A 57,671-nucleotide genomic window follows, 5' to 3' on the forward strand; every position below is an offset into this window, starting at 1 on the left:
AATCACAAGAAAGAATATGGTGGAGGGGGACGGATTCGAACCATCGAAGGCGGAGCCGGCAGATTTACAGTCTGCTCCCTTTGGCCACTCGGGAACCCCTCCAGGGTGTTTTATACTTGAAAAATGTTTTCCCAACGCATCTCTCAAGTGCGGAGCGCATCATAGCAAACTCGCTCCGGCTGTAAAGCGTTTTTCTAGCGTTTTTACGTTGAATGCTGCCTTTTTGGGCAAAGATGGTAGAAAGTCAGCGTTTTGTATGTCCTTTATACAGAACGAAAATATACTTTTTACTGGAATTTACACTACTTGACGTTAAGAGACGTATCTATTGATAAACTGTAAGCAGTTTAATGACATAAGTTTATTCGTTTAGTAGTCAAGATCATGAGCATGAAAGCCACTTTATCCTTATCTGTTTTAACGCTTTCTATATTAATGGCTTCCCCTAGCGCTTTTGCAGCAAAGCGAGGTCCGTCTGCGGTCACGGTTGTGACTGAGCAAGTAGAAACGCACGAAATTAATCAATCTTTATCCCTTATCGGCAAATTGAAGGCGGCAGAGTCTGTGGTTGTCGCTTCAGAAGTTGCAGGTAAGGTCAAACAAATTGCGGTAAAAGCAAACCAGAACGTGCAACAAAACCAACTGTTAATTCAATTGGATGATGATAAAGCGCAAGCAGCGCTGGTTGAGGCAAAAGCTTACTTAAAAGATGAAGAACGTAAGTTAAAAGAATTTCAGCGTTTAGTTAAACGAAACGCAATTACTCAAACCGAAATTGATGCTCAAAAAGCAAGCGTGGAGATTGCTCAGGCTCGACTTGATGCTGCGAAAGCGAATCTCGCCGATCTGCATATCACCGCGCCCTTTTCTGGAACGGTTGGATTTATCGATTTCAGCCGCGGGAAAATGGTTAGCGCAGGAACTGAGCTTCTGACATTAGACGATCTGTCGGTCATGGAGTTGGATTTACAAATTCCAGAACGTTATTTGTCGATGTTGTCAGTTGGAATGGAAGTTGCCGCGAAGACCAGTGCTTGGGGTGAACAACGTTTTTCTGGGAAAGTCACTGGTATTGATACCAGAATCAGTGCAGAGACATTGAATTTGCGCGTGCGCATTGAGTTTGATAACCCAGAAAACCAATTGAAACCGGGCATGTTGATGAACGCTTCACTGGCATTTCCTGCTATTAAAGCGCCGATCATTCCTGTTCAAGCACTTGAATACTCAGGCACCAAACGCTTTGTATATGTAATTGATGAAAACAACAAAGCGACTCGCCAAGAGGTGCTGCTGGGTGCGCGTGTCGACAACGAAGTAGTGATTGAATCTGGCGTTGAGATTGGTGACAAGATCGTTGTTCAAGGTATTGTTAACATGCGTGATGGCGTTGAAGTGAAAGAAATTGTCGCGCCACTCAAAGCGAACACCACGGATGTGACACGCAATGACAGTGAATCGGTTGAGGAAGAAAACTAATGTTACTTTCCGACGTTTCAGTTAAACGCCCTGTCGCGGCGTTAGTTCTGAGCATGCTGTTGTGTGTGTTTGGCTTTGTGTCATTCACCAAATTAGCTGTTCGTGAAATGCCTGATATTGAGAGCCCAGTCGTTTCTATCAGCACGCGTTATGAAGGCGCGTCGGCGACCATTATTGAAAGCCAAATCACCTCCGTATTGGAAGATCAGCTTTCTGGGATCAGTGGCATTGATGAAATCAGTTCCACCACTCGTAACAGCATGTCTCGCATCACGATCACCTTTGAGTTAGGTTACGATCTGAATACTGGGGTGAGTGATGTGCGTGACGCCGTTGCTCGTGCTCAGCGCTCGTTACCTGATGAAGCAGATGACCCAATTGTTTACAAGAACAATGGTTCGGGTGAAGCGTCCCTTTACATCAATCTAAGTTCTTCTGAAATGGACCGCACACAGCTGACGGATTATGCCGAGCGTGTTCTGATGGATCGTTTCAGTTTGATCACGGGTGTGAGTTCTATCGATCTCTCTGGCGGTTTGTACAAAGTCATGTACGTGAAACTCAAACCAGAGCTTATGGCTGGTCGTGCGGTCACGGCATCGGATATTACATCAGCTTTACGAAGTGAGAACCTAGAAAGCCCGGGTGGTGAAGTTCGCAACGACTCGACGGTGATGTCGGTGCGTACAGCTCGTACTTATAACACGCCTGAGGACTTCCAATATCTTGTCATTAAACGTGCAAGCGACAACACGCCTATCTACCTAAAAGATGTGGCGGATGTCTTTATTGGTGCAGAAAACGAGAACTCGACCTTCAAAAGTGACGGTGTTGTAAACATTAGTCTTGGTGTGGTACCGCAGTCAGACGCAAACCCGTTAGAAGTGGCGAAGCTGGTTCGTTCTGAAGTCGATAACATTCAGAAGTTCTTACCAGAAGGAACACGTCTCGCGATTGATTACGACGCGACAGTATTTATCGAGCGTTCAATCGAAGAGGTGTACAGCACGCTGTTTATTACAGGTGGCTTGGTGATCTTGGTGTTGTATATTTTCATCGGCCAAGCTCGTGCGACTCTAATCCCAGCGGTTACGGTGCCCGTTTCGCTGATCTCTTCGTTCATTGCCGCGTATTACTTTGGCTTTTCTATCAATTTGATCACTTTGATGGCGTTGATCCTGTCTATTGGTTTAGTGGTGGATGACGCGATTGTGGTTGTTGAAAACATCTTCCATCATATTGAACGTGGTGAATCGCCTTTGCTTGCCGCGTACAAAGGCACTCGAGAGGTTGGTTTTGCGGTTATCGCGACAACGTTGGTTCTGGTGATGGTGTTTCTGCCAATTTCCTTTATGGATGGCATGGTAGGGCTGCTATTTACAGAGTTTTCTGTATTGCTGGCTATGTCGGTAATTTTCTCCTCTTTGATTGCACTGACACTTACACCTGTGTTGGGCAGCCAGATCCTAAAGGCAAATGTAAAACCCAATCGATTCAACGAAGTGGTCGATCGCCTGTTTAGTAAGCTGGAGAATGGCTACCGCTCATTATTGAAAGGAGCATTGAAAGCTCGCTTGGCTGCGCCTTTGGTGATTCTGGCTTGTATGGGCGGCAGTTATTTCCTAATGAATCAAGTACCAGCTCAATTGACGCCACAAGAAGATCGCGGTGTGATTTTTGCGTTTGTGCGCGGCGCAGATGCTACGTCGTACAACCGAATGTCAGCCAATATGGATATTGTCGAAGACCGATTGATGCCATTGCTAGGGCAAGGTTATCTGAAGTCATTCAGCATCCAAACGCCAGCGTTCGGTGGTCAGGCAGGTGACCAAACTGGCTTTGTGATCATGATTCTAGAAGATTGGAATGAACGTGATGTAACGGCTCAGGAAGCGCTCAACAAAGTACGTGGTGCATTGGCGGGTATCCCTGATGTTCGAGTGTTCCCATTTATGCCAGGTTTCCAAGGTGGTTCGAGTGAGCCAGTTCAGTTCGTATTAGGCGGTTCGGATTATGATGAGCTTCTCGTCTGGGCTGAACTGTTGAAGAACAAAGCCGAAGAATCACCCATGATGGAAGGCGCTGAGATAGACTACTCCGAGAAAACGCCAGAGCTGTTAGTTACGGTCGACAAACAACGCGCGGCTGAACTCGGTGTGAGCGTAAAAGACATTTCTGACACATTAGAAATCATGCTCGGTGGTAAAAGCGAAACGACTTATGTTGAGCGTGGCGAAGAATATGATGTTTACCTTCGCGGTGATGAAAATAGCTTCAATAATGCTGCCGATTTGAGTCAGATTTATCTGCGTACCAACAGCGGCGAGCTAGTGACATTAGACACGGTCACAAAAATAGAAGAAGTGGCAGCATCTATCCGTTTGTCTCACTACAACAAACAGAAGTCCATCACCATTACTGCAAATCTTTCCGAAGGTTATACATTGGGTGAAGCGCTGAATTACCTCGATCAGCAAGCTATCGACAACTTGCCGGGTGACATTTCTGTGAGTTATTCGGGTGAGTCGAAAGACTTTAAAGAGAACCAAGCGAGTGTCGCAGTTGTGTTTGCACTGGCATTGTTGGTGGCGTATCTCGTGTTGGCGGCTCAGTTTGAAAGCTTCGTGAACCCGCTAGTAGTGATGTTCACTGTACCAATGGGTGTGTTTGGTGGTTTCCTTGGTTTGGTCGTGATGGGGCAAGGAATGAACATTTACAGCCAGATCGGCATGATCATGTTGATCGGTATGGTAACGAAAAACGGCATTTTGATCGTAGAATTTGCCAACCAGCTACGTGACCGTGGCGTTGAGTTTGAAAAAGCGATCATTGATGCCGCCGCGCGACGTCTACGCCCAATTTTGATGACTGCGTTTACCACACTTGCAGGTGCAATCCCGTTGATCGTATCAACAGGTGCTGGTTATGAGAGCCGTATTGCCGTGGGTACGGTTATCTTTTTCGGGATGGGGTTTGCTACATTGGTGACCTTGTTTGTTATCCCTGCGATGTACCGACTGATTTCTGCGAAAACACAAGCTCCTGGTCACGTAGAAGCAGAACTGAACAAAGCGCTCAGCCACGATTCGAAAGGCCGCTCAGTGCATCCTTAACGACAACATGTAACGCTTTGATTAAAAACGCCGAACCATTTTTGTTCGGCGTTTTTTATATTTCTAGTGATTATTTATAGATCTAACCATTAATTGTGGTTATTATTTCGCCACTTCTTCGAGGGGCACAGGACTCGCTCATCGTTTATGACTGAATGTCGAGTCTTGCTAGGTATAAAGCCAGGAAGGTGGCTATACCTATGATTATTGAGGTGTTCCCTTGAAAAAAGTTCGTGGTAGTTACATGGTAGAAATGGTTCTGGTTGCGGGTATTATGGCGTTGTTAGTCACCACTGCACTTCCAACGTTTACGAATGCGCTAAAAGGTCATCAAGATGGTATTTTAGCGTCACTTGATACTGTTCAACCTAGCAGTCATGTAAACAAAGAGACCGCAGAAAAATTTTCCGCTCAATAAGCAAAGCTACTTTTTAGATTGATAAAAGAAGCCGAGGCATTTGCCTCGGCTTCTTTACATTTAACTTCAAATTCTGGGTTCAACGTCGCGCTAGAAGCGTTTTCCTAAGCTGATTTGTAGACCTTCATAGCTGTCGTAAAAGTCTTCAAAACCCATATCTGCGACATTGTAGATGTACTCTGCGCGTAACCAGATATCTTTACTCATATCCCAATGAACTCCAGCTCCCACGTTAAACAGAGCGCCAGAGTCGTCAGTCACTTTCTGGGCATTTGGAACATACATTTCTGCTTGAGTCCCCAAAGCGGTCACGCGGCCAAACAAAGAGAGTGGTGTGTCGCCTAGGTTGTCACTGGTTAATACCGCTGACATGCCCGCTTGGTAATAGTGCAAATCCAAATCTGTTTTTAGCGTGTCGTTCTTAAGCTCGTTTTGGGAGTAACGAAGTACACCTTCAAACGCAAGGTATTGATTAACATGATAGCCCCAACCAACAGTGATATGCGGTGTGGACCACTCATTGTCTCTGTCTGATCCAAAATACGGCGTATCGAAACCAACGTTACCAGTACCTAGATAAAAATAAGATTGATGAGTTTGTTCTTGAGCAGCAAAAGTCGGCACACTGATGGTCAAGGCAGACAATAATAGGATGGCGTTTTTCATAACTTGACGATAACCTTTGTAAAAGACCGTTGTAATGATTTGTGTTAATATTAATTTAATCAATAAGATAGATGGCGCTTATCATATCAGTTTTTGTTCAAAGGTAGTGATTTTCGAATGGGAATTGTTGCGCTAAAGCATACTTCCTACTTATGAAAGTGGACTAACTGGATATGGTGACGAAAGCCAATCAAATAAGAGAGAAGGAAAGTAAAGTGGCTGAATTCAAATATAAAAATCTGACTCAAGAAGAACAAGACAAGTTAGACGCAGCGACATTTCGTCGTTTATTGGCGCATTTAGATGCAAACAAAGATGTGCAAAACATCGACCTGATGATCCTTGCGGGCTTCTGTCGTAACTGCTTTAGCAAATGGTACAAAGCAGAGGCTGAAAATCTCGGTTTGGATTTAGATATTGATGACGCTCGCGAACGTGTTTACGGCATGACTTATGATGAGTGGAAACAAAACCATCAACCAGCAGCAACGCCAGAACAATTGGCCGCGTTTGAAGCGCGTCAGAAAAAGTAATCCCAATCAATAAAAAAACAGCCCGCACATTAAGCGGGCTGTTTTTTACATTCGAATTTGCATCTTAAGCGGTAATTGGACCACAACATGCCGGCTCGTTTTTTACATTCGAATTTGCATCTTAAGCGGTAATTGGACCACAACATGCCGGCTCAACACAGCCTTTCGCTTGAATGACTTCAAGTTGCGCGAGGTAAGGTTGAATATCACCGATGTTCTCTTTTACCCATGCTAAGTCGTAATACGTATCTAAGTAACGCTCACCAGAGTCACATAGAAGTGTCACGATAGAGCCTGTTTCACCGCGTTGTTTCATTTCGCAGGCCAGTTGAAGTACACCGTAGAGGTTCGTCCCCGTAGATGCACCGACTTTACGTCCAATCAGCTGAGAAACCCAATGCGCGGTCGCGACACTTGCCGCATCAGGAATTTTTCGCATCTCATCAACCACACCGGCGATAAAGCTTGGTTCAACACGTGGTCGGCCGATGCCTTCAATTTTGCTGCCAGTATTGCCTTTTAATTCACTGTTGCCGGATTGGAAGGCGTCGTAAAACACTGAGTTTTCAGGGTCTACCACACACAGTTTGGTGTCGTATTTTTGGTAACGAATAAAGCGGCCAATGGTTGCTGATGTGCCACCGGTTCCTGGACTCATCACTACCCAACTCGGAATTGGGTGATCTTCTAACTGCATTTGGCTGAAGATCGAGTTCGCGATATTGTTGTTGCCGCGCCAATCAGTTGCACGTTCAGCATAAGTAAATTGATCCATGTAGTGACCATTTAACTCTTGAGCCAAACGTCGAGACTCGTCATAAATCTGATCTGAGCGTTCAACAAGGTGTGCTTTGCCACCGTAAAACTCAATTTGTTCAATCTTTTTACGCGCGGTGGTTTTTGGCATAACGGCAATGAAAGGTAAGCCAAGTAAGCGAGCGAAATACGCTTCTGAAACGGCAGTGCTGCCTGAGGATGCTTCAATTACTGTGGTTTCAGGACCAATCCACCCATTACAAATCGCATAAAGAAACAACGAACGCGCCAATCGGTGTTTGAGAGAGCCTGTTGGATGTGTGCTCTCATCTTTTAGGTAGATATCGATACCATCAAGAGAAGGCAGTTCGAGTTTAAATAAATGAGTATCAGCAGAGCGTTGAAAATCTGCTTCAATTTTACGCACTGCATTGTTGATCCAGTTGTGGTCAGTACACATGGCGTCTCTCCTTGGAAATCGATAGATAAGCATTAGATAGGGATAATTTACCTATAAGGTGAGAGAAAAACTTTGCTATAGTTGCTCTTGATGGGTATTGGGATAGAAAAATTTTCTACATTTTATGGATTTTATGGAAATGAAATTAGATCGGGTCGATAAGCAGCTGCTTGCTTTGCTACAAACCGACAGCACCTTGTCATTAAATGACTTAGCAGAGCGAGTTAATCTGACAACAACACCATGTTGGAAGCGTTTAAAAAGGTTGGAAGAGGAAGGCTACATTGAAAAGCGCGTCGCGTTACTGAGCGCAGAAAAACTCGACCTGTCTTTTATCGCTTTTGTTCAGTTAAAAACCATCGATCACTCCGAAGATTGGTATCACCATTTTGTCACAACAGTGAGTGATTTCCCTGAGGTGATGGAGTTTTATCGTATGGCCGGCGAGTACGACTACATGATGAAAGTGCTGGTGAAAGATATGAAGTGTTTTGACGAATTTTATAAGCGCTTAGTGAATAGTGTAAAAGGGCTATCTAACGTGACTTCAACATTTGCAATGGAGTCGATTAAATATACCACTGAGTTGCCAATTCGAAGCTAATCTAAGTTTACAGTCACTGGAATAATAGTTGTTACTGACGAGACATTAAAATGGAATGTAAGAGTGACATTATTCCAGTTTTAAAATACATATCTCTTTTATTAAATATAAACGAGATTCGTTCTTGCTTTTATTTGTGCATTAGATAATTATGTTTTTCTAATCTGTTAATGTCCATACAGCATAGCCCGCCAAAAATTAATGCAATTTTTCTTCATTATTTTTCCTGTTTTATTTTGTTGAACATTCACTCTTTCTAAATTAATTAATTACATTAATTTAAACGTTTGCTTCGCGTTTTTCGGGTAATTTTCTCGCCATTTATCAGAATTTATTTTTACCCTTAATATAGTAGTAAACACTTAAGTAATAAAGTCATCAACAATAGGGATAGCGATTAATAAAACATCGTATTATTATCTCGCTCCTTGAGATGTAACAAATTATTACTAAAAATGAACAGAAATTATTATTTGATTTTTCTTGCTGCTTTACTTGCTGGTTGCGGTGGAGGAGGTGACTCCAAGCCGAGCAATACAAGCTCTCCAACTTCTATCACGAAGCAGAGTCGTCCACAGCTGATTGTTGAAGATGCCTCGTTGCAGTTTGAGGGTGTGGGAACCATCACTCAGACACTATTGAGCAACGTTCGCGGCTCAGTATCTTACCAAGTCATTGATTCAAATCCGCCGAATGTGGTGAGGGTGAATGATTCGGGAGTATTTCAAATCCTGCGTCCAGGCACCGCGATAATTCGTGCAACAGATACCAGTTCTGTGTATGAATCTTCTGAAACGACGTTTTCGGTCACGGTTGAACGAGGTTTTAACAATGATCTTTCTGCCAGTGATTTAAGCCTAGTTGCACTCGATCCTGACGGGAAAGCTCTGACCGTGCGCGGGCAGAAAGGTAAACTGAGTTATCAAGTCGAAAGCGGGCAGAACCTCATTCAAGTTGATGATAACGGCGTTGTTTATTCACTTGGTTCTGCGGGGCAGGCTTCTGTACTGATTTCCGATTCAGGTAACGACTTATATCTACCTAAGCAAGTTCGTGCAACCGTGACATTGTATGCGATAGGTGCTGAGCAACTTAAATTTGCCTTAATCGAAGATGAGTATCGAGACGGTTTAACCTTAGCGCCTTCACGTTTGGATAAAGTTGAAACGCAAAATATCACTTACAAAATTCTGCGCAGCGAACCAGACAACGAGGTTGCCGAGTTACTAAACCCAGAAACGGGTTTGCTTTTGATCCACAACGTTGGTCAGGTAACCGTCGAGGCGACAGCAACATACAGCGATGCTTTCTTAAACAAGCAGCAAGTCGCTCAGTTTGTGGTCGATGTGAAACCGGGTCAACGTCAAGCCATCAGTGTTGCGAATATTGCTAAGACGTATGAAGACGGTGGACGCATTTTCCCTCAAGTTGCACACGCTCGCGGCGACTATGGATATCGCATCATCAATGGTGAAGATGTTGTCGCTAAAACTACGGATGGTGAAGCGTTGTTGATCAAAGGTGTTGGTAGCGCAGAAGTTGAAGCCTACGAATACGACTTGCGTAATTATCCAGCAAGTAAAACCCGCTTCAACATTGAAATCGAACGCGCACCTCATCCGGTAATGAAAGACGTGGAAATGTCTCTCACTTATCAGCCTAAACTGGCTATTCCAATGGCGTTTGCTGGTCAGAAAGGCAAAGTCAGTCTGATTGGTGGGTTGCCTGAAGGTCTTCGAATGAAGGATGGCAACTTAGAAGTGGATACCGCGGGCGAATATCGTCTTAAGTTTGAAGATGATGGCGGTGACTTTTACCAACCAATTCAATTCAATGTTGTGATCAAAGTTGCGAAAGCGCAAGGCCAAGCGATGACGACGCAAGATTATGAAATGGTATACAGCAAAGACTACGATTTTAACTTGCAGCGTGATTTTGGTTTAACGGCCAGCAATGATCATTTGGAAGTCGTTGACAATACTTCTCCAGGTGTTGCAGATGTTATTGGTGACGGTCTTATTCGTGTCTACAAAGCGGGTCAAACGACGTTAACGGTTCGCAGGAAAGAGAGTGCAAATTACACGGCCGGTCCAGATCAAAAAGTTCGCTTCAACATTCTGAGTGCGCCAAGCCGAATTGCTATCCAGTCAGGCGTAGTAGAAGGTACGTGGAACATCAACCAACCTTATGTCCAAAAACCATCTATTCTCGGTACGGTTGGTGAAGTGAGCTACCGATTTGCGACGGATTCTGCAACTGATGTGGTTTCCTTAGATCGCAAAACGGGTGATATGCGCATTCTGAATGCGGGCAGCACCAGAGTTATTGTGTCGGACGCAGGCAACGATAAGTTTACTCCAGGTGAAAGTAGTTTTGCTGTAACGATTAAACAAGGTAGCAACCCGGTTTCTATTACTTATCCAACTCTGGACTTTTCTGCTGGTGCGGTTATCACACCAGTGATGAGTGGGGGAGAAGCCAAAGCAAGCTACCGTCTGATTAACCAAGCTGAGCCGGTGGTTGAGTTGTTATCTTCAGATTCTGGTCGTTTGAAAGTGCTGCATGCTGGCGACTACCAAGTGGAAGTGACGTTAACTGCACGTAACTATACAACTAAAACCGTATTGGTTAACGGCACCATTAATAAAGCGGATCATCCAGGTCTTACGACGAAGCTTCAAACTGTGGAATTTACGCCATTTAAGACGATTAGTTTGGATTTTGGTAAAACGGTAGGCACTCGTACTTACTCATTTGCTGATACCGTGAGCGAAGAGTTTGCCACGTTAGACAATGCGAAAGCTGAGTTGACGCTAACTAATTACTCTCAATATCATTCTATTGCGTTGGATATTTCTGAGAGTGAATCGCGAGATTACAAAGCGTTACCAAGAACTAGAGTTACGGTTCATGTCGATTTGGCAGAATCGGGTGTTGCAGATAAATACACACAACTTGATAGCGAACAAACCGTCATCGTCAGTACCCTCAGTGCCCCACAGTTTTCCAATTTAGAAGAAAGTGAGTTTGGCATCATGGGGTCGCGTTCGGTACGTGAACCGACGGATGATGAGCTGCAAAAATTTGGCAAAGGTAAGGTCGCGCTGTTCTTGTTAAAACCAGTGGGTAGCGATGACCGAACCCAACAAAAGGCAGTCTGGGTACATGTTGCTCGATTTGATGGCTGTACTGCGGATCTGTTTTCTGATGATCTAAAACCATTCGATGCAATTGATTATGATGCTGCAGGCTATTGTGCGAACGGTAGTACGATTCGCATGACTCGCTTTTTAGTGATTGACGACTCTAAACTAGAAAACATTGAGTATGAGTTGGCAGCGCCTATCGTGTACTACCGTCGCGGTCAACGTGAGTTCTTAGCGAGTGATGACGGCGGTTTTTATGCCAAGCCAAATGTGGTGTACGGCAAAAGCAAGTACGGCTATCCGAAATCACTTTATGAGTGGTCAGTGGTCACCATGAAGTATCAACCGAATTAATCATCGTTTGATACCCACTAAAAAGGAGTGCTGAGCACTCCTTTTTGCATCTTATGCGCTCGGGTTATTTCGTGTAGCGCATGACTCCTTCTTGTACGGCAGTCGCCACCAAATGACCTTGCTGGTTATAAATTTCGCCACGCACTAAGCCTCGAGTATTACTCGCCGTTGGGCTTTCTATTGCGTACAAAAGCCATTCATCCATCTTGAAGGGACGATGGAACCAGATTGAATGGTCAATCGTCGCAACTTGGAAATTCGGCGTCATTAACGACACTTCATGTGGATGCATCGCCGTGACCAAAAATCCCCAATCTGACGCGTAAGCCAACAAGTATTGATGAATCAGTTGGTTATCTGGCATCTCACCGTTAGCACGAATCCAAAGGTACTGTTTTGGCTCCGCTTTTTTGGGTTTTAGAGGATTGATCACCGTGACAGGGCGAGTCTCAATCGGTTTTTCTCCGCAGAATGTTTTACGCAAGCGCTCTGGCAGAAACTCCGCGATATGACTTGCGAGTTCACTCTCTGAGGCGAAGTTTTCAGGCCCCGGAATATCTGGCATGGCTTTCTGGTGATCGAACCCCGGTTGATCGCCGTGATAAGAAGCCGTTAGGTAAAAAATAGGTCGTCCATTTTGCACTGCTTTAACGCGTCTGGTGCTAAAGCTACGTCCATCTCTTAAATTTTCCACATCGTAAATGATCGGCTTTTCAGGGTCTCCAGGGTAGAGAAAATAGCTATGGAAGGAGTGTACAGTGCGTGTTTCTTCTACTGTATAACGCGCCGCTGAGAGGGCTTGTCCAATCACTTGGCCGCCGTAGACTTGAGGTAAACCTAGGTTTTCACTTTGTCCACGAAACAAGCCTTCTTCTAATTTTTCGAGTTGTAGTAGGCTGAGCAATTCTCGTAATGGTTTACTCATTGTGTCTCCTCACCGATGTGTTTTTTCTTCACGTTACCTCAAGATCTGATGATCTGTGAAGTGACTTTGTTTAGAACTGTTGAGTGACTTAATAGTAGTCTCATCCTTAAACCTACGAATAAGGCAAAAGGAATAGTAACAACGTTTCTGCTTTGCAGGAAAAGTCCGGCCAGTCCTAATTATGAAACGAAATCAATTGTTTGAAAAATTCTAACTTAGTCAAACTATTGTCAAATAAACGAAAGGAAACAAGACAGTTTTATATTCCAACCCTATACTTATCCCGATTTAATACTCTTCTTGAGGAATATATGAAAAAAACACTACTACTTGTTACTTCTTTACTTGTTGGCGCTGCGTTAGTGGGTTGCCAAACTTCTCAAACAACAGAAATGGAATCTGCTGAGGCGTCAATGAAGACAATTACAGGTACAGTGGCTTACCGTGAACGTATTGCTCTACCACCAAATGCTGTGGTTACGGTAACACTAGAAGATGTGTCTTTGGCTGATGCGCCATCTAAGCTTCTAGCAAAACAAACGTTCGAAACAGAAGGTAAGCAAGTTCCTCTTTCGTTTGAGCTGAGTTACGACAGCAACGAAATTAAACCGAATCACACTTACAGCGTGCGCGCGCGTATTGAAGTCGATGGTAAATTGCGTTTCATCAGTGATACGCATAACGGTGTGATCACAGATGAAGCACAAACTCACCAGTTGGATATTCGTCTAGTTGGTACGCGTTAATACCAAACATAGCGAACAAAAATGGCAGCCTAAGGCTGCCATTTGTATTTTCTGAGGGCGATTTTTCCTATCTCAGACACTTCGATCCCTTCTGCTTCTAATTTCTGCTTTTGCCTGTCTAAGTCTCTGCCTTTCAGCGATATCTTCCCTTGACTATTGATGACTCGAAACCAAGGCAATTTGCTACCTTCTGGCAAATTCCCAAGAGCTTTCCCTACGTGTCTAGCGTATCCCGGATAGCCTGCCATTTTGGCAATTTCGCCGTAGGTCGATACTTTTCCTTTTGGAATTTGGTGAATTACAGCAAAGATTTGCACTAAAAATTGGTCCATACTGAAACTGTCCGTTGTGGCTTGCTAAGGAATGGTAATACACACGACTTGTATTTCGCTAACAGTTCTTGTGCATGGTTAACATTTGTTGCTAGTGAGTTAGATGTCTTTTTAAAGCCCTTTTAACTAAAGACAAATTGGTGCATCAAGCGCACGAAATACAAATTAACGATAAGCTAAGCTTGAATCTAGACCCACTCAACGACTTTAGATACCCAGTTTCATTTGCCGTTGAGTTACCAAGTTGGTGGGGAAGCCAGGAGGCGCTATGATTTTTTCAACACTTCAATTTTTCATCACAACTTTTCTTGCCGTTGTGTGTGCCCGAGCGATGAGTTTGAGTGAGGGCGAAATCCCAGTACTCGCACTCATGATCCCGGCATTATGGCTGTTGCCTCAAGGTGGCCTTGCTGGCTTAGTGTTGCTCGGCGCTATGATGGTGTTTGGTGCGACGCTTTCGATGCAGCCCATTGCGTTGTCTGTTGGCGTGCTGATTCTATTCCCGTTACTTATGGTGGTGTTCTCACATCGCAGCTCTCTTGGCGTTCTCCTTACTACCGGTTTGATTGTGATTACCTTACAAGTAGGGCTGATGGTCACGCAACAAGGCGGTAAGCTTGATGGTTCAGCTTGGGTGACCGTGGTTCAAACGTTGTCTGTTGTGGTCATGTGGTGGGCAGCAACGCATTGGAAACGCTCAGAAAAACACAGCTGGTGGCCTTTGCTTTTACTATTGCCTCTATGGATTGCCGATCTTCATTACGCGGTGCTGGTGGCGTTGAGCATTACTGGGATGTTGGCTTCGATGGAAACACTCGCCAAATTAAAAGACTCGATTCGCTGGAGTAAGTTGCTTTGTTGGACACTACCAACCGTCGGTTTTGCAGCGTTGGTGGTGAGCCCTAATACGGATGTACCAAATCCTGTATTTGTGGTCTGGATCTGTTTGTTGGGTACTGCTTGGATGACGGACTACATCTTACGTAGTAGTGACGAGCAGGCGGAGTTATAAAATAGTTGTAGGCGTTCAGAGGAAAAAGTGACCCGTGCGGCAGACTGTTGAATTGATTGTGAAACAATAAGTGAATTAGTATATGTTCATCATTTCATAATTATTCTACTTTCCATAATAATAACCACACTGTAAGTGGTTAATTTTAGATAAGTTTGTCATGATCACACTTGCTCGAACGCTGCTGCTTTTCGCTTGTCTGTTGCCAAGCCTTCATGTAAAGGCCGAACCTTCATTACAGCCTCACTATAAAATCGCGACGGAAGCGGATGATGTTGTCACTCGCGTTTTATTTGATGCGGTATCCACTGAATTTGGTGTGAGTGTTGAGTACATCAACTACGCGAGTTTTGATGCCATTTTAGATGCAGTCGCGAATGAAGACGCGGACTTTGCTGCCAACATTACCTATACCGATACTCGCGCCGAGCGTTTCAGCTATTCCCGACCAACAAACATTGAATACACATACCTATATGGGCTGAGCGACTCGACATTAGATGATATTTCGCGTGTTGGTGTGCCTCAAAACACCATCTACTCAGAACTGATCAAACAGTATCATCCAGAGTTAAAACAAGTTCCTTATAAAGGTCATAACGAAGCAGTACGTTTGTTACAAACTGGTTTAGTGGATGGCGTGGTTGATGCGATTAACCAACTCAAACCAATGTTGTTGGAAGGGTTTGATGCCAAAATGCTCAACGATCAGATCTCCATCAAACCTGTTTCTATCATTAGTAAAAAAGGTCACCACTTAGAAGAGTTGGATACCTTTGCCTCGTTTATTCATGGTGAAGCGGTACAAAAGCAACTTCGTGAGCAAATCGCGTTGTATCAATTTGAGTTGAGACGTTCAGCCCTGCGAGATGCGATCAAGTTACTGCCTGTCGATTTAAAAGAGCCAATTCGAATCAAAATGGAATCCATCTTTCCTTATGTGGTGTACAACCCTGATGGCACCGTACAAGGGATGACAGCCGATATCGTTCTACAAAGCTGTGAAATTCTGGATTTAAACTGTGTGATCATCAGTGAGCCTAACGAAAGTTGGGAGTCGATGTATCGCCAGTTTATGAAAGGTGAATTTGATATTTTGGCACCATTGACGGTGAGCAGAGAACGGCATGAATTCAGCTATTTCCCAAGACCGCACTATTCACCAGCTTCAGTGATGGTCAAGCGATTGGGCTACAAGCCAAACACCTATTCCCATGTGTCACAATTGATCTCTGAAAGAATCGGTGTAGTCAAAGACGATTTCTTCGATCAAATGATGACTCAGCTTTTACCGTTGAAAGAGCTTGAGCGTTTTAACACGCAGCACGATCTTATTGAAGCATTGCTTAAAGGGGAGGTGGATTACATCCCGATGGATACGGCAATGCTCAACCATTTCCTTCGTTTGAGCGAGCTTGTGCCCATCGAACAAGATACCGCGATAGGGGAGTTTTACAGTTCGCAGTTGTCTATCGGCCTCGTCGCGAATGAACGCGGTGCAATGTTAGCGCCATATTTTAGCCGCGCGATCGCGATGTTGGGCGTTGACAAAATTGTGGCTCAATACGATTTGCGTCCAGATTGGCGCACGGCGTTAGAGTATGAGGTGCGATTGGCAACACAAACCCAAGCGGTATTTCTATTCGTACTTGTATTGGCAATTTGTGTTTCTCTCTATCTGTATCGTCAATCCAACACCGATAATTTAACTGGGTTGAGGAATCGTCGCTCTTTGCAAGTTAAGTATCGCCAAGGGGTGAATAAGGATTTGGCGATTCTTTATTTAGATATTAATCACTTCAAACAAATCAACGATACCTACGGTCATTTAGCGGGTGATGAAGTGCTGCAATTGCTTTCGCTGAAGATACATAGAGTGTGGTCTGGGCGAAGCTATCGTATTGGCGGTGACGAATTTATTTTGCTCGGATACCCAACACAAATAGAGCTTTCGCGAGCCGTTCAAGAACTGAGTCGATTGGATGTTACCGATAAATTGTGCGCAGAGCTGAAAACTGTCTCGATTTCAGTTGGTGTTTCTGAGAAACGAAAGCAGCACATGAGCTTGGAACAAGCGCTGCATTTGGCGGATGAAGATATGTACGTCAGCAAACATTCTTCTCGTCATTATTCTGGTTCTAGCGACTATCTTGTTCAGTCTTAAATGGATGAATTGATCGAGTTTTGTCCAAACGAATGAAGAATAGTGGATTTAGCGGTTTTTGCCCTTGCATTATGAAGGCCGATACTGAATAATCCCCAACATCAATTGAGGCAAGCCCTCAAAAAAGAATTATGGGGCTCTGGTCCTCTCGCAACAATAGCTCGTGAACTCGGTCAGGTCCGGAAGGAAGCAGCCGCAGCGTGTGACTTGTGTGCCGGGATGTGGCTGGGGTCCCACCCTTTAAAAGCCCCGCTTATATAGCGGGGCTTTTTCGTTTTTAACATCTCTTTTTGCCTTGAGCACTTTACTTTATAATCACGCTTGTTTTAATTCGCCAAGTATTCACTTTCCACCTGAGATATTGTCATGATTTCAAAAAACCAACTAAAACTGCTTCGTGCTTTGGGCCAAAAGAAACAGCGTAAAGCGCATGGTTTGTTTCTTGTTCAAGGTGAAAAGAACGTATTAGAGTTGGCGAGCAGCTCATTGGTTGTGAAGCAAATTTTTGCTACGGCAGACTTTTTGGAAAGTCACCGCCAAGAGCTGAGTGGTTTTGAGTGCGTTGAAGCGTCGCTTGATGATCTAACCAAAGCAAGTACGCTTGTGAGCAACAACGCCGCCATTGCTGTGGTAGAGATTCCAAACGTAAAAGAACCACAGGCAAAGGGCTTGATGATTGCTCTGGATGGTGTTTCAGACCCAGGTAACCTAGGTACGATTATCCGTGTAGCTGACTGGTATGGCATTAAGCACATTATTGCGAGCACTGACTGTGCAGACCCGTATAACCCAAAAACCATCAGCGCGACAATGGGCAGTTTTGGGCGTGTGCAAGTGAGTTTGGTTGATTTGCCAAGCTACTTAGCTGAAGCAAACTTGCCAGTGTATGGTGCTTTCCTTGAAGGTGAGAGCGTGCATAAAACTGAGTTTTCAGCAGAAGGTATTTTGTTGATGGGCAGCGAGTCACATGGTGTGCGAGAAGAAGCGTCCAAGTTCGTGACAGATAAGATCACGATTCCTGCTTTCGGTGGCGCAGAATCTTTAAACGTAGCAATGGCGACGGGCATCATTTTGGACAACATGCGTCGTCAGCACAGCTAATCGTATCAACGAATTTTAGATACAAAAAAAGCGTAACGGCCCAGGCGATGTCAAGCTGAGGTTCATTACGCTTTTTTCGTTTTGAATGCGGTTATTTTTCTAACATATCCAACTTGTTTGGCACGCCGTTCCATTTTTCCGCTTCATCCATCGCTGGTTTCACTTCAGTTTGTACCGGCCAGATTTCTGCGAGTTCGGCGTTGAGCTCTTTGTAGATGATTTGATCTTCAGGCAGCTCGTCTTCTTGGAAGATTGCCGCTGCGGCACACTCGTCAACACACAAGCCACAGTCGATACATTCTATTGGGTTGATTACCATGAAGTTTGGACCTTCGTGGAAGGCGTCAGCCGGGCACACCGCGACACAGTCGGTGTATTTACATTGGATACAGTTATCGGTTACGACAAACGCCATGATAATCAGCTCTTAAGTTAGTCAAAATCAAAGAAGGGGGATAATACTCATCCCAAGGCAAAATTCAACATTCACCAAGTTAAATCCGTCGTCCAACCTTGATTTAGTATGACAGACAATTCAATTTCTCGTAAAATGCGCGCCATTGTGAGCTGGGGGCCGTCAGTAGGTTTTTTGGCTAAGACACCTACTATAACGAGACATCGATATGATTCGTATTAATGAAATTAAGCTTCCTCTTGATCATGAGGAAGGCGCGCTATTAGACGCGATCACTAAAAAACTTGGCATTCCTGCTGAGAAAGTTATCTCTTTTAACGTCTTTAGACGCGGCTACGATGCTCGTAAGAAAACCAATATTCATCTTATTTACACGCTAGACATTATCGTTGAAGGCGATGAAACCGCGTTGCTAGCGAAGTTCGCAAACGATCCTCACGTTCGCCAAACGCCAGACATGGAATACAAGTTTGTTGCGAAAGCACCTGAGAACCTAACAGAGCGCCCAATCGTCATCGGTTTTGGTCCATGTGGTCTATTTGCTGGTTTGGTGTTGGCTCAAATGGGTTTCAACCCAATCATTGTTGAACGTGGGAAAGAAGTTCGTGAACGTACTAAAGATACTTTCGGTTTCTGGCGTAAACGCACGCTAAACCCAGAATCAAACGTACAGTTTGGTGAGGGCGGTGCGGGTACGTTCTCTGACGGTAAGCTGTACAGCCAAGTGAAAGATCCAAACTTCTACGGTCGCAAAGTGATCACTGAATTTGTAGAGGCTGGCGCACCAGAAGAAATTCTATACGTAAGTAAACCGCACATCGGTACTTTCAAGCTGGTAACGATGATCGAGAAAATGCGTGCGACTATCATCGAGCTAGGTGGTGAAATTCGCTTTAGTACTCGTGTTGATGATCTTCATATGGAAGACGGTCAAATCACTGGCGTGACATTGTCAAACGGTGAAGAGATCAAATCTCGTCACGTGGTATTGGCTGTTGGTCACAGTGCGCGTGATACATTTGAAATGTTGCACGAGCGCGGTGTGTACATGGAGGCGAAACCATTCTCGGTTGGCTTCCGTATCGAGCACAAGCAATCGATGATCGACGAAGCGCGTTTTGGTCCAAATGCGGGTCACCCAATTCTTGGTGCTGCGGATTATAAACTGGTTCACCATTGTAAAAATGGTCGTACCGTGTACAGCTTCTGTATGTGTCCAGGCGGCACTGTTGTTGCGGCGACATCTGAAGAAGGTCGCGTAGTGACGAACGGCATGAGCCAATACTCTCGTGCAGAGCGTAACGCAAACAGTGCGATTGTTGTGGGTATCTCTCCTGAGGTGGATTACCCGGGTGATCCTCTAGCAGGTATCCGTTTCCAACGTGAACTTGAATCTAACGCTTACAAACTAGGCGGCGAAAACTACGATGCGCCAGCACAGAAAATCGGTGACTTCCTGAAAGGTCGCGATCCAAGTCAACTTGGTGATGTTGAGCCATCTTTCACGCCGGGCATTAAGCTCACAGACTTATCGAAAGCGCTGCCTCCATTTGCGGTAGAAGCGATTCGTGAAGCCATTCCAGCTTTCGATCGTAAGATCAAAGGTTTTGCATCCGAAGATGGCCTGTTGACTGGCGTTGAGACTCGTACCTCTTCACCAGTTTGCATTAAGCGCGGTAAAGATTTCCAAAGTGTAAACTTAAAAGGCTTCTACCCTGCGGGTGAAGGTGCAGGTTATGCTGGTGGTATTCTTTCTGCTGGTATCGATGGTATTAAAGTCGCAGAGGCGGTTGCGCGTGACATCGTTGCAGCAATGGAAAATGCATAATTAAATCACTTTTTGATTTGATGAAAGCCAGTCAGTTTTGCTGACTGGCTTTTTTGTATGTGCTGCATAGCTAATTAGGATTAGTGAGCATTTTCTGCGCGACATTTGAGACGTTTCCTCGTCATGTCTCTGGCTTTTGTTGGTGTTTACTTCTGCAGATAACTTTTTCTTATTGGGATAAATATGCAACAAGATTTAGCTTGAGAGCAGTAGATAAATGAATTTTGATAGAGATCAATAGACTACGCCTATGAACAAAATTGCTAATTTCCATTTAGTAAAATCAAGAAAGTAGACGACACTTATCTTAAGGCCGCAATAAAATGCCGCTAAGGAGATAAGAATGCATTCATTAAAAGTAAAAGATTACATGACGTTGCAAGCGGTGACTTTCACTAAAGACATGTCACTCACAGCCGCTTTGAACAAAGTGATGCAGAGCGTGACGCTTGGTGGTCCAGTCATTGATGAAAACGAAAAAGTAGTGGGGTTCTTATCTGAACAAGATTTGTTAGATAAGTTGGTGAAAGCCAGCTACCACTGCCAAGATACACATACTGTGCAAGAGTGTATGCATGAAGATGTGTTGTCCGTCTCGCCAGAAATGTCGGTCATTGAGTTGGCGGATATGATGAAAGTCGGTAAGCCAAAAATGTACCCAGTAGTTGACGACCGAGGAAAACTTGTTGGCATCATCACTCGCCGTGATGTTCTGCGCGCTATTGGGATGACGTTAAACGAATGCTTTAAACATCCAGTTTGATGACGACATCGACATGACAACTTCGAAAGGCGCTGCGGCGTCTTTCTTTTTTCGGAAAAAGGCTGAGGTTGAGCGAAGTGGTTATTTTTCTCTTTTAACAAAATTCGTCTTGACCTTGGAGCTAGCTCCAAGGTTTATCCTTAGTGGTAGATGAACAGTCTCAGCCAATAAGGAAAACAAACTATGTGTACAAAACATCAAGGTTGCCAGTCAGGCAAAATCAAAACTGCTGTGCCACTCAGCGCCCATGACTCTTGCTGCGCGCCAACTAAACCGACGCTAAATATTGCTCAAGCGGGTGTTGATACTGTTGAAAGCTCTTGCTGTAGTGGAGGCAGTTGCAGTTCGGACACCGCCGATGAAGAAGGCCCCGCGGAACAGCGAGAATCCTCGATTCGTAGCAGTTGGATCGTGTCCGATATGGACTGCCCGTCTTGTGCGCAAAAGCTTGAAAAAGCCATCATGTCATTGCAAGGCGTTACGAATGCTAAAGTCCTTTTTGCTACAGAAAAGTTAGTTGTCGATTTTGATGACCATTCTCTAAGTTCGATCATCGAACAAACAGCGCGCCAAACTGGTTTCCCGCTTTCTGCGCTGGATAAACCAAAGCAAAAGAAAGAGAACAAAGGCTGGTTCGGTTTTGTTCAAGACAATCTACAGATTTTATCGATCGCAGGTGCAATGGCATTTGCGGGCCTTGTCGCAAGCATCAACCCTCAGCTTAGTAGCTGGATTTTTACTTTAACCTGTTTGCTGGGTTTGTATCCTATTGCCCGTAAGGCCGTCAAACTGGCTCGTGGTGGCACACCATTTGCCATTGAAACACTGATGAGTGTTGCTGCATTAGGTGCGTTGTACTTAGGTGAAACCGCAGAAGCCGCGATGGTGTTATTGCTCTTCCTTATTGGTGAAAAGCTAGAAGCATACGCATCATCACGAGCTCGAAGTGGCGTTCAGGCCTTAATGGATTTGGTACCAGAAAACACCACGCTGATCATTGATGGTGTACGCAAAGAAGTACCAGCGTCTCAGCTTCAACCTGGGGACGTAATTGAAGTGGCACCTGGCGGTCGTTTGCCAGCTGATGGTGTATTGATGACGACGTTAGCCGGCTTTGATGAAAGTGCATTGACCGGTGAATCAGTTCCTGTTGAGCATGAAGAAGGCGGGAAAATCATGGCGGGGGCTGTGGTAGTCGATAAAGTAGTGCAGGTGCAAGTGACCTCCCGCCAAGGTGAAAATGCCATTGACCGCATCCTTCATTTGATTGAAGAAGCTGAATCGCGCAAAGCGCCGTTAGAACGATTCCTCGATAAATTCAGTCGCTGGTACACGCCACTAATGATGCTGGTGTCTCTTGCCGTCATCGTTACGCCACCATTACTGTTCGCTCAACCTTGGGAAACATGGGTGTACCGTGGTTTGGCATTGCTCTTAATCGCTTGTCCTTGTGCCTTGGTTATTTCAACGCCTGCTGCTATTACGTCGGGTCTGGCTGCTGCGGCACGCCGTGGTGCATTGATCAAAGGTGGGGCAGCGCTTGAGTTGCTTGGCAAAGTGGAATCGGTCGCGTTTGATAAAACAGGCACGTTGACACAAGGTAAACCGCAAGTAACGGACGTGGTGACTTATGATGTAACAGAAGAAACACTACTGAGTTTAACTGCTTCTATCGAGATGGGGTCAAGTCATCCTTTAGCGGTTTCATTAGTGAAGCGGGCCGAAGAACAAGGCGTTTCGATTCCTGAGGCAAGTGATAAAACTGCTCAAGTCGGCTCTGGTGTAACAGGTTTGGTGAACGGTAAATTAGTGCAAGTTATTGCGCCATCAAAAGCGGACTTCCCTGTTTCTTCGAAAGTTGAACAACGTGTTATTGAACTGGAAGAACAAGGCAAAACCGTGGTGATCGTTCGTCACGATTACGAAGTTATTGGCGTGATCGCGTGGCAAGATACTCTTCGTCAAGATGCTCAACAGGCAATCGCCACGCTGAAAATGTTGGGTGTGAGTTCTGTGATGTTGACGGGGGACAACCCACGCAGTGCAGAAGCGATAGCCCATCAAATTGGTTTGGATTACAAAGCGAGCTTGTTGCCTGCCGATAAAGTACGTTATGTGGAACAACTTTCTACTGAGCACACGGTTGCGATGGTTGGTGATGGTATTAACGACGCACCTGCGATGAAAGCTTCTAGCATTGGTATTGCGATGGGCGGAGGTACTGACGTCGCATTAGAAACTGCTGATGCGGCACTAACGCACAACCGCTTGGTTGAACTGCCAGCAATGATTGAATTATCACGTGCGACGCTCAATAACATTCGTCAAAACGTAGCATTGGCGCTTGGCTTAAAAGGCGTGTTCTTAGTCACCAGTTTATTGGGTATCACAGGGCTTTGGGTTGCGGTCTTGGCAGACAGTGGGTCGACTGCGTTAGTGACACTCAATGCGCTACGACTTCTGCGTTTTGAATCTAAACAAGTGCAATAACGCTATTCTCAAAGTTGCTCTATATTTAACCCGAGGCGTTTCTCGTCTCGGGTTTTTATGTTTCTGTGAGCACTATAAGTTTTGTGAATGTAATCTGAGCCGTCGGACTTGTTGTTATGCAACGAAATGATAAGTTCGCCCGAATAATGTGATCTAAACCGTTTTAATTTGAAATTGTAGATTTATTACATTTTATCAATGTGATTGTGATCACTCTATGTTGGTGCAAGGTTCGCTACAGTGCTCCTGTACCCAACAACTTACTAATGAGCTTATTGTTTACAAAATAAGCCACAATAAGGAGCGACATATGTCTCAAGCTGTATTCCATTTAGGTGTTACTGAAGCTGATCTTAATGGTGCAACTCTAGCCATCATTCCCGGTGATCCAGCGCGTGTTCAAAAAATCGCAGAACAAATGGAAAACCCTGTATTCCTAGCAAGTCACCGCGAATACACGCTTTACCGCGCAGAGCTAGACGGTAAGCCAGTTGTGGTTTGTTCAACAGGTATCGGTGGTCCATCTACCTCTATTGCAGTAGAAGAGTTAGCACAGCTTGGTGTTCGCACATTCCTACGCGTAGGTACGACTGGTGCAATTCAACCACACGTAAACGTAGGCGATATGATCGTGACAACAGGCTCTGTTCGTCTAGATGGTGCAAGCCTACACTTCGCTCCAATGGAATTCCCAGCAGTTGCAGACTTTGATGTTGCGACAGCGATGAAAGCAGCAGTTGAAGAATCTGGTGCAACAGTTCATATGGGTGTGACTGCTTCAAGTGACACTTTCTACCCAGGTCAAGAGCGTTACGACACATTCACTGGTCGTGTTGTGAAGCGTTTCCAAGGCTCTATGAAAGAGTGGCAAGACATGGGCGTGCTGAACTTCGAAATGGAATCAGCAACGCTACTTACCATGTGTGCAAGCTCTGGCCTGAAAGCAGGTTGTGTGGCGGGTGTAATCATCAACCGTACACAAAAAGAGATTCCAGATCATGCAACACTGAAAGAAACGGAAGCTCGCTCAATTAAAGTTGTAGTAGAAGCAGCACGTAAAATGCTTTAAGCGCTCACTTTAGTTGGCATTTAAACAAACAGAAAAACCCAGAGGCTTGCCTCTGGGTTTTTCTATGTGCCTTGTTCAAGGTGCGATTTTCTAGATTCTAAAACGCAAAGTGATTGAAGCTAGGATAGGCACTAAAAACAGGCATTAAAAAAGCAGCTCCAGTGAGCTGCTTTCGTGTTTTTAGAGGGCGACTAAATTTCGTCGGAACCGCCAGCGGCTTCAAACCATTTCGCAAGATGCGTTTTGAGATCTTTCAGCTCTTCAGGGCCGATAAGCGCAAGGCCAAGATCCTCTGCACGAGTAATGTCATTGTGACGAAGAGGGCGGAAGCTCACCAGCATAGCGCGTGCTTGTAGACCGCCTAGCAGGTCACGCAAAGATTCCAGTTTGTACAGCGTATCGTCACCATCATCGCGCATGCCTTTCGTTTTACACTCAATGATGTGCAGCTTGTTATTTACAACCGTTGCTACGTCTAGCTCGTTACGTACTTCACTTTCACCCAGCTTACGATATACCTGAACATTCAAAGAGCGATCTTGAATCGTTGGCATGGTGTCTTGGATTTGCTTCACAGTGCTGTGAACCAGAGTCTCCAACCATTCGCCGTTAGAGAATCGACGTGCGTCTTCGTTCGCGAAGGTCAAAATGCCATTTTCGTAAGTCGCGATCTGTGCTTCGACAAGATCCGACAGCAGCATGTTGAGTTCACGGTAGCCTTGTTGCTTCTCAGACAGCTCCACATCCAGCTTCTGCTCCTTACGGCAGGTTGTCGCAAGGTAGTTGAGTGTCGCCAAGCCTGGGCCCAATTCAAGCGCATTTGACGCCCAGCGTTCGCCAAGCTCATACAGTTTTTGATCAAGAAGAGGAGGAAGGTCTACGTGGTGGAACTCGCCGCGCGCACCGAAAATGGTTAGGTAGTCGGAGATAGTAATGTGGTCTTCAACTTGCGTATCTTCTTTGCCATCTGGGTAAAGCCAGCAAAGTTTGTCACTGTTTGGCTCAACTACGAAGATAGGCCAACGATAAGTACGGAAAACCTCGTAAACCGACAACAATCGATGACGAAGGCCACAGCTTGCGTTCAGTTTGACGTCTTCTCCACGGTCGTGAAGATCTTTCGCGAGCTTTTGAATCGATTGTTTAATCAGGGTTGTATTGACAGCAGACGGAATTTCAAAAAACTCAGAAGTAATCTCTCGCTGCTCTAACACGCTACTCAGTCGGTCAAACATATCTACCTGTGTTTTGTCACCAATGAATACGATATGTGTGCTTAAAGTGCGATTATCCAATAGAGGAGTGACCAATCTCACTGGGTCTTGGTCGATAATACCAACATGAACAGCCATAGATTTTCCTTTTTGTGTGGCCGCTCGAAAAGAGAAGTGCAAGGGATGAGCAGGCCATATTACCCATATGTAGACAAGGCCGAGAAAAAACAAGGGCGACTTCATAAAAAGTCGCCCTTATACAGCTGGTTGCATCAACTATTGCATAAAAATTTACAATTTAAAGCGATGGACTAATTCATTTTGCTGATGAGCAAGCTGAGTGAGAGATTCACTCGTATGAGTGATGCTCGACATCGCGTGGTAACTTTCATCCGCAATATTGTTGATGTCTTCAATGTTGCGCGCAATATCTGCTGAGGTTTCGCTTTGCTCTGCTGCCGCTTGAGAAATGTGCGTACTCATTTGGCTGATTTCGATAATGAGTGCTTGGATCTCTTCCATTGAACTGTTCGCTTTCGAGGCTTGCTCAACCGACATTTCCATATCACTCATGCAGCTTTGAATCACTTGGTTGGCTGACTGAGAGCTCGATTGCAGATTGCTGATCATCGATTCGATTTCTGTGGTGGATTGTGTGGTTTTCGATGCCAGCACACGTACCTCATCGGCTACCACGGCAAATCCGCGTCCTTGCTCTCCTGCACGTGCCGCTTCAATCGCGGCATTGAGAGCCAACAAGTTGGTTTGCTCAGCAATGTTGCGGATGACATCCAAAATTGAGCCAATTTGACCACTCATCTTTTGCAGTTCAGAAACGGCAGACACAGACTCGTGAAGGCGCGTTTCTAGCTGATTGATGGTCGAAATGTTGCTACTCATGACATTTCGGCCTTCTTCGGATGCAGACTCAACACGTTGAACCATTTCCAAAGAGCCTTGAGCGCTTTGCGCAACTTCTTGAACCGAGTGAGACATCTCAGTCATAGCCGTTGCCACATTAGCGGTCTGCTCACGTTGAGCATTCAGCTTAGATTGCGCTTGAGAAGAAGTTCGTTCGTTGGTTGTCGCGGTCGAGGCTAAGTTTTCTGATGCTTCATTTAGCTTCACTAGAATGTCGTGCAAGCTGTCCGCTAACGTGTTGATATGACCACTAACGCGGCTGAACTCGTTGTTAAAGCGAATATCAATACGTTGCGTCATATCGCCTTTAGTTAGGCTCTCTAGCGCATTGAGAATACGTGTTAATGGCTCACGCACACTTTGCGCGATGTGATAGCCGATAGCCGCCGCAAACAAAACCACAACTACACCAATCACAATCGCTTTCGTCACGCCAGCAGAGTAAATGTCACCGGCATCATCAAGAGATTCGTTTAGTTTGTCTGTTGCTGTCGTTGTGAACTGCTCAAGGATAGCCATCGTAGAATCGACTTTGTTAGCTAAGTTCGCAATGTTGTCGTACAGAGCCGCTCGAGCGTTGAGGTAGTTGTTGTGTTGGTCTAGCACACCGCCACGCATACCTACGTCACGGGTAAATTGTTCTACGGATTCGCCAAAAGCTTTTTCTAACTCAGGAAGCTGAGTGATCAACCCACGGAACGCGTAGTTCAAGTGCGTTACTGCTTTACGGTTTTTCGTTACCGCTTGCGTAACAAACTCAGGATTGGAGCTGGCCAGCGCATCGGAAGTGATCACTTCGGCATCTTTGAGTTTGATGAAGTAGCTTTTCGCCATAACCTTCACTGAAATACTCGATTGGTCTGCAACGTATTCTTTCAAGCCAACAGAAAGTTCAGTGTTGAGTTTTTGAAAGCGGCGCGATGACTTCTGCACTTCTTCTTGTGCTGAAAACATTGCTTCATAGTTGTCCATTGCTTCGAGCGCTTCGGTAAAGTAGCTTTGCTCTAGCGTCTTCAGTTGAGAAAAAGGTTCGGCAAGAGAAGGGTAGATCTGGCTTGCTGATTCGAGCTGCGCCAAAGTGGATTCAAAACGTTGTTGAGATCTCGCAAACTCCTGACGCATTTCTTCCATGCGCTGTTTATTCTCAGTGGTTAGAAAATCTTTAAAAGACTTGTCGGCAGAAAGCAGTTCCACACTGGTTTGGTTAGATAACGATACAAGGGGCAACGATGATTTAGAGACGGTTTCAAATTTACCGTGAATATCATGCATTCCCCCCATCATAATGGCAATTGTGACAGCAAACAGGATGATGATCAGCGCAAAGCCCGCATACATCCTTTTAATAACTGAACCTCGCATAAGTGAGCTTCCTCTCCCAAAAATAGACAACATAAATAAGAATTGTCTTAAAAAAGTAACAAAATTCATTGGATTGTATTGAGTTCGTGACGCACGTTTTATGACGCATACGACAAAAAAAGCTTCGTTTATTAGCATTAGATTGATAATGTTAAGTGAACACTGTTTTTTATTGAGCTCAGCTTTGGGTTGGAGCATACTAAATGGGTTACACACCTTTATAAAATGGAGTCCCCATGGCGGAAGAAACTATCTTTAGTAAAATTATTCGTAAGGAAATCCCAGCAGACATTCTTTACCAAGATGATTTAGTGACCGCGTTTCGCGATATTAACCCTCGCGCGCCAAGCCACATTCTTATCATCCCGAACAAGTTGATTCCGACAACGAACGACGTGGAAGCAGAAGACGAAGCAATGATGGGACGCCTATTCACTGTGGCGAAGAAGCTTGCGAAAGAAGAAGGTATTGCTGAAGACGGTTACCGTTTGATCCTTAATTGCAACCCTCATGGTGGCCAAGAGGTTTACCATATCCACATGCACCTACTAGGCGGTCGTCCTTTAGGTCCAATGGTATTGAGCTAAGCTAATTTGAAAAGGGTGGTGCCTATGCCACCCTATTTATATTCTTTTCTGAGCACACATTTGCGGAGATAAATGTGAAATTAGGTGTGAAGCTGTTTGGACTGATTAGCTGGGTCTTGATGGCGTCTGGCTGCGCTAATTTGTCTGCGGGCAATTTGTTTAGCCACTACAGCGACCAGAATCAAGAAGTTTATCAGGCAGTTGTTGCTGGCAATTATGCCAACGCTGAGCAACTCCAATCGAGCGACGTCGGTGGCGAGATCCTTGGCAATTTCGAAAAGGGTCGTATTTCATTCCTTGCGAAAGATTACCCAACCAGCCTCAAAGCTCTCGAAGAGAGCGACCGCGCGGTACGTGTTCAACAAGACCGAGCAACCATTTCTGTTTCTGAAACAGCGACGAGCGTAGGTTCACTTGCTGTAAACGACAATCTTAACGAATACCAACCTGCAGACTACGAACTCGGCTTTTTGCATTTATACCTTGGTCTGAACTATCTACAAAAAAATGATTTAGAAGGCGCACTCGTCGAAGTTCGTCGTGCCAACCAAGTTCAGGAAGCGGCGAGAAAAGCGCGTGAAAAAGAGTTGAAGTCGGCAGAAAAAGATCTAAAAAACCAAGGTATGTCAGCCAACTTAGGCAGCGTGCTCGCGAGTTATCCAGACGCAGGGAAAAAACTCAGCGCGGTGCAAAACGGTTATCTCTTCTATCTTTCTGGTTTGTTGTACGAAGCGTCACGTGATCTTAACAGCGCTTATGTGGATTACCGTCGCGCTTTGGCTGTGATGCCAGATAACAAACAGGTTATTGAAAGCACGATGTACGCCGCGAAAAAGCTCGGTATGCGTGAAGACTTACGTCTGCTTGAAAAACGCTATGGCAAGGCACCGACAGGGTTAAATAAGTCACAAGGACGCGTCATTGTGATTGACGAGCAAGGTGTGGTTGAGGCTTTGCAAGGTTGGCGTATTGATTTACCTATTTTTGACAGTCGCGGCAATGGCGCAATCTACTCATTGGCACTACCTTATTATCCGAAACGTGGGGCACCACGCTTTAGTGATGTGGCTTTGAATGGAACAAAACTGCCTTCTAGTACGTTGGCTGACGTTAATGCCATGGCTCAGAATGATTTGAATGAACGCTTAACGACAATAGTGATTCGCCAAGCCATTCGCGTTTGGGCGAAAGACCGAATCAGAAAAGAAGCAGCGAAAAAAGGCGATGACGTGGGCAATATTCTTTTCAACGTTTGGAATACGTTAACAGAACAACCAGATACTCGAAGCTGGCAAACGCTGCCAGCGCAAGTGAAGACCGTTCACAAATTGTGAAGCCGGGTACACAGCAGCTAAATTTAGGCGATCAAGTCTATCAATTTGACGTACCAGCGCAGCAAACCACACTGGTGTGGGTTTCTCGTCAGGGAGCGCATTCGACGGTATGGCATAAACAATTAGGGAGATTGTAATGAGAGCATGGCTTATTGGCTTAGCAGTCATTATCGGTTTGGCAGGTTGTGCGGACAACACTGCTGGGATCCGAGTTGATGGCCAAACACAAAACGTATTTTTTAACGATAACGTATTGGGCAGCCGACTGTTGGTTGACAACATCACCACGACTTACGTCGATGATCGACCACGTGGTGTGGTGCAGTTAAGCAGTAACTACAAAGGTGACCAGCACATTCTTTATCGCTTCTACTGGTACGACAACAATGGTTTGGAAGTGAACACCAAACCGGGGCCTTGGCGCAAAATGATCGTGCGTGGATTTGAATCTGTGACGCTTTCGGAGGTCACGGTCAATCCAAATGGCACACATTTCCGTGTTCAAATTAGAGAAGCACAAGACGATTAATCTTAACGGCTTTGCCGTAGCTGCCGCGCCAACATGCGCTGGTATTGATATAACTAAGGAACTCTCATGAAAAAAAGTATTATTGCTCTTTTAGGTCTAGCCGTTATTTTGGGTGGTTGTTCTAACAAAGTCTCTTACGGTGATTCACAAGCGACTGAAACGACAACCATCGATTTCGGTTCGACGGACCTACAAAAAATTGCTGGCGAGATGGTAGACAGCATGATGATGTCAGGTTCAGTAGCAGCAATTACTCGTGACCAACGTCCAATCGTGTTTGTTGAGCGAATCAAGAACAAAACCAGTGAGCACATCGACACTGAATCGATCACTGATACTATCTCAACTAAAATGCTGAACTCAGGCAAATTCCGCTTTGTTGATATGGACCGCGTAGAATCGGTTCGTGAACAACTTAACTTCCAAAATACGGACGAGCTTGTTAACCAAAGTACAGCAATTCAGTTTGGTAAAATGGTCGGTGCGCAATACATGCTTTACGGTAACCTTTCTAGCATCGTGAAAAATGCAGGTAGCGATAAAGATGTATACTACAAAATGACAATGCGTTTGATGGATTTGGAAACAGGCCTAATCGAATGGGCTGATGAAACAGAAATCCGCAAAGAGCAATCTAAGAGCCTATTTGGCCTTTAATTGACCATAATGGAGAAGTCATCAATGGCGTGGTTTTCTTGGCAACAAGCAAAACAGTTAGATCCGAGCTTAAATGCGTTAGATGGCTTCTTTTCAGAACCACCGGTGAAGGTGCAAACCGTCACCGGCGGGCTCACCAACCGCTGTTGGCGGTTGGAATCTTCTCAAGGCCTTGCTTATGTCTGGCGACCGACCAGCAACGTATGCAAGGCTTTTTCTATCTCTCGTCATAACGAGTATCAAGTTCTTCATGCTATCGAGCCGCTAAATCTCGGGCCAAAGCCGATCTTCGTTCATGAGCAAGGGTTATTAGTGGAGTGGATCGATGGGATCACGCTGACAAAAGATGGCATCGAGTTGGAAGAGCTCTTACCCATCGCGGCGACCATTCATCAATACCATTCGAGCTCCATACCTGTTGTGCCATTTTCTTACATCTCACGAATTGATCATTATTGGTTGGAGTTAGAAGGAAAGTACGTCGGTTCGGAATTTGAAACCCTATACAAACACTGGCGTTCTGAACCTAGTGTTGAACAAATTCCGTTAGCGCTGTGTCACTTTGATTTGGGGTGTTACAACCTAGTTAGGGGAGATCAGGGCGTGAAAGTCATTGATTGGGAGTACGCAAGCCTTGCAGACCCAAGATTGGATTTAACGCTCATTTTGCAAATTACCGATTCGCCAATAGAAGAGTCGGTTGAACGCTATTGCCAGATTCGAAATATTGAAAATACCTCAGTTTGGCTTGAAGGAGTAAAAGCGTGGCAACCCCGCACTTTAGTGATGGCAATGCTTTGGTACTTGCTTGCTTATAAATTATGGGGAGATGAACAATACTTAAACAGTGCGCAAGAGTTTAAAGACTTATTGTGTTTAGAAGATCACTGTTTTGAGAACTCGTGACGTTTTCCCCTTTATCAGTAAGGAAATAGTGGTAGTTTTAAAAAAAGTACCAGATTTTACAGGGAGAGGTACACATGATTATTTACTTGCACGGCTTTGATAGTACAAGCCCAGGTAACCACGAAAAAGTTCTTCAACTACAGTTCATCGATGACGATGTTCGTTTCATTAATTACAGCACGCTTCATCCTAAACATGACATGCAGCACCTGCTAAAAGAAGTGTCGAAGGTTATCGATCAATCTGATGATCCTAATCCACTTATCTGTGGGGTTGGCCTGGGTGGGTATTGGTCTGAACGTATTGGTTTCTTGTGTGGTATTAAGCAAGTGATGTTCAATCCGAACTTACATCCAGAAAACACCATGGCTGGTCGCATCGATCGCCCAGAAGAATACGAAGATATTGCAACGAAGTGTGTAGATCAGTTCAGAGCTAAAAACCAAGGGCGCTGTTTAGTGATTTTGTCGAAAGAAGATGAAATTCATGACAATACAAAAACGGCTTCTGAGTTAGAAAAGCACTACGACATCATCTGGGATGAATCGCAGTCACATAAGTTCAAGAAAATCTCTCAGCATCTTCAAGCGATGAAAGAGTTCAAAAATACCTAGTATGCAAAACTCATTGTTTACGATTTAAACAGCACTGCTTGCAGTGCTGTTTTTCTATCTGTCCCATTTCGCTTTTTGCTGGATTATTCCAGCTCACATTTTCAGCCGTTTAAAGGCAAGAATATTGTGTTCTTTCTATGGTTTTCTTACTGATGAACTATGTGGCACGAATACCTTGTTGTAGAGTAGTCGAAAAGTAGTCAATCCGCATCCAGAGTAAGGATTTTGGTTGCCTTCAAAGGATGGCTCTATATAATGAACCAGACTAAAATAATTTGATAAATATCAAAAAAAATTGAGAGCGAGTGAGAAACTTGCCCACTTTTGTCTGGAATCGTATGTTTCAGGCGATGTAAATGATGCCCAATGAACAAACAGTAATAACAACGAAAAGCATAGGCATCCGTTTTAATCCAAACAAGCTGAGACACCTCTAAGAACCAAGAATTCATCGGTTGGATGTTTTACTGCAGATTTGCTGTGAGTGAGACATCGGGCTGAACCCCATATATTCATTTTTGTAGAGGAAAATCATTGTGACACGCATTATCGTTGTAGGCGGCGGTGCTGGTGGCCTTGAGTTGGCGACTAAGCTTGGCCGTACTCTTGGTCGTAAGAACCGTGCGCAAATTACGCTAGTAGACCGTAAAGCGAGCCACTTGTGGAAACCACTGTTGCATGAAGTTGCAACGGGTTCTTTGGACGAAGGTGTTGACGCTTTGAGCTACCGTGCTCATGCGAAAAACCATAGCTTCGATTTCCAAATGGGTAGCCTTCAAGACATCGACCGTGAACGTAAAGTGATCATTTTAAGTGAGCTGAAAGACGAGCACGGTGAACTTCTTATGCCAAGCCGCGAGCTAGAATACGATCTTCTAGTGATGGCGATTGGTTCAACATCGAACGATTTCAACACTCCAGGCGTTCGCGAAAACTGTATTTTCCTAGATAGCCCAGAACAAGCGCACCGTTTCCGTACAGAAATGAACAATGAGTTCCTAAAGCTGCATGCGAAAAACGGTAACGGCACAGTGGATATCGCGATCGTTGGTGCTGGTGCAACGGGCGTTGAGCTATCGGCTGAGCTGCACAATGCCGTGAAAGAACTTCGCACTTACGGGTTTGGTGATCTAGATTCAAGCAAGCTGAATGTTAACCTGATTGAAGCGGGCGAGCGCATTCTTCCTGCATTGCCACCACGTATTTCGTCTGCGGCGCATCAAGAGCTTGTTAAGCTGGGTGTAAACGTTCGTACAGCAACGATGGTGACTAAGGCGGAGAAAGACGGCCTAACTACCAAAGATGGCGAAAAGATTCCTGCGCAAATCATGGTTTGGGCTGCGGGTATCAAAGCACCTGATTTCATCAAAGACATTGCAGGTCTAGAAACAAACCGTATTAACCAATTGGTTGTGAAAGGAACACTGCAAACAACGCGTGATGACGATATTTTTGTTATCGGCGACTTGGCGCAATGCACACAACCAGACGGCTCATTTGTGCCACCTCGTGCGCAAGCTGCGCACCAAATGGCTAGCCAAGCGTTCAGCAACATTGTGGCGAAGCTAAATGGTCGTGAGTTGAAAAACTATGTGTACAAAGACCATGGTTCTTTAGTGTCTCTAAGCCGCTTCTCTACAGTAGGTAGCTTGATGGGCAACTTAACCAAAGGTTCGATGATGGTTGAAGGCCGTATTGCACGTGTTGTTTATATCTCACTATACCGCATGCACTTGATGGCACTTCACGGCGTGTTCAAAACAGGCTTGATGATGCTGGTTGGCCGCATTAACCGTGTATTGCGTCCAAACCTTAAGCTTCACTAATATCGGCGATTCAGCCAGTTTCAGTGTTGAAACTATAGAATAGAAAAAGCCACCGCAAGTCGGTGGCTTTTTATTTTTTTCTATTTTGTCCCGTCCCAAATAAAGCTTACACCTTCCAACGCTTACCGCTGTCTTACAGCAAATCAGTTGGCAGAAGTGAATACACGACGCCATCTTTTGGTTTGCCATGGAAAATAAATCGATTTCTGGCGATGGCTTCTTTTTTTGCTCCAACGGATTCGATCAAAGCTTGGCTGGCGTTGTTATCAGGATCACAAACGATTTCAATACGAGTTAAGCTCAGTTTTGCAAAACAAAATTCTGCCAACGCTTTAATCGCCTCTTGAGCGTAGCCTTGTCTTTGGTAACGGTCTGCTACCCAATAACCAATACTCGCCATATTAAACGTATGGTAAAGCTCATTCACGGCTGCCATTCCCAGCAAGGTATTGCTATCTCTATCATAAATACCGAAACCAAATGCTTCCGTTTTGACCCAATTTAAACGTGTTGCTAGTAGAAAGTCTTGGGCATCTTTTAGCGAGACTTCTGCGTCACACCAATCAAGCCAAGTATGCAAAGAGGGGGATTGGGAGAGCAATCGTTGTAGCGAGTGAGCGTCATCTGCTGGGATAAGACGAAGGGCTAGGCGAGGGGTGATGATTTCAAAATCTGGGCTCATGAATAAATACGACTTCCATTGCTGATTTTAGAGATACCGACCTTTCGTTCCTTAGGTCATTGTAGTTGTTGGCTTGGGTTTACTTCGCTCAAAGGCTAAGGCTTCAAACCGAGTGACTACTGGCATGGTTGTGATTAAATGAGTTTAGGTGATATGAAGTGGCAGATAAAACAAAGCGCAGCGATTGCTGCGCTTTGTAGAACTGTCGAAGTTTAGTTAACTCGACGCACCTGGATGATCATTCCCATTAGAGGGTTGTCTAAGTAGTGCGTTTCGCTGCTTTTCATGCGGCGTTTTTGATCCAATCGGTAGCTCTTTAAGAAGGTTTCTTCAGTCACCGTTGGTGAGATTTCTGCGAGGTTACCCACTTGAACGTTGCCGTCAACATCACCGAGTTCATCATTCAACTGGTCAGTTGATTTAGACTCAAAGCGAACTTCACGAACGCTTGGTTCACGCAAATCCAGCGTGGTTTCTGCAAACAAGTAATGCTGCACGTAAATTTGGAATTTGCCATCTAACTCATACAGTGGGCCGTTGATGGTTTCTTCGTTATAGCCATCGCTAGAGTAGCTGTTATTGCCATTAATCGGGCTACCATCTGCATTGTAAGAGCCAGAGAAATCACGACCACCTACAATTCGAAAGATTGGCGCGCTTGCTTTACCTCGATCACCTTGACGCCATGCTACGTGTTTTAGCACTTTAAATCCGGCATGATTGTTCAGCGCCGCTTCTTGTGCGTTTAAGCGGAAAGAAGAGCGAGGTAACAGAGTTACGCCTTTAGAGCGGCGGTAGGCTTCGCTGTCCAAACTGCCGACATTTTCCATGTCGATTTTAGGCAGTTGGTTTGGCCAAGATTCAGTAGTGCTTTCAGCGTCGACTGCTCGCTTGAAAATAATTACTTCAATATCAAATTGACGCGCAGCCCAAGAAGGCATTGAGACACATAGAAGCAATAACGGGATCAATATTCTCATTCGACTATTAGCTCGTTGGTAATAAATTCTGTTTAAAATCATTCAGTAAGTCTTGTACAAACTGAATGCGTTTACGTCGGTCCGCCAATGGTACGCTAAACTTGAACTTAGTTGGACCTTCCATTGCAAATTTTTGCGGCTGTGATTGCAGGAGTTTAACTAAATACGCTGGATTTATGTCAGCATCAGGGTAAAACTCGATAAATCCACCTTTATCATGGGCTTCTATCTTCTTCGCTTTAATACTACCTGCGGCAAATTTCAATTCTGAGACAGCCAGCAAGTTCTTCGCGGCATCAGGAAGTAAGCCAAAGCGGTCGATCAGCTCAACTTTTAATTCGGATAGCTCATCGCTGTCGCTCACACTCGCAATTCGTTTGTACATCGACAGACGCGTATTGACGTCTGGAATGTAATCATCAGGCAGTAGCGCAGGGATTCTCAGTTCCACTTCTGTTTGTTCACGAAGCAGATCATCCAATGATGGCTCTTTACCTTCTTTCAACGCTTCGACTGCTTGTTCAAGCATTTCCATATACAGTGTAAAACCAACCGATTGAATTTGACCACTTTGTTCGTCACCAAGCAGTTCACCAGCGCCACGAATTTCCAAATCGTGCGTTGCCAGAGTAAAGCCCGCGCCTAAGTCTTCCAGTGAAGCAATGGCATCGAGACGTTTAATGGCATCTTTGGTCATTGCTTTTGGATGTGGCGTTAACAAATAAGCGTAAGCTTGATGGTGAGAGCGACCAACACGGCCACGCAATTGATGCAGTTGCGCCAAGCCAAGGTTGTCAGCACGATCCATAATGATTGTGTTGGCCGTCGGAACGTCGATACCCGTTTCAATGATGGTGGTACACACCAACACGTTAAAGCGCTGGTGGTAGAAATCATTCATGATGCGTTCTAGTTCGCGTTCACGCATTTGGCCATGTGCCACGGTAATACGGGCTTCTGGAATGAGTTTTTGTAAGTCTTCTGCCGTTTTTTCAATGGTTTCTACCTGATTGTGTAGGAAGTAAACCTGACCACCACGCATAATTTCACGCAGTACGGCTTCTCGCACCACGGACTCTTCACGTTCACGAACAAATGTCTTGATAGCTAAACGGCGTGCTGGTGGTGTGGCGATGATCGACAAATCACGCATACCACTCATTGCCATGTTCAGCGTACGAGGAATCGGCGTTGCCGTTAGGGTAAGAATGTCCACATCGGCGCGCATCGCTTTGACTTTCTCTTTTTGACGAACACCGAAGCGATGCTCTTCGTCGACAATCAACAAACCCAAATCTTTGAATTTGATGTCGCTGGAGAGCAATTTGTGCGTACCGACGACGATATCAACTTTGCCATCCGCCACATCTTGCAAAATCACTTTTTGCTCTTTGGCTGATTTAAAGCGAGAAAGCACCTCGACTCGGATTGGCAAGTTCGCGAAGCGGTCACGGAAGTTTTCAAAATGCTGCTGAGCAAGCAGGGTTGTTGGCACGAGTACGGCAACTTGTTTGCTGTTGTCCGTAGCAACAAAGGCCGCACGCATGGCAACTTCTGTTTTACCAAAGCCAACGTCACCACACACCAAACGATCCATGGCTTTTGCTTGGCACATATCGGAAAGCACCGCGTTGATTGCCATGGCTTGATCATCGGTTTCTTCAAACGGGAATGTTGCTTTGAAGGTCGCGTATTGGCCTCGATCCAAGGCAAATTTAAAGCCCGGTTTTAGCTCACGCTTCGCGTATACATCAAGTAGCTCTGCTGCAACATCGCGTACTTTCTCAGCTGCTTTTCGACGTGCTTTCGACCACGCTTCTCCGCCAAGTTTGTGCAGAGGAGCCGTTTCTTCAGCGCCGCCAGAGTAACGGCTGATCAAGTTTAGCGAGGAAACGGGAACATAAAGTTTGGCGTCGTTTTGGTATTCAAGCGTCACATACTCGGTTTTCATTCCCCCCGCTTCAAGGGTTTGCAAACCAATGTAGCGACCGATACCGTGGTCTATATGAACAACAGGTTGGCCTGGTTTCAGTTCGGCAAGGTGGCGAATAACAGTGTCACTGTTGACGGCTTTTTTGTCTTTGCGACGACGTTGAATTACGCGATCGCCAAGCAAGTCACTTTCGCATATCAGCGCGAAGTTCAGCTCGTCATGAATAAAGCCGTGTTCTGCTGAACCAAGAATCAACGTGAAACGGTGGTCTGACACCAAAGCGTGATACAGCGATTCTTGCACCACTGGGCGAACTTTGATGCCTTGCAGAAGCTCAGTCAGGGCTTCGCGTCGACCTTCCGATTCCACCGAAAAGATGATTTTGCCCGTAAATTGTTCGCTGAATTGGCGAAGACGAGACAATGGCTCTTTGTTTTGCTGTTGAACGCCAAGTTCTGCCAGTGTTTGTACCGCTAAGTTTTGGCGGCCAGCACGTTTCATTACTTTCTCTAGGCTGAGCTGTGCCTGAGGAAGTTGTTTGAAGTGTGCAAACAATTCGTCTTTCTTGAGCCACAAATCGTGTGGGGCAAGAAGTGGACGTAGAGGATCAATTTTCTTTTGATCGTAGCGATATTCGACGTCATTTAAGAATGTGTCGACAGCTGCTTCAATGTCGCCGTATGTGATCAGCTGCGAATCTTCAGGTAAGTAGTCGAACAGGGTTTCGGTATGGTCGAAGAACAGTGGTTGCCAGTATTCAATGCCTGCCGGCCACGTTCCTTTGGTGACTTGCATGTAGATGGATTCTGGCTCGCGTCTCGCCTCAAACTGGGTGCGCCAACGAGTACGGAAATCTTCAATCGCTTCTTTCGTCGTTGGGAATTCATGCGCAGGTAGCAATTGTATTTGCTGAATATCTTCGATAGAACGCTGATTTTCTGGATCGAAAGTGCGAATGGTGTCGATTTCATCATCGAAAAAGTCAATACGGTAAGGATCAGCACTGCCCATCGGGAATAAGTCGAGAATCGAACCTCGGCTCGCGTATTCACCCGGCCCAAATACTTGGTCTACGTGACGGTAACCCGAGTTCTCTAGTTGCACTCTCAGGTTTTCTAGCGAGAAATTATCGCCTGTTTTGACCATTAGTGTGTGCTGTAACAAAAATTCTCGCGGAGATTGGCGCTGAAGAACAGTACTGACTGGCACGATAGTGACACCGCCACGTTGATTCGGCAGTTGGTATAGGCGAGCAATACGGTCAGAAATGATCTCTTGGTGTGGAGAAAAATTGTCGTATGGCAACGTTTCCCAATCAGGGAAAAGGCTTACCGGTTGGTCGGTAAACTGTTCGATTTCTGCTTGCAGTTTCAACGCGATCTGCGGATCTGGCACAACCAGTAGTGAGTGACTTGAATGCTGCTTGGCCAGTTCGGCAATAGCGAGTGGCAGCGCTGCACCGGGTAAGTTGCCAAGTTGTTTTTTGTCGCCACGCTCAGTTGGATTGGTGACGGAAAGTATCGTTGCTTTGGTCATAGGAGTTATTTTTTATCTCGCTCCAGTGAGCGCTGACGTAAAAGTTTTTGTTGTTGATATAAAGCGGCTTTAATGAGCAAATCTTGGTCTGCTTCTCTGAGCATTTTATATCTAAGAGTGACGACGAACCCTTGCTCTGAGACGACACACTCTACGACTTGAGCGTAGCAGTAAATTGCCGCAGCAGGATGGTCAAGAAAGAGTTTCACTCGGACAAATTGGTCCGTTTCAACTGGGCTTGATGAGCGGTAACTCAACTGACTTGCTCCAAATTGAGTGGTTTGGAAGCGAACCGAAATATCATCTTGTTGAGACAACATAAAGCTCAGCAGTAAGTTGAGTTTTGAATTTTGCGTGTCGAGCAAACTAATAACGTGTTTAAGCTCTTTATTTTGCAGCTCTAGGCGTGCGTTATCTGCCAATGTATCTAAGTGGCTGAACTCGTTCGCGACAATAAAAGGCGCAGGAATTTCTGACACAAACGTTTCTTCGTCTGGCAAAGCAAAATCGGTCCCCAAGACTTCCACGTTAATGGTGAGGTTATGGTGAACGGTGAAGTATTCTTGCTCTGTCATAAATCGGTCCTTTGTTGCCAGCGAGCACTCTCATTTCACGAATAATAAGAGGGATAGGGCACTGATTATCGCTAACTGAATGAAGTTATCAAGTTTACCACTACTGCGTTTGAACTTTTTGCCCTAAATGCAGACTTATTGCATGTCGTTGACAAATTTAGCGATTATCTTGTCTTCTTCATGAGAAGAGTAAGGTAAGATAACTCTTATTATTTAGAACTAGGGTCAATCGCCCTTATTAGAAAACCAGTTGGTTTGTCCTGTATGTATCATCCTATCTCTTTGTTTATTGGCTTGAGATATCTTCGGGGACGCTCCGGAGATAGGTTTAGCCGATTTGTTTCTTATATGTCGACGGCGGGCATCACGATCGGTGTGATGGCGTTGGTCACTGTGCTTTCGGTTATGAACGGATTCGAAGCACAACTGAAAGAGCGCATTCTTGGTGTTCTTCCTCACGCGGTGATTTCTCAACATGATGGTCGCACTCCACTGACGGAGTCGGCGCCGCAATTCATTCAAGCGATGTCGGATGTTGCTGAGCCAGAACCTGTTGTTCGCGGAGAGGCGGTTATTCAAAGTTCGGCACAACTGACGGCAGGTTATTTGATTGGGATTGAGCCTAAGAAAGGCGACCCGATTGCCAACCATTTGATTGCGGGTCGTTTGTCTTCTCTTCAAGCGGGAGAGTACAGAGTATTTCTTGGCCACAGTTTAGCGCGCTCTCTTAAGGTTTCTATTGGCGACAAAGTTCGTTTAATGCTGACAAACGCCACGCAGTTTACCCCTCTTGGTCGAATCCCTAGTCAGCGCAACTTCACAGTGGCTGGTATTTTTAATACCGGTTCGGATGTCGATGGTCAGCTTATGATCGTCAATATGGCGGATGCAGCTAAGTTAATGCGCCTGCCCAAAGATACCGTATCTGGCTGGCGAGTGTTTTTCTCTGACCCATTTATGGTGACGGATTTCGCTGATAAACCGATGCCAGCAGGGTGGCAGTGGAGTGATTGGCGTGCACAACGTGGTGAGCTTTTCCAAGCTGTAAAAATGGAAAAGAATATGATGGGCTTAATGCTAGGTCTCATTGTCGGCGTTGCAGCGTTTAACATCATTTCTGCTTTGATCATGGTGGTGATGGAAAAACAATCTGAAGTCGCGATTTTGAAAACGCAGGGTATGACGCAATCGCAAGTCATGACGATTTTCATGGTGCAAGGCGCAAGTAGTGGTGTGATTGGGGCTATTGTCGGCGGAGCGGTTGGCGTGGCGTTGTCACTCAACCTCAACGCCATTTTGGAATCGGCTGGCGTGGCTCTGTTCAGCTTTGGCGGGCATTTACCAATTGTGATTGATTCTTTCCAAATTCTATTAGTGGTAGTGCTAGCGATTGCTCTGAGTCTGGCTGCTACTGTTTATCCTTCTTACCGAGCATCTTCTGTTAAACCTGCTGAGGCACTTCGCTATGAATAAGCTATTAGAATGTCGTGATATTCGTAAAGTATACCGAGAAGGTTCGTTGGATACGGAAGTGTTGAAAGGCGTGAGCTTTGATATCGATAAAGGTGAGCTCGTTTCGATTGTTGGCTCATCGGGCTCTGGTAAGAGTACGCTGCTTCATATCCTTGGCGCATTGGACGACGCAACGCAAGGTGAAGTGGATTTTTTAGGGCAGAACCTATCGGCGTTAAGCTCCAATAAGCAGGCTGCTTTGCGTAACAAACATCTTGGTTTTGTGTATCAATTTCACCACTTACTTGCTGATTTTACGGCACTCGAAAATGTCGCAATGCCACTGCTGATTGGCGGTACTAAAGTGACAGAAGCTAAACAGGCGGCAAAAGCGCTGCTTGAGAAAGTGGGCTTGAGCCATCGTATGGATCACCGCCCATCAGAGCTGTCTGGTGGTGAGCGCCAGCGTGTGGCCATTGCTCGTGCTCTTGTGAACAAGCCTGACTTAGTTTTGGCTGACGAACCAACTGGTAATCTGGATCACAATACGGCTTTGGCGATTTACGATTTGATGCGTGAACTAAACAAAGAGTCGAACATCGCCTTTTTAGTGGTGACGCATGACAACGAACTCGCAGCAAAAATGGACCGTCAGATGCACATGCAAGATGGCCTTCTGGTGGATCGTTTGATGACCGAATCGGCATCGGTGGAGGGCTAGTTTTGTTCTCTTCTTTAGCATTAATGATTGGTGGACGCTTTAGCCGTGCGAAAAAGCGCAACAAAATGGTGTCGTTCATTTCTCTTTCTTCAACCATTGGTATTGCAGTAGGCGTGGCGGTGATCATCATTGGCCTTTCGGCGATGAATGGTTTTGAGCGTGAGCTTCAGTCACGTGTGTTGTCCGTGATTCCGCATGGTGAGTTAGAAGGGGTTAATGGGCCACTGCAGAGCTACACCAAGACGATGAACCAAGCGCTGCAACATGAGCATGTCGTTGCTGCCGCTCCGTACGTCCGCTTTACAGGATTAGCCGAAAAAGGCAGCAAACTAAAAGCGATTGAAGTGCGTGGTGTGGATCCTGCGTATGAGCAAGCGGTGTCGAGCATGTCTGACTTTATTGATCCAGAGGCATGGCAGAACTTTTACTCAGGCCAACAACAAGTGATTTTAGGTCGAGGGGTTGCAAATGAGTTGAAGGTGCAAGTCGGTGACTACGTCACGTTGATGATTCCTCAAGCGGGTGGTACGAATAAAGTTCAAGCACCAAAACGTGTGCGCGTCAAAGTGGCGGGCTTTTTGACGTTGAACGGTCAAATTGATCATTCATTGGCTTTAGTTCCGCTGGCGGATGCGCAGCAATACGCTCGTTTAGGAGACGGCGTAACTGGAATTTCTCTAAAAACCGATGATGTTCTTGATGCGCCTTCGATCGTTCGAGAAGTCGGCAACCTAGTGAATGTGTACGTATATTTGAAGAGTTGGCAGCAGCAGTTTGGCTTTCTCTACCGTGATATTCAGTTGGTACGCACGATCATGTATTTGGTCATGGTATTAGTGATTGGTGTGGCGTGTTTCAATATCGTCTCGACATTGATGATGGCGGTGAAGGACCGAGCAGCAGAGATCGCAATTTTGCGTACGATGGGGGCAAAAGATGGTCTGATTAAACGTATTTTCGTTTGGCAGGGCGTCTTCTCTGGAGTGTTTGGTAGCCTTGTCGGTAGCCTTGTTGGTGTGTTGGTTGCGTTGAATTTAACTCCAATCATTAAGGGGCTTGAAGGCTTAATAGGACACCAGTTTTTATCGGGTGACATCTACTTTGTGGACTTTCTTCCATCGCAGTTGCATTGGCCTGACGTCGCATTGGTGTCGACCACCGCTATAGTATTAAGCCTATTGGCCACTTGGTACCCAGCTTCTCGCGCAGCGAAACTGAACCCTGCCGCAGTTTTGAGTGCTAAGTAGCGAAGGAAGGAAAGCTAGCCTCGTAGACATCGTTGTTAGCGATGACTTATTTTGCTAAGTACTCTAGATACAGAAAAGGACCTTTCATGGTCCTTTTTTGTATTCATTAGCATCTTTTCATTCTTTGCTTACATTTCGTTTCAGCTTTATTGTCGTTTGAACCTCAAGGCATGTCGCAACGAATGATTTTAGCGTCTTATCCGCTTATCTTACTTTTCGTTTTTGCCAACTGCGAACGACAGAGTAGCGCCACAATCCGCGAATACCGAAATAACCAATGATCGCAGAACCCACACCGCAAATTGCGCACCCCAATAGGAATGGAGGCCCAATCGTGCTCATCTGTTGCATGATAAAGTCCCAAGATAGCTCAAAATGGAATGGCTGAGGTGGAACATGCATGACCCATGCTCCGAGCTTGTAAGCAAAGTAAAACAAGACTGGCATGGTAATAGGGTTGCTGACCCAAACGAGAGCGACTGACAGAGGTAAATTTACGCCCATTAAAATGGCTAAACCTGCAGACATGATCATCTGGCTCGGAAGCGGGACAAACGCCATAAATAGGCCAACGGCAAAAGCACCTGACGCAGAGCGACGGTTTAAGCACCAAAGGTTCGGGTTGTATAACACATTGCCGAAGACCTTCAATGCTTTTTGGCGTTTGATCACTTCGTGATCAGGCATGAAGCGTTTTATCAGCTTTCTAGGCATAGGACGACATGACTCTCTTAGAAAAAAGTTGGACCTTGGCGTTATTTGTCGCGAGCGTAATTTCGTCTGCATGGTGGCCGACGATGCCGGATTGGCGTTGGTTGCTGCTGGGAATAATTACCACTGGCTCAATAATTAAATTACGTCGAGGCTTAATTAGCATAGGCGTAATTGTGGGCTTTATGGTTGTCATCGTCCACGGCAATATTATGGAGTATCAGAGACAAGCCCTTTTTCAAGCAGGTGAGAATAGTACCATAATTGGTAGAGTTGACAGCTCTTTTACGCAAATAAGTCACGGATATGAAGGTGTCGTAGCGATAAAACAAGTGAATACTCACACTCTGTTACCTTTTCTTAAACCTAAAGTCCGCCTTATAACGCCATTCCCACTAGCTGTTAACAGTGAGTTTACGACTAACGTTTTGATTAAGCCCATTATCGGCCTCAGAAATGAAGCGGGGTTCGACGCAGAAAAGCAGTCAATGGGAAGTGGTGTTGTTGCAAGAGCGGTCGTAACTAAAGATTCATACTGGGTCATTCGTACTTCTTCGTCTTGGCGCGAAGCTATTATTCAAACTGTTGAGCGTGATATTTCTCGCCTTGAGCATTTTGCTCTAATCAAAGCACTGGCTTTTGCTGATCGCACTGGGCTTACCAAAGAGGATTGGCAGTCTCTGCGTGACAGCGGACTACTGCATCTTGTATCAATTTCTGGTCTACACATTGGGATGGCATTGACGTTTGGGCTCGCCCTTGGTGGGCTTATTCGGCTTGCTATGCCGCGATATTGGTTTCTGCCATCAGTGAGTGGGTTGGCGTTTGCCATTGTTTACGCTTGGCTTGCTGATTTTTCTTTGCCGACGACCCGAGCCGTTTCTGTTTGTATCATCTATATTGCTTTGAAGTATTGGCTTGTTCATTGGAGTCCATGGCGCGTACTGTTATTGGCTGTGGCGTTGCAACTTTTCTTCCAACCTTTTGCTTCTTTTAGTTTGAGTTTTTGGCTGTCTTATTTATCCGTTGGTGCCGTTTTGTTTGCGGTTAACACAGTGCAAGACTCGAAGGAAGGTCGTTTGGGAAAGTTGCGGATACTTCTGTTGACTCAACTGATACTGAGCTTATTGATTGTCCCGATCAGTGGCTATTTTTTCTCTGGATTTAGCTGGTCTTCTTTAGTCTACAATTTGGTTTTCATTCCTTGGTTTGGCTTTGTTGTCGTTCCAATCATGTTTGCTGCTTTAATCGCGTCATTGCTCTTTCCTATGTTGGCGACGGTTCTATGGTATTTGCTTGACGTATTCCTTGTGCCACTAAGTTGGTCGGTTCGATATGCCATAGGAACTTGGCAACCCATTAGTGCCGAGTGGACATTTGTTATTGCTGTAGTGAGTGTCGTGCTCGTTTTAAGACATGTTATGCCTCGTTACGTTTGGATGTTTGTCTGTGTAATTGTTGTGATGACCGGGTTGTTTCCTAAGCAATATAACCAAACTTGGCGGATTGATGTACTTGATGTCGGGCATGGGTTGGCGGTACTGGTTGAAAAAGAGGGGAGAGTTTTACTCTATGATACGGGCAAGGCTTGGCAAAACGGCAGTATAGCTGAGCAAGTGATTACGCCAGTACTGCACCGCAGAGGTTACTCAAGTGTCGATACGATGATTTTAAGTCATGCCGATAATGACCATGCTGGCGGCCGAAAAGTGATAGAGCAGTACTTTTCACCTAAACACAAACTAAGCAGCCAGAGCTTTTTACATTATCAGCCTTGTATTGCTGCTGAGAAATGGAAGTGGCAAGGGTTGAACATGGAGGTACTTTGGCCTCCTAAACCTGTTGTACGTGCATACAACCCCCACTCTTGTGTCATCAGTCTGGAAGACCCTAGTTCAGGTTTTAAAATGTTGTTCACTGGTGATATCGAAGCCATCAGCGAATGGATACTGCTTCGAGAGCCAGAAAAGCTGCGCAGTGATGTAATGCTAGTGCCGCATCATGGAAGCAAAAGCTCTTCTAACCTTAAGTTTATCAATGCTGTTGAGCCTAGCTTGGCTATTGCTTCAACGGCAAAACTAAACCAGTGGGGAATGCCCGCACCTGAAGTCGTTCAAGCCTATACCGACAATGGTGTTAGTTGGTTAGACACTGGAAGTGATGGCCAAATAACAATCTTACTTGATGGCAATAACTGGCGTTTTGAAAGTAAACGTCGTGAGACAATTGAGCCTTGGTATAGGCAGATGCTGCGTAACCGAGTAGAATAAGAGTCTTACTGTAAGAAAATAAAGCACTTCTATGTCGATAAATACTGATGAAACGACTTGGCAGACGTTTAAACGTCTTTGGCAATTTATCCGCCTTTACAAGTCTGGCCTTATCGTTGCCGTCATTGCATTAGTGATTAATGCTATCTCTGATACTTATATGATTTCCCTACTAAAACCGCTTCTCGATGAAGGTTTTGGTAATGCGGATTCTGATTTTCTACGTACACTTCCTTTAATTATATTTGTCATGATGTTCATTCGTGGCACGAGTGGTTTTGTCTCCACGTATTGTTTGAGTTGGGTCTCTGGCAATGTGGTGATGCTAGTACGACGCATGGTGTTTAATCACTTTATGCACATGCCTGTATCGTACTTTGACAAAGAAAAAACGGGTAACTTGCTTTCTCGAATCACTTACGATTCAGAGCAAGTCTCTGCGGCGACGAGCCAAGCGTTAGTGAGCATCGTACGTGAAGGCGCAAGCATTATTGGTTTGCTTGTTCTGATGTTTTACAACAGCTGGCAGTTGTCATTAGTGCTGTTTGCTGTAGCGCCTGTGGTTGCTTGGGGTATTGGTGTCGTTTCTAAGCGATTCAGAAAAATCTCTAAGAACATGCAAACGATGATGGGTAATGTGACCGCATCGGCTGAGCAAATGTTAAAAGGGCACAAAGTCGTATTGAGCTACGGTGGTCAAGACATTGAACGTCAACGTTTTGATAAAGTCAGCAACCAAATGCGTCAACAAAGCATGAAGTTGGTAACGGCTCAGGCTGCGGCAAACCCTATCATTCAAATGATTGCATCATTTGCGATTGTAGCTGTTCTTTATCTGGCAAGCATTGATTCAATCAAAGAGCAGCTGACTCCGGGTACTTTTACCGTGGTCTTTTCTGCGATGTTTGGTTTGATGCGCCCACTTAAAGCACTGACAAACGTAACTTCTCAGTTCCAACGTGGTATGGCAGCAAGCCAAACTTTGTTTGCTCTGATCGATTTAGAACCAGAGAAAAACGAAGGTAAATACACGGTTGAGCGCGCGAAGGGTGATGTATCTGTGAAAGACGTCAGCTTCACGTATGTAGGTTCAGAAAAGCCGGCTCTAGAGCATGTCAGTTTTGATATTCCTCGAGGTAAAACGGTCGCTCTAGTGGGGCGTTCAGGTTCAGGTAAAAGTACCATTGCGAACTTGTTTAACCGTTTTTATGACGTGGACAGTGGCTCGATTACATTAGATGGCCGTGATATTCGTGACTATGAATTGAAGAACTTGCGTGAGCAGTTTGCTTTGGTTTCGCAAAACGTACATCTTTTCAATGACACCATAGCAAACAACATTGCTTACGCGACGGAAGATAAGTACCAGCGCAGCGATATTGAGCATGCAGCGAAGCTGGCTCACGCAATGGAATTCATCAATAAGATGGAAAATGGTTTAGATACCATGATCGGTGAAAACGGTGCGAGCTTATCTGGTGGTCAGCGCCAACGTGTAGCTATCGCTCGTGCGTTGCTGCGTGATGCGCCTGTACTGATTCTTGACGAAGCAACCTCTGCACTGGATACGGAATCTGAGCGTGCCATCCAAGCTGCATTAGATGAGCTGCAGAAAGATAAAACCGTGTTGGTGATTGCTCACCGCTTGTCAACGATCGAAAAAGCCGATGAGATTCTAGTCGTAGACGACGGTGCCATTATTGAACGAGGTAATCACGCAGACTTGATTGCTAAGAATGGCGCTTACGCTCAACTTCATCGCATCCAGTTTGGCGAATAGTTACTGTGGTTGAAAAAATCTGGTTTGAAAATCATCCACTAAAATATCTGTTGTGGCCATTATTATGGCCACTCAGTGTGTTGTTTGGTGCAATCAGTAGAGCGAAGCGTCAACAGTTCCAAACTGGTCGCAAGCAAGCGTATCAAGCACCCGTGCCCGTAGTAGTGGTCGGTAATATCACCGCTGGTGGCAATGGTAAGACGCCTGTTGTGGTTTGGTTGGTCGAGCAATTACAACATCTGGGGTATAAACCGGGAGTGGTGTCTCGAGGATACGGTGCGAAGGCTCCGCAGTATCCGCTGGTGTTAAATGATGATACTCCTACTCAACATTGTGGTGATGAACCTAAACTCATCCACCGGCGCACCGGAGCACCTGTCGCAGTCGATCCTGTACGTGCAAACGCCGTGAAAGCGCTAGTAGAGTTAGACGTGGATATCATCATTACCGATGATGGTTTGCAGCATTATGCTCTAGAGCGTGATGTTGAACTTGTGATTGTTGATGGAAATCGTCGTTTTGGTAATGAGTGTTTGATTCCGCTTGGTCCATTGCGCGAAGGTGTTGAGCGACTTCAGGAAGTCGACTTTATCATCACCAATGGCGGTTTGGCCCATCAGGGTGAGATCTCAATGTCTCTAGCACCATCAAAAGCGATCAACCTAAAGACCAAGCAGCAAGTTGATGTAAGTGAGTTAAAGGCATTGGTGGCATTTGCCGGTATCGGGCATCCACCTCGGTTTTTTAATACACTAGAATCAATGAATGCGGATGTTAAAGTCACGAAAGGTTTTGCTGACCATCAAGACTTTGACCAAAAAGAACTTGAAGCATTGGCTCTACAAGGGGCGAATGTGATTATGACAGAGAAAGATGCTGTCAAATGTAGCGACTACGCACAAGACAATTGGTGGTATCTTCCTGTATCTGCTCAATTTGAGCCTAAAGATGCAGAGCGAATTTTAAATCGAATAAAAGAGGTTAAAGCGACTTATGGATCACCGTCTGCTTGAGATTGTGGCTTGCCCAGTGTGTAAAGGTAAGCTGACTTACGATAAAGATAATCAAGAGTTGATCTGCAAATTGGATCGCCTTGCTTACCCTATCAAAGAGGGTATTCCTGTTCTGCTTGAGCCAGAAGCTCGCACCATGAGTATGGATGAGGGACGTTAATGTCTTTTACGGTTGTGATACCGGCTCGTTACTCTTCGAGCCGTTTACCAGGTAAACCACTGGCTGATATCGGTGGTAAACCAATGGTGCAATGGGTTTACGAACAAGCAATGCAAGCTGGCGCTGATGACGTGATCATTGCTACTGACGATGAGCGAGTTTCTGCGGCGGTTGAGCAATTCGGTGGCAAAGTTTGTATGACTTCGCCAAACCACGAATCTGGTACAGAGCGTTTAGCGGAAGTGGTAGAGAAAATGGCCATTCCTGCTGACCACATTATTGTGAACGTTCAAGGTGATGAGCCTTTGGTACCACCAGTTATCATCCGCCAAGTTGCAGATAACTTAGCCGCTAGTGATGCACCTATGGCTACGTTGGCGGTTGAAATCGAATCTGAAGATGAAGTCTTCAACCCAAATGCCGTAAAAGTCGTTGCTGATGAGCGTGGTTATGCCATGTACTTTAGCCGAGCAACAATTCCTTGGGATCGTGATAACTTCGCTAAGCAAGACAAAGCTATCGTGAATCCATTGATGCGTCACATCGGTATCTATGCATACCGCGCAGGTTTCATTAATACTTACGTAAACTGGGCGCCAAGTGCCCTAGAGCAAATTGAATGCCTAGAGCAATTACGAGTGCTTTGGTACGGCGAGAAAATCCACGTTGCAGTCGCTAAAGAAGCGCCAGCAGCAGGCGTTGATACGCCAGAAGATCTTGAAGCCGTTAGAGCTATTGTGGCGAAAAAAGCGTAACGATTCTACTTCTTGCAGTTAATAAAAAGGCTCCTTTCATGGAGCCTTTGGCTTTAAGGGGATGAGTCTATTTTTTGCTAAATGTTTGAATCGTACTGATTGCGCTTTGGACAAGTGGCTAATGTTTCTCTGTGTCCCGTGTCTTTAACTTCTTCTAAGATTACGTCAAAGCCCCATAGGCGATAGACGTGTTTCAATACCTCATCATAACTTTCATCGAGTGGAATGCGGTTATGAGGAACGTACTGCAACGTGAGTGAACGGTCACCACGAACATCCACGTTAAACACCTGAATGTTAGGCTCTAAGTTTGATAGGTTGTACTGCGCTGCCAGAGTTTCTCGAATGCGCTTGTAGCCCATTTCATCATGTATGGCGGAGACTTCAATAAAGTTCTTCCTGTCATCATCGTTGATGGCGAACAGTTTGAAATCACGCATCAATTTCGGAGACAAATATTGGCTGATAAAGCTTTCATCTTTGAAATTATGCATAGCAAAATGCAAGGCATCTAACCAATCTGTTCCTGCTAGATCCGGGAACCACTCTTTATCCTCGTCAGTTGGCTCTTCACAAATACGCTTTATATCGCGGAACATCGCAAAGCCGAGAGCATAAGGGTTTATACCGCTAAAGTAAGGACTGTTGTAGGGTGGTTGAGCAACCACACTTGTGTGGCTATGCAAAAATTCAAGAATGAACTTTTCGGACACAATTCCTTCATCATACAAGTGGTTTAGAATCGTGTAGTGCCAGAACGTTGCCCATCCTTCATTCATAACCTGAGTTTGCTTTTGTGGATAAAAGTACTGGCTGATTTTTCGGACGATTCGAACAACCTCGCGTTGCCATGGTTCCAAGAGCGGCGCATGTTTCTCAAAGAAGTAGAGTAGGTTTTCTTGAGGTTCACTAGGGAAGCGCTCTTTAATGTCTTCTTCTTTAGTTTTGGCTCTTGGTACGGTTCGCCACAGTTCATTGACTTGAGATTGCAGATAAGCCTCGCGCTCCTCTTGGCGGGCCTTCTCTTCGGTAATCGAGATTTTCTCTGGTCGTTTGTAGCGGTCGACACCAAAGTTCATTAACGCATGGCAGGAGTCGAGAAGCTTTTCAACCTCTTGAACGCCGTAGCGCTCCTCACATTCGGCAAGGTACTTTTTAGCAAAGAGTAAGTAGTCGATGATAGAACTGGCGTCCGTCCACGTTTGGAACAGATAATTCCCCTTGAAGAAAGAGTTGTGGCCGTAGCACGCGTGCGCGATGACAAGTGCTTGCATGGTGACTGTGTTCTCTTCCATCAAATACGCAATACAAGGGTCGGAGTTAATCACAATCTCGTACGCAAGGCCCATCTGACCATGTTTGTAGTTCTGTTCTGTTTGAATGAACTTTTTACCAAATGACCAATGGTTGTAGTTGATAGGCATACCGATACTTGAGTACGCATCCATCATCTGCTCAGACGTGATCACTTCGATCTGATTTGGATAGGTGTCCAAACGATAGTGCTCCGCGACACGTTTTATTTCCTTGTGATAGCGTTCAAGCAGTTCGAATGTCCAATCCGGTCCGTCAGGTAGCAACTTGCTGTTGCGCTTTTTAGGCGCCTCTCCAGAGAGGTTTTTTGTTGCGGTAGTCATCGCTAGCCTCCTTACGCCGTTTCTTTTTGGAATAGTTCTCGGAAGACTGGGAAGATATCCTCCACAGAGCGAATATTCTTCATAGCGAAGTTTGGAAACTCATCGGTGAGCTTCTCATACTCATGCCATAAGGTTTGATGTGAGCGACGCGTGATTTCTATATAAGAATAGTACTGACAATTTGGCAGCAACTTATTCACGAGTAAATCTCGGCATCGTGGTGAGTCATCCGCCCAGTTATCCCCATCGGACGCTTGGGCTGCGTAGATGTTCCACTGACCAACCGGGTAACGCTCTTTGACGATTTCATCCATTAATTTCAAAGCGCTAGATACGATGGTGCCACCGGTTTCTTGCGAGTAGAAAAATTCGTGTTCATCGACTTCTTTGGCTTGCGTGTGGTGGCGAATAAACACAACGTCTACGTTTTCATAGGTGCGAGTCAAGAACAGATACAACAGCACATAGAAGCGTTTTGCGATGTCTTTGGTCGCTTGATCCATAGAACCAGACACGTCCATCAAACAAAACATCACGGCTTGGCTAGAAGGGACTGGTCGTTTTTCGTAGTTTTTAAAACGTAAATCGAAAGTATCGATGAACGGCACATTTTCAATTTTCTTGCGCAGTTCTTCGATTTCTTTTTTCAGACGATTTTCTTCAAGTTGTTGTGCTGGCTCAATATTTTTGATGCGAGTCAACTCGTCTTCGAGCTCTTTAAGAAGTCGCTTTTTGCCAGCAGTCATGGCGGTTCGACGAGCTAACGATTGCTGCAATGAACGAATAACGGAAATATTGGAAGGGATCCCCGCAGTTTGGAAACCTGCTCGGTGAGTTTTCCATTCCGTAATTTTAGCGATTTGATTTTTTTCTAGATTCGGTAGCTCTAAGTCTTCAAAAAGGATATCCAGATATTCATCTTTTGAAATTTGGAACACAAATTCATCTTGGCCTTCGCCATCTGGACTCGCATTACCTTCACCAGAGCCACTGCCTTGACCTCCACCTTTTGGACGCTCGATTTTATCACCCGTAATAAACTGATCGTTACCAGGATGCACGCGTTCACGCACGCCACCTTTCCCTTGATGGAAAATCGGCTCGTTAATGTCTTTGTGCGGTATTGAGACGTCTTCGCCCGTTTCTGTATTCGTGATCGAGCGTCGATTCACTGCGTCAGCTACCGACTCTTTGATCTGCTCTTTATGGCGCTTCAAGAAGCGCTGTCTGTTAACAGCGCTCTTGTTCTTGCCATTGAGCCTGCGGTCTATAAATTGCGCCATGAAATAGCCCTCTTCATGTTTCACAAGCGACCTAACTCAATACTGGGTTAGGATGACTTACGTACTCGTAGGTACCACTCAGAAAGTAGACGAACCTGTTTCTCGGTATAGCCTTTTTCCATCATGCGAGCGACAAAGTCGTCGTGTTTCTTCTGATCTTCAGAAGAGGTTTTCGCATTAAACGAGATAACCGGAAGAAGCTCTTCGGTATTGGAGAACATTTTCTTCTCGATTACCGTGCGCAGTTTTTCGTAGCTGGTCCAAACTGGGTTTTGACCATTGTTATTGGCTTTCGCACGAAGCACAAAGTTGACGATTTCATTTCGGAAATCTTTCGGGTTGGAGATACCAGCGGTTTTCTCAATTTTCTCTAGTTCCGCATTGAGAGATGCGCGGTCAAATAGCTGTCCCGTTTCTGGATCGCGGTATTCTTGGTCCTGAATCCAGAAGTCTGCGTAGGTAACATAACGGTCGAAGATGTTTTGGCCGTATTCAGAGTAAGATTCTAGGTACGCGGTTTGAATTTCTTTACCGATAAACTCAACGTAACGAGGAACGAGGTACCCTTTCAAAAACTCAAGATATTTTTCTGCGGTTTCTGAAGGGAATTGTTCGCGCTCTACTTGTTGTTCAATCACATAGAACAGGTGAACTGGGTTTGCTGCCACTTCGGTTTGGTCAAAGTTGAACACGCGAGACAAAATCTTAAACGCAAAACGTGTAGATAGGCCGTTCATACCTTCATCGACGCCTGCGTAATCTCGATATTCTTGGTAGCTTTTCGCTTTAGGATCGGTGTCTTTTAGCGTCTCGCCGTCGTACACGCGCATTTTCGAGAAGATAGACGAGTTTTCAGGCTCTTTCAGACGAGAAAGAATGCTGAACTGCGCCAATGTTTCTAATGTGCTTGGTGAGCAAGGAGCTTGAGACAATTCACTGTTTTCAAGCAGTTTTTGATAGATTTTAACTTCTTCCGATACGCGTAAACAGTACGGTACTTTAACGATGTATACACGGTCTAGGAAGGCTTCGTTGTTTTTGTTGTTGCGGAAGGTTTGCCACTCAGATTCGTTAGAGTGAGCCAAAATCATGCCGTCAAACGGAATTGCAGAAAGGCCTTCCGTCCCGTTAAAGTTGCCTTCCTGTGTTGCGGTTAGTAATGGGTGCAATACTTTAATTGGCGCTTTGAACATCTCGACGAATTCCATCAAGCCTTGGTTTGCTTTACACAGCGCGCCAGAGTAGCTGTACGCATCTGGGTCGTCTTGAGAGTAGTGTTCGAGTTTACGGATATCCACTTTACCGACGAGTGATGAAATATCTTGGTTGTTCTCATCACCAGGTTCGGTTTTCGCAATACCGATTTGGTCAAGGATAGATGGACGAACTTTCATCACTTTAAACTTGGTGATGTCGCCGCCAAATTCGTGAAGGCGTTTTGCTGCCCAAGGCGACATGATTGAGCGAAGGTAGCGCTGCTCAATACCGTAGTCCGTTTTCAGAATCTCGCCATCTTCGGTCGCTTTGAATAAACAGAATGGGTGGTCGTTCACTGGGCTGCGTTCGCCATTAGCGCTCAATACGTAAATAGGCATCGCTTCCATAAGCGATTTTAGTTTTTCAGCAAGTGAGGACTTACCGCCGCCAACAGGGCCCAATAGATAGAGGATCTGTTTGCGTTCTTCTAATCCTTGTGCCGCATGTTTGAGGTAAGAGACAATTTGTTCAATCGCATCTTCCATACCATAAAAGTCTTTGAATGTTTCATAGCGAGAGATAACGCGGTTGGAGAAGATGCGGCTCAAACGTGGGTCTTTAGCTGTATCTATTATCTCTGGCTCACCGATTGCCATCAGTAGGCGTTCTGCTGCATTAGCATAAGCACTTTTGTCATCCTTACACAGGGCTAGAAACTCCTGTAACGACATCTCTTCATCTTTTGCAGCTTCATATCTGGATTGATAGTGGTCGAAAATACTCATGTCGCTTTCCCCTTTAATAGTCAGTCTACCGACGAACGTTGGTGCAGGCTGTTCCACGTTTTGCTGTGCTCTTAGTTGCCTGAATGTCGACGTCCTGTTATCTCATTTGGTTTGTACGAAATGTATGACCAGTAACACCAAAGACTTTGCTTTATGGACAGTTTTTTCATCACAACGGTGAGCAGTGGATGTGTACTTTTCAGTCACAGCCTTTCTCTACTTAAGCCTAGTCGGGGATTTGCAATTTTGCTTAACAATTATGAATTTATTGTAAAAGTGACATTTGAATCACTCTTTAGATGAGGATGAATTTATGTCGCGAATAGGGCGGAGATAAATCAAATATTTGGTGAAAAATACAGAATTTCAGTGATTCGTTATTCCACATTGCACAAGATAAGCAGAAGGATACGGTAGTGAAGAATGGAAGTTGTGATAGGAAAATAAAAAAAGGAGAGCGAATGCTCTCCTAATCAAAGACTTGCTATCTTACGCACTAAAAATTTGTGCAAGCTCGTTTTCACACAAGTGATATTGACGAGGGCAGTTACGCCAAGTTTGCAGCATGCGACGGTATTTATCTAGCATTGGCATTTGGCTATTAAAGTGGTGATCTGCCTTGTCGAATTGTGGGTAAAGACCTTCAGAATCAACAAGGAAGCGGACGTAATGCACTTGCTGCGCTTCTGTTGCGATATCGAAACCTAAGAACTGTAAGCGACGTTGGTCTACTTTGCTACGCTCTTCCGCATCTAACATATTGTTAGATTCTTGCATCGCGTGATACATCTCCATAATGTCGATGATTTCACGGCATTCTGCTTCTGAAAGGCAACCGAAATCTTTGTTCAGTTCGCGCATTTGTAGCTCATAGCCGCGTTCAACGATCGTCTGTAGGCGTTTGTATTTAGCCGCATTATTCGGATCAAGCTGAGACATTAGGTTGTATTGGTTTGATAGGATCAAACGTTGAGCGTTTGACATTTCCATGATGACCTCACTAAATAATCTAATACATTTTTAATGTGCTTAGGTTAACGCTTCAGACAAGGGTGAAACATGATCTCAACACATATTTAATATGAAAAAATGGCAAGAATTGTCGAATTCAGCCACGGCGAGATACACGATATAAGAAGAATATCTACTTTTTGTGATAGTGGTTGTATATGTAATCTCGGTCCGAAAACACTCTTAACCACTCTGGCTTGAAGACGGTTAATACTGCCAGTGACATCCCGTTAATTAACCCTTCGGGGAACGCAAGCAATGGGACAAAAATAAAGTAGTTGTGTTGAATGGTTTCCCAATCGTAGTGGCCAACCAACAAGTGATAAAACGAGTTAAATACTAAGTGTAAACTGCCTGTGAGTGCGCCATTAAAAAAGCCAGCGACAAAAATAAACACAAAGATGTTGCGGGGTAAATAATGGTAACTAAGCAAAAAGACTAAGTAGCTGATTAATATTGGTATGAGTGCCGATAGCACAAGAGAGCTCGGGAGCAAGATAAACGAAATATCGTGTATCCAGTGGTAGGCGATCATCGCAGGAATGCTGAACAAAAAAGCCATTCGCCAACCGTACATCATGGTTAGTGTCGTTAACGCGAGAAAGTGTATTTGTAACCCTTCTTTTACTCCTGCTTGAGCAGACCAAAGAACCGTAATGAGGAAGAAAGAGGCAAACACGATATGTTGAAATGCTTTCTCTTGTTCAAGTTTAGGCCAAACTACTTTTCTCCAATCGGGTATGCAAAAAGCAACGACAACCCAAGTGACGATGATGAGTGAGCCTACGTTAAACCAGTCCATGAACTCTTTTCCTACAATGCGTTTGTTACTTTTACGTTAATCCTTTTGTTGGGGCGCTATTTTACACGCCTTGGTGATTTATATAAGGAATTTGCCAGTGTTACATACAAAAATGCCAGCTAAATGCTGGCATTTCTAGAACGTTAAGTTTCTTATTTGCTTAGTATTTCACGTTAGAGTGGTACTGAGACAAGATGGATTGAATTTCATCCATTGTCTCTTTTGAAGGAGGATTCACGCCTTCAAGAGGGTACTCTAAACCAAGAGCTTCCCATTTATGTGCACCGAGTTTGTGATATGGGAGCAGTTCAACTTTCTCGATGTTGTCCATATCTTTAATGAATTCACCCAGCATGTGCGCCGCCTCTGGATCATCGGTGTAACCCGGCACAACTACGTAGCGGATCCATGTTTTTTGACCAATTTTGTGCAAGTAACGAGCAAAGTCTAACGTACGTCGATTCGACACACCGATAAAGTCTTGGTGAATTTCATCTTTCATATGTTTGATATCTAGCATCACTAAATCAGTCGCGTCCAATACTTCGTCGATCACTTCTGTGTGTTTACGAATGTAGCCATTGGTATCTAGACATGTGTGGATGCCTTCTGCGTGAGCCGCACGGAAAAAGTCGCGAACAAATTCTGGTTGAAGCATGGCTTCGCCACCAGAACAAGTGATACCACCACCTGATGCATTCATGAAATGACGGTAGCTTTTCGCTTCGGCAATGATTTCTTCAACAGTAACTTCTTTACCATCATGCGTGTCCCAAGTATCGCGGTTATGGCAATACTTACAGCGCATTAAACAACC

46 protein-coding genes, 1 tRNA gene, 1 other RNA gene and 1 pseudogene (1 of these 49 running past the window's edge) are annotated in these 57,671 nt (G+C 45.1%); 30 read left to right on the forward strand and 19 right to left on the reverse strand.

Features of this window, described 5'->3' with window-relative positions; translation table 11 throughout:
- Positions 1-17: 17 nt before the first annotated feature.
- Positions 18-102, reverse strand: a tRNA-Tyr gene (locus OU793_RS08590).
- Between the two features lie 282 nt (positions 103-384).
- Here OU793_RS08590 and vmeE point away from each other — a divergent pair.
- The 3 genes from vmeE to OU793_RS08605 all read left to right on the forward strand — a co-directional run bounded on the left by vmeE (position 385) and on the right by OU793_RS08605 (position 5,010).
- Positions 385-1,479, forward strand: a complete 1,095-nt coding sequence (gene vmeE, locus OU793_RS08595; protein WP_011105748.1) for a multidrug efflux RND transporter periplasmic adaptor subunit VmeE — start codon at positions 385-387, stop codon at positions 1,477-1,479.
- Complete coding sequence (gene vmeF, locus OU793_RS08600; RefSeq protein ID WP_159404159.1) at positions 1,479-4,592, forward strand: multidrug efflux RND transporter permease subunit VmeF; 3,114 nt, start codon at positions 1,479-1,481, stop codon at positions 4,590-4,592. Before vmeE ends, vmeF begins: the two co-directional genes overlap by 1 nt.
- 220 nt (positions 4,593-4,812) lie before the next feature.
- Positions 4,813-5,010 (forward strand): type II secretion system protein, encoded by a 198-nt coding sequence (locus OU793_RS08605; RefSeq protein ID WP_005461161.1) that lies wholly within the window; start codon positions 4,813-4,815, stop codon positions 5,008-5,010.
- A gap of 90 nt (positions 5,011-5,100) precedes the next feature.
- Here OU793_RS08605 and OU793_RS08610 read toward each other — a convergent pair whose 3' ends face one another.
- Positions 5,101-5,676, reverse strand: a complete 576-nt coding sequence (locus OU793_RS08610) for a porin family protein (RefSeq protein ID WP_005495951.1) — start codon at positions 5,674-5,676, stop codon at positions 5,101-5,103.
- A gap of 215 nt (positions 5,677-5,891) precedes the next feature.
- On the opposite strand from OU793_RS08610, the gene OU793_RS08615 reads away from it, so the two are divergent.
- Complete coding sequence (locus tag OU793_RS08615) at positions 5,892-6,209, forward strand: DUF1244 domain-containing protein (protein ID WP_021449582.1); 318 nt, start codon at positions 5,892-5,894, stop codon at positions 6,207-6,209.
- 121 nt (positions 6,210-6,330) lie between these two features.
- Here the strand turns inward: OU793_RS08615 and OU793_RS08620 are convergent, their stop codons facing one another.
- Positions 6,331-7,425: a PLP-dependent cysteine synthase family protein gene (locus OU793_RS08620; RefSeq protein WP_025522725.1), complete on the reverse strand. Its 1,095-nt coding sequence runs from the start codon at positions 7,423-7,425 to the stop codon at positions 6,331-6,333.
- Between the two features lie 139 nt (positions 7,426-7,564).
- Between OU793_RS08620 and OU793_RS08625 the strand changes: the two genes are divergently transcribed.
- Together OU793_RS08625 and OU793_RS08630 are read left to right on the forward strand one after the other, a co-directional pair.
- On the forward strand, positions 7,565-8,029 hold the full coding sequence (locus OU793_RS08625) for an Lrp/AsnC family transcriptional regulator (RefSeq protein ID WP_005481879.1): 465 nt from the start codon (positions 7,565-7,567) through the stop codon (positions 8,027-8,029).
- Positions 8,030-8,484: 455 nt separating this feature from the next.
- Positions 8,485-11,529, forward strand: coding sequence for a cadherin repeat domain-containing protein (locus OU793_RS08630; protein ID WP_180793871.1), 3,045 nt, complete (start codon positions 8,485-8,487; stop codon positions 11,527-11,529).
- A gap of 64 nt (positions 11,530-11,593) precedes the next feature.
- Here OU793_RS08630 and tesB read toward each other — a convergent pair whose 3' ends face one another.
- Positions 11,594-12,454 (reverse strand): acyl-CoA thioesterase II, encoded by an 861-nt coding sequence (gene tesB, locus OU793_RS08635; protein ID WP_005461165.1) that lies wholly within the window; start codon positions 12,452-12,454, stop codon positions 11,594-11,596.
- A 311-nt stretch (positions 12,455-12,765) separates the two neighbouring features.
- Between tesB and OU793_RS08640 the strand changes: the two genes are divergently transcribed.
- Positions 12,766-13,200, forward strand: coding sequence for a YbaY family lipoprotein (locus tag OU793_RS08640; protein ID WP_025611316.1), 435 nt, complete (start codon positions 12,766-12,768; stop codon positions 13,198-13,200).
- Between the two features lie 29 nt (positions 13,201-13,229).
- Here the strand turns inward: OU793_RS08640 and OU793_RS08645 are convergent, their stop codons facing one another.
- Positions 13,230-13,532, reverse strand: coding sequence for a DNA base-flipping protein (locus OU793_RS08645; protein ID WP_005461131.1), 303 nt, complete (start codon positions 13,530-13,532; stop codon positions 13,230-13,232).
- 268 nt (positions 13,533-13,800) lie between these two features.
- Between OU793_RS08645 and OU793_RS08650 the strand changes: the two genes are divergently transcribed.
- From OU793_RS08650 to OU793_RS08665, 4 genes are all read left to right on the forward strand, one after another.
- Positions 13,801-14,544, forward strand: a complete 744-nt coding sequence (locus OU793_RS08650; protein ID WP_005461144.1) for a hypothetical protein — start codon at positions 13,801-13,803, stop codon at positions 14,542-14,544.
- A 160-nt stretch (positions 14,545-14,704) separates the two neighbouring features.
- On the forward strand, positions 14,705-16,708 hold the full coding sequence (locus OU793_RS08655) for a GGDEF domain-containing protein (RefSeq protein WP_025789078.1): 2,004 nt from the start codon (positions 14,705-14,707) through the stop codon (positions 16,706-16,708).
- Positions 16,709-16,845: 137 nt separating this feature from the next.
- Positions 16,846-16,942, forward strand: an RNA gene (gene ffs, locus OU793_RS08660) — signal recognition particle sRNA small type.
- A gap of 132 nt (positions 16,943-17,074) precedes the next feature.
- Positions 17,075-17,809: an RNA methyltransferase gene (locus OU793_RS08665; protein WP_005461159.1), complete on the forward strand. Its 735-nt coding sequence runs from the start codon at positions 17,075-17,077 to the stop codon at positions 17,807-17,809.
- Between the two features lie 91 nt (positions 17,810-17,900).
- On the opposite strand, the gene fdxA is transcribed toward OU793_RS08665, so the two are convergent.
- Positions 17,901-18,224 carry a ferredoxin FdxA gene (fdxA, locus tag OU793_RS08670; protein WP_005495940.1) on the reverse strand — a complete coding sequence of 108 codons (324 nt, stop codon included), beginning with the start codon at positions 18,222-18,224 and terminating at the stop codon, positions 17,901-17,903.
- Positions 18,225-18,432: 208 nt separating this feature from the next.
- Here fdxA and OU793_RS08675 point away from each other — a divergent pair, with 208 nt between their 5' ends.
- The 4 genes from OU793_RS08675 to udp all read left to right on the forward strand — a co-directional run bounded on the left by OU793_RS08675 (position 18,433) and on the right by udp (position 24,374).
- Positions 18,433-20,052: an NAD(P)/FAD-dependent oxidoreductase gene (locus tag OU793_RS08675; protein WP_005461132.1), complete on the forward strand. Its 1,620-nt coding sequence runs from the start codon at positions 18,433-18,435 to the stop codon at positions 20,050-20,052.
- A 343-nt stretch (positions 20,053-20,395) separates the two neighbouring features.
- Positions 20,396-20,815, forward strand: a complete 420-nt coding sequence (locus tag OU793_RS08680) for a CBS domain-containing protein (protein WP_005461138.1) — start codon at positions 20,396-20,398, stop codon at positions 20,813-20,815.
- 183 nt (positions 20,816-20,998) lie between these two features.
- Entirely contained in the window at positions 20,999-23,305 is a 2,307-nt protein-coding gene (locus OU793_RS08685; protein ID WP_140103316.1) for a zinc/cadmium/mercury/lead-transporting ATPase, read from the forward strand.
- Between the two features lie 310 nt (positions 23,306-23,615).
- Complete coding sequence (udp, locus tag OU793_RS08690) at positions 23,616-24,374, forward strand: uridine phosphorylase (RefSeq protein ID WP_005481824.1); 759 nt, start codon at positions 23,616-23,618, stop codon at positions 24,372-24,374.
- A gap of 191 nt (positions 24,375-24,565) precedes the next feature.
- On the opposite strand, the gene OU793_RS08695 is transcribed toward udp, so the two are convergent.
- Positions 24,566-25,726: a DUF1887 family protein gene (locus OU793_RS08695; RefSeq protein WP_005461150.1), complete on the reverse strand. Its 1,161-nt coding sequence runs from the start codon at positions 25,724-25,726 to the stop codon at positions 24,566-24,568.
- Between the two features lie 153 nt (positions 25,727-25,879).
- Positions 25,880-27,871 (reverse strand): methyl-accepting chemotaxis protein, encoded by a 1,992-nt coding sequence (locus OU793_RS08700; RefSeq protein ID WP_140049679.1) that lies wholly within the window; start codon positions 27,869-27,871, stop codon positions 25,880-25,882.
- A gap of 236 nt (positions 27,872-28,107) precedes the next feature.
- Between OU793_RS08700 and hinT the strand changes: the two genes are divergently transcribed.
- The 7 genes and pseudogenes from hinT (at position 28,108) to OU793_RS08735 (ending at position 34,324) form a co-directional block, all read left to right on the forward strand.
- A complete protein-coding gene (gene hinT, locus OU793_RS08705) occupies positions 28,108-28,458 on the forward strand; it encodes a purine nucleoside phosphoramidase (protein ID WP_005461572.1) in 351 nt (116 codons plus the stop codon).
- Between the two features lie 74 nt (positions 28,459-28,532).
- A pseudogene (locus OU793_RS08710) lies at positions 28,533-29,929 on the forward strand (COG3014 family protein).
- Positions 29,929-30,321: a YcfL family protein gene (locus OU793_RS08715; RefSeq protein WP_005456243.1), complete on the forward strand. Its 393-nt coding sequence runs from the start codon at positions 29,929-29,931 to the stop codon at positions 30,319-30,321. Before OU793_RS08710 ends, OU793_RS08715 begins: the two are co-directional and overlap by 1 nt.
- Before the next feature lie 66 nt (positions 30,322-30,387).
- The gene (lpoB, locus tag OU793_RS08720) at positions 30,388-30,978 is read left to right on the forward strand and encodes a penicillin-binding protein activator LpoB (RefSeq protein ID WP_005456187.1); all 591 of its coding nucleotides are present in this window, start codon (positions 30,388-30,390) and stop codon (positions 30,976-30,978) included.
- Positions 30,979-31,002: 24 nt separating this feature from the next.
- Complete coding sequence (gene thiK, locus OU793_RS08725) at positions 31,003-31,884, forward strand: thiamine kinase (protein WP_021449349.1); 882 nt, start codon at positions 31,003-31,005, stop codon at positions 31,882-31,884.
- A gap of 74 nt (positions 31,885-31,958) precedes the next feature.
- Positions 31,959-32,498, forward strand: a complete 540-nt coding sequence (gene ycfP, locus OU793_RS08730) for an alpha/beta hydrolase YcfP (protein ID WP_005456278.1) — start codon at positions 31,959-31,961, stop codon at positions 32,496-32,498.
- Between the two features lie 536 nt (positions 32,499-33,034).
- Positions 33,035-34,324, forward strand: coding sequence for an NAD(P)/FAD-dependent oxidoreductase (locus OU793_RS08735; RefSeq protein ID WP_005456272.1), 1,290 nt, complete (start codon positions 33,035-33,037; stop codon positions 34,322-34,324).
- Between the two features lie 133 nt (positions 34,325-34,457).
- Here OU793_RS08735 and OU793_RS08740 read toward each other — a convergent pair whose 3' ends face one another.
- The 4 genes from OU793_RS08740 to OU793_RS08755 form a co-directional block, all read right to left on the reverse strand.
- Positions 34,458-35,006 (reverse strand): GNAT family N-acetyltransferase, encoded by a 549-nt coding sequence (locus OU793_RS08740; RefSeq protein WP_005481806.1) that lies wholly within the window; start codon positions 35,004-35,006, stop codon positions 34,458-34,460.
- A gap of 212 nt (positions 35,007-35,218) precedes the next feature.
- A complete protein-coding gene (locus OU793_RS08745) occupies positions 35,219-35,986 on the reverse strand; it encodes a peptidoglycan binding protein CsiV (protein WP_021449347.1) in 768 nt (255 codons plus the stop codon).
- 7 nt (positions 35,987-35,993) lie between these two features.
- A complete protein-coding gene (gene mfd, locus OU793_RS08750; RefSeq protein WP_140103317.1) occupies positions 35,994-39,455 on the reverse strand; it encodes a transcription-repair coupling factor in 3,462 nt (1,153 codons plus the stop codon).
- Between the two features lie 5 nt (positions 39,456-39,460).
- Entirely contained in the window at positions 39,461-40,030 is a 570-nt protein-coding gene (locus OU793_RS08755) for a PilZ domain-containing protein (protein WP_140103318.1), read from the reverse strand.
- A 264-nt stretch (positions 40,031-40,294) separates the two neighbouring features.
- Between OU793_RS08755 and lolC the strand changes: the two genes are divergently transcribed.
- The 3 genes from lolC to lolE are packed head-to-tail and all read left to right on the forward strand — an operon-like array spanning position 40,295 to position 43,450.
- Positions 40,295-41,503, forward strand: coding sequence for a lipoprotein-releasing ABC transporter permease subunit LolC (gene lolC / locus OU793_RS08760; protein WP_180793872.1), 1,209 nt, complete (start codon positions 40,295-40,297; stop codon positions 41,501-41,503).
- The gene (gene lolD / locus OU793_RS08765; RefSeq protein ID WP_005456257.1) at positions 41,496-42,203 is read left to right on the forward strand and encodes a lipoprotein-releasing ABC transporter ATP-binding protein LolD; all 708 of its coding nucleotides are present in this window, start codon (positions 41,496-41,498) and stop codon (positions 42,201-42,203) included. The genes lolC and lolD overlap by 8 nt, the downstream gene beginning before the upstream one ends.
- Before the next feature lie 2 nt (positions 42,204-42,205).
- Positions 42,206-43,450 carry a lipoprotein-releasing ABC transporter permease subunit LolE gene (gene lolE, locus OU793_RS08770; RefSeq protein WP_109883564.1) on the forward strand — a complete coding sequence of 415 codons (1,245 nt, stop codon included), beginning with the start codon at positions 42,206-42,208 and terminating at the stop codon, positions 43,448-43,450.
- 204 nt (positions 43,451-43,654) lie between these two features.
- On the opposite strand, the gene OU793_RS08775 is transcribed toward lolE, so the two are convergent.
- A complete protein-coding gene (locus OU793_RS08775; protein ID WP_005456245.1) occupies positions 43,655-44,164 on the reverse strand; it encodes a DUF2062 domain-containing protein in 510 nt (169 codons plus the stop codon).
- 8 nt (positions 44,165-44,172) lie between these two features.
- On the opposite strand from OU793_RS08775, the gene OU793_RS08780 reads away from it, so the two are divergent.
- From OU793_RS08780 to kdsB, 5 genes are read left to right on the forward strand one after another with little or no spacing between them, the layout of a single operon-like run.
- Entirely contained in the window at positions 44,173-46,431 is a 2,259-nt protein-coding gene (locus OU793_RS08780) for a DNA internalization-related competence protein ComEC/Rec2 (RefSeq protein ID WP_140103320.1), read from the forward strand.
- A 31-nt stretch (positions 46,432-46,462) separates the two neighbouring features.
- A complete protein-coding gene (gene msbA / locus OU793_RS08785; protein WP_015296464.1) occupies positions 46,463-48,211 on the forward strand; it encodes a lipid A ABC transporter ATP-binding protein/permease MsbA in 1,749 nt (582 codons plus the stop codon).
- A 5-nt stretch (positions 48,212-48,216) separates the two neighbouring features.
- Positions 48,217-49,224, forward strand: coding sequence for a tetraacyldisaccharide 4'-kinase (gene lpxK, locus OU793_RS08790; RefSeq protein WP_021822159.1), 1,008 nt, complete (start codon positions 48,217-48,219; stop codon positions 49,222-49,224).
- Positions 49,205-49,384, forward strand: a complete 180-nt coding sequence (locus OU793_RS08795) for a Trm112 family protein (protein ID WP_005378451.1) — start codon at positions 49,205-49,207, stop codon at positions 49,382-49,384. Before lpxK ends, OU793_RS08795 begins: the two co-directional genes overlap by 20 nt.
- Complete coding sequence (kdsB, locus tag OU793_RS08800) at positions 49,384-50,139, forward strand: 3-deoxy-manno-octulosonate cytidylyltransferase (protein ID WP_005456221.1); 756 nt, start codon at positions 49,384-49,386, stop codon at positions 50,137-50,139. The genes OU793_RS08795 and kdsB overlap by 1 nt, the downstream gene beginning before the upstream one ends.
- A gap of 77 nt (positions 50,140-50,216) precedes the next feature.
- On the opposite strand, the gene OU793_RS08805 is transcribed toward kdsB, so the two are convergent.
- From OU793_RS08805 to pflA, 6 genes are all read right to left on the reverse strand, one after another.
- On the reverse strand, positions 50,217-51,776 hold the full coding sequence (locus OU793_RS08805; RefSeq protein ID WP_005456192.1) for a SpoVR family protein: 1,560 nt from the start codon (positions 51,774-51,776) through the stop codon (positions 50,217-50,219).
- An 11-nt stretch (positions 51,777-51,787) separates the two neighbouring features.
- Complete coding sequence (locus OU793_RS08810; RefSeq protein WP_005481863.1) at positions 51,788-53,059, reverse strand: YeaH/YhbH family protein; 1,272 nt, start codon at positions 53,057-53,059, stop codon at positions 51,788-51,790.
- A 47-nt stretch (positions 53,060-53,106) separates the two neighbouring features.
- Positions 53,107-55,041: a PrkA family serine protein kinase gene (locus OU793_RS08815; RefSeq protein WP_005456210.1), complete on the reverse strand. Its 1,935-nt coding sequence runs from the start codon at positions 55,039-55,041 to the stop codon at positions 53,107-53,109.
- A 489-nt stretch (positions 55,042-55,530) separates the two neighbouring features.
- Complete coding sequence (locus OU793_RS08820; RefSeq protein WP_005456271.1) at positions 55,531-56,031, reverse strand: YfbU family protein; 501 nt, start codon at positions 56,029-56,031, stop codon at positions 55,531-55,533.
- A gap of 154 nt (positions 56,032-56,185) precedes the next feature.
- A complete protein-coding gene (locus OU793_RS08825) occupies positions 56,186-56,854 on the reverse strand; it encodes an energy-coupling factor ABC transporter permease (RefSeq protein WP_140103322.1) in 669 nt (222 codons plus the stop codon).
- A 160-nt stretch (positions 56,855-57,014) separates the two neighbouring features.
- On the reverse strand, positions 57,015-57,671 hold the 3' portion of the coding sequence (pflA, locus tag OU793_RS08830; RefSeq protein ID WP_005456250.1) for a pyruvate formate lyase 1-activating protein. It continues 84 nt past the right edge of the window; 657 of the gene's 741 nt are visible here — the last part of the coding sequence; its start codon lies beyond the right edge, outside the window; it ends in the stop codon at positions 57,015-57,017.

Source organism: Vibrio sp. VP6 (assembly GCF_028823755.1).
Taxonomy (GTDB): Bacteria; Pseudomonadota; Gammaproteobacteria; order Enterobacterales; family Vibrionaceae; genus Vibrio; species Vibrio parahaemolyticus.

Coding starts and splice junctions, on each gene's coding strand:
- OU793_RS08675 (WP_005461132.1), top strand. CDS start 18,433: ATGATTCGTATTAATGAAATTAAGCTTCCTCTTGATCATGAGGAAGGC.
- tesB (WP_005461165.1), bottom strand. CDS start 12,454: ATGAGTAAACCATTACGAGAATTGCTCAGCCTACTACAACTCGAAAAA.
- lolD (WP_005456257.1), top strand. CDS start 41,496: ATGAATAAGCTATTAGAATGTCGTGATATTCGTAAAGTATACCGAGAA.
- OU793_RS08640 (WP_025611316.1), top strand. CDS start 12,766: ATGAAAAAAACACTACTACTTGTTACTTCTTTACTTGTTGGCGCTGCG.
- OU793_RS08610 (WP_005495951.1), bottom strand. CDS start 5,676: ATGAAAAACGCCATCCTATTATTGTCTGCCTTGACCATCAGTGTGCCG.
- OU793_RS08700 (WP_140049679.1), bottom strand. CDS start 27,871: ATGCGAGGTTCAGTTATTAAAAGGATGTATGCGGGCTTTGCGCTGATC.
- OU793_RS08665 (WP_005461159.1), top strand. CDS start 17,075: ATGATTTCAAAAAACCAACTAAAACTGCTTCGTGCTTTGGGCCAAAAG.
- OU793_RS08650 (WP_005461144.1), top strand. CDS start 13,801: ATGATTTTTTCAACACTTCAATTTTTCATCACAACTTTTCTTGCCGTT.
- ycfP (WP_005456278.1), top strand. CDS start 31,959: ATGATTATTTACTTGCACGGCTTTGATAGTACAAGCCCAGGTAACCAC.
- OU793_RS08655 (WP_025789078.1), top strand. CDS start 14,705: ATGATCACACTTGCTCGAACGCTGCTGCTTTTCGCTTGTCTGTTGCCA.
- OU793_RS08740 (WP_005481806.1), bottom strand. CDS start 35,006: ATGAGCCCAGATTTTGAAATCATCACCCCTCGCCTAGCCCTTCGTCTT.
- hinT (WP_005461572.1), top strand. CDS start 28,108: ATGGCGGAAGAAACTATCTTTAGTAAAATTATTCGTAAGGAAATCCCA.
- lolC (WP_180793872.1), top strand. CDS start 40,295: ATGTATCATCCTATCTCTTTGTTTATTGGCTTGAGATATCTTCGGGGA.
- OU793_RS08820 (WP_005456271.1), bottom strand. CDS start 56,031: ATGGAAATGTCAAACGCTCAACGTTTGATCCTATCAAACCAATACAAC.
- mfd (WP_140103317.1), bottom strand. CDS start 39,455: ATGACCAAAGCAACGATACTTTCCGTCACCAATCCAACTGAGCGTGGC.
- msbA (WP_015296464.1), top strand. CDS start 46,463: ATGTCGATAAATACTGATGAAACGACTTGGCAGACGTTTAAACGTCTT.
- OU793_RS08780 (WP_140103320.1), top strand. CDS start 44,173: ATGACTCTCTTAGAAAAAAGTTGGACCTTGGCGTTATTTGTCGCGAGC.
- OU793_RS08795 (WP_005378451.1), top strand. CDS start 49,205: ATGGATCACCGTCTGCTTGAGATTGTGGCTTGCCCAGTGTGTAAAGGT.
- OU793_RS08685 (WP_140103316.1), top strand. CDS start 20,999: ATGTGTACAAAACATCAAGGTTGCCAGTCAGGCAAAATCAAAACTGCT.
- OU793_RS08810 (WP_005481863.1), bottom strand. CDS start 53,059: ATGGCGCAATTTATAGACCGCAGGCTCAATGGCAAGAACAAGAGCGCT.
- vmeF (WP_159404159.1), top strand. CDS start 1,479: ATGTTACTTTCCGACGTTTCAGTTAAACGCCCTGTCGCGGCGTTAGTT.
- lpoB (WP_005456187.1), top strand. CDS start 30,388: ATGAAAAAAAGTATTATTGCTCTTTTAGGTCTAGCCGTTATTTTGGGT.
- OU793_RS08630 (WP_180793871.1), top strand. CDS start 8,485: ATGAACAGAAATTATTATTTGATTTTTCTTGCTGCTTTACTTGCTGGT.
- OU793_RS08825 (WP_140103322.1), bottom strand. CDS start 56,854: ATGGACTGGTTTAACGTAGGCTCACTCATCATCGTCACTTGGGTTGTC.
- OU793_RS08775 (WP_005456245.1), bottom strand. CDS start 44,164: ATGCCTAGAAAGCTGATAAAACGCTTCATGCCTGATCACGAAGTGATC.
- fdxA (WP_005495940.1), bottom strand. CDS start 18,224: ATGGCGTTTGTCGTAACCGATAACTGTATCCAATGTAAATACACCGAC.
- vmeE (WP_011105748.1), top strand. CDS start 385: ATGAGCATGAAAGCCACTTTATCCTTATCTGTTTTAACGCTTTCTATA.
- OU793_RS08680 (WP_005461138.1), top strand. CDS start 20,396: ATGCATTCATTAAAAGTAAAAGATTACATGACGTTGCAAGCGGTGACT.
- udp (WP_005481824.1), top strand. CDS start 23,616: ATGTCTCAAGCTGTATTCCATTTAGGTGTTACTGAAGCTGATCTTAAT.
- OU793_RS08620 (WP_025522725.1), bottom strand. CDS start 7,425: ATGTGTACTGACCACAACTGGATCAACAATGCAGTGCGTAAAATTGAA.
- OU793_RS08625 (WP_005481879.1), top strand. CDS start 7,565: ATGAAATTAGATCGGGTCGATAAGCAGCTGCTTGCTTTGCTACAAACC.
- thiK (WP_021449349.1), top strand. CDS start 31,003: ATGGCGTGGTTTTCTTGGCAACAAGCAAAACAGTTAGATCCGAGCTTA.
- OU793_RS08815 (WP_005456210.1), bottom strand. CDS start 55,041: ATGAGTATTTTCGACCACTATCAATCCAGATATGAAGCTGCAAAAGAT.
- kdsB (WP_005456221.1), top strand. CDS start 49,384: ATGTCTTTTACGGTTGTGATACCGGCTCGTTACTCTTCGAGCCGTTTA.
- OU793_RS08745 (WP_021449347.1), bottom strand. CDS start 35,986: ATGAGAATATTGATCCCGTTATTGCTTCTATGTGTCTCAATGCCTTCT.
- OU793_RS08805 (WP_005456192.1), bottom strand. CDS start 51,776: ATGACTACCGCAACAAAAAACCTCTCTGGAGAGGCGCCTAAAAAGCGC.
- OU793_RS08645 (WP_005461131.1), bottom strand. CDS start 13,532: ATGGACCAATTTTTAGTGCAAATCTTTGCTGTAATTCACCAAATTCCA.
- OU793_RS08695 (WP_005461150.1), bottom strand. CDS start 25,726: ATGGCTGTTCATGTTGGTATTATCGACCAAGACCCAGTGAGATTGGTC.
- OU793_RS08715 (WP_005456243.1), top strand. CDS start 29,929: ATGAGAGCATGGCTTATTGGCTTAGCAGTCATTATCGGTTTGGCAGGT.
- OU793_RS08755 (WP_140103318.1), bottom strand. CDS start 40,030: ATGACAGAGCAAGAATACTTCACCGTTCACCATAACCTCACCATTAAC.